General features: G+C 40.5%; 51 protein-coding genes (1 of these 51 running past the window's edge). 22 read left to right on the top strand and 29 right to left on the bottom strand.

All coding sequences use genetic code 11. The annotated features are described in order from the left end of the window. Both QZR76_RS09205 and QZR76_RS09200 read left to right on the top strand, forming a co-directional pair. A protein-coding gene (locus QZR76_RS09205; protein WP_294142466.1) for a dihydroorotate dehydrogenase-like protein crosses the window boundary here: on the top strand, nucleotides 1–561 show its 3' portion. The gene continues 435 nt to the left of window position 1, outside the view; 561 of the gene's 996 nt are visible here — the last part of the coding sequence; its start codon lies off the left edge, out of view; its stop codon occupies nucleotides 559–561. Between the two features lies 1 nt (nucleotide 562). Further along, nucleotides 563–1,753 (top strand): transglutaminase-like domain-containing protein, encoded by a 1,191-nt coding sequence (locus tag QZR76_RS09200; protein ID WP_294142465.1) that lies wholly within the window; start codon nucleotides 563–565, stop codon nucleotides 1,751–1,753. Between the two features lie 80 nt (nucleotides 1,754–1,833). On the opposite strand, the gene QZR76_RS09195 is transcribed toward QZR76_RS09200, so the two are convergent. The 13 genes from QZR76_RS09195 to QZR76_RS09135 form a co-directional block, all read right to left on the bottom strand. Then, nucleotides 1,834–2,667 (bottom strand): PepSY-like domain-containing protein, encoded by an 834-nt coding sequence (locus QZR76_RS09195; RefSeq protein ID WP_294142463.1) that lies wholly within the window; start codon nucleotides 2,665–2,667, stop codon nucleotides 1,834–1,836. 35 nt (nucleotides 2,668–2,702) lie between these two features. Continuing rightward, entirely contained in the window at nucleotides 2,703–3,143 is a 441-nt protein-coding gene (locus QZR76_RS09190) for a PepSY-like domain-containing protein (RefSeq protein ID WP_294142461.1), read from the bottom strand. 117 nt (nucleotides 3,144–3,260) lie between these two features. Next, a complete protein-coding gene (locus QZR76_RS09185) occupies nucleotides 3,261–4,532 on the bottom strand; it encodes a HAMP domain-containing sensor histidine kinase (RefSeq protein ID WP_294142459.1) in 1,272 nt (423 codons plus the stop codon). Next, on the bottom strand, nucleotides 4,529–5,218 hold the full coding sequence (locus tag QZR76_RS09180) for a response regulator transcription factor (protein ID WP_294142458.1): 690 nt from the start codon (nucleotides 5,216–5,218) through the stop codon (nucleotides 4,529–4,531). Before QZR76_RS09180 ends, QZR76_RS09185 begins: the two co-directional genes overlap by 4 nt. Before the next feature lie 156 nt (nucleotides 5,219–5,374). Next, entirely contained in the window at nucleotides 5,375–5,899 is a 525-nt protein-coding gene (locus QZR76_RS09175; protein WP_294142457.1) for a hypothetical protein, read from the bottom strand. Nucleotides 5,900–5,922: 23 nt separating this feature from the next. Next, nucleotides 5,923–7,134, bottom strand: coding sequence for a DUF4857 domain-containing protein (locus tag QZR76_RS09170; RefSeq protein WP_294142456.1), 1,212 nt, complete (start codon nucleotides 7,132–7,134; stop codon nucleotides 5,923–5,925). Nucleotides 7,135–7,153: 19 nt separating this feature from the next. Next, nucleotides 7,154–7,822, bottom strand: coding sequence for a hypothetical protein (locus QZR76_RS09165; RefSeq protein WP_294142455.1), 669 nt, complete (start codon nucleotides 7,820–7,822; stop codon nucleotides 7,154–7,156). Nucleotides 7,823–7,832: 10 nt separating this feature from the next. Next, a complete protein-coding gene (locus QZR76_RS09160) occupies nucleotides 7,833–8,720 on the bottom strand; it encodes an ABC transporter ATP-binding protein (protein ID WP_294142453.1) in 888 nt (295 codons plus the stop codon). Nucleotides 8,721–8,730: 10 nt separating this feature from the next. Next, on the bottom strand, nucleotides 8,731–10,260 hold the full coding sequence (locus QZR76_RS09155; RefSeq protein ID WP_294142450.1) for a DUF6850 family outer membrane beta-barrel protein: 1,530 nt from the start codon (nucleotides 10,258–10,260) through the stop codon (nucleotides 8,731–8,733). A 3-nt stretch (nucleotides 10,261–10,263) separates the two neighbouring features. Further along, nucleotides 10,264–11,475 carry a DUF4876 domain-containing protein gene (locus QZR76_RS09150; protein WP_294142448.1) on the bottom strand — a complete coding sequence of 404 codons (1,212 nt, stop codon included), beginning with the start codon at nucleotides 11,473–11,475 and terminating at the stop codon, nucleotides 10,264–10,266. A gap of 20 nt (nucleotides 11,476–11,495) precedes the next feature. Beyond that, complete coding sequence (locus QZR76_RS09145) at nucleotides 11,496–12,698, bottom strand: DUF4876 domain-containing protein (RefSeq protein ID WP_294142446.1); 1,203 nt, start codon at nucleotides 12,696–12,698, stop codon at nucleotides 11,496–11,498. Nucleotides 12,699–12,708: 10 nt separating this feature from the next. Continuing rightward, nucleotides 12,709–15,492 carry a TonB-dependent receptor gene (locus QZR76_RS09140; RefSeq protein WP_294142444.1) on the bottom strand — a complete coding sequence of 928 codons (2,784 nt, stop codon included), beginning with the start codon at nucleotides 15,490–15,492 and terminating at the stop codon, nucleotides 12,709–12,711. Between the two features lie 183 nt (nucleotides 15,493–15,675). Continuing rightward, nucleotides 15,676–16,521: a PepSY-like domain-containing protein gene (locus tag QZR76_RS09135; protein WP_294142443.1), complete on the bottom strand. Its 846-nt coding sequence runs from the start codon at nucleotides 16,519–16,521 to the stop codon at nucleotides 15,676–15,678. A 260-nt stretch (nucleotides 16,522–16,781) separates the two neighbouring features. Between QZR76_RS09135 and QZR76_RS09130 the strand changes: the two genes are divergently transcribed. The 3 genes from QZR76_RS09130 to QZR76_RS09120 all read left to right on the top strand — a co-directional run bounded on the left by QZR76_RS09130 (nucleotide 16,782) and on the right by QZR76_RS09120 (nucleotide 18,207). Continuing rightward, on the top strand, nucleotides 16,782–17,027 hold the full coding sequence (locus QZR76_RS09130; protein WP_294142441.1) for a TIGR03905 family TSCPD domain-containing protein: 246 nt from the start codon (nucleotides 16,782–16,784) through the stop codon (nucleotides 17,025–17,027). A gap of 142 nt (nucleotides 17,028–17,169) precedes the next feature. After that, complete coding sequence (locus tag QZR76_RS09125; protein WP_294142439.1) at nucleotides 17,170–17,328, top strand: hypothetical protein; 159 nt, start codon at nucleotides 17,170–17,172, stop codon at nucleotides 17,326–17,328. Nucleotides 17,329–17,592: 264 nt separating this feature from the next. After that, nucleotides 17,593–18,207: a porin family protein gene (locus QZR76_RS09120; RefSeq protein ID WP_294142437.1), complete on the top strand. Its 615-nt coding sequence runs from the start codon at nucleotides 17,593–17,595 to the stop codon at nucleotides 18,205–18,207. Nucleotides 18,208–18,262: 55 nt separating this feature from the next. On the opposite strand, the gene QZR76_RS09115 is transcribed toward QZR76_RS09120, so the two are convergent. From QZR76_RS09115 to purB, 3 genes are read right to left on the bottom strand one after another with little or no spacing between them, the layout of a single operon-like run. Continuing rightward, a complete protein-coding gene (locus QZR76_RS09115) occupies nucleotides 18,263–19,138 on the bottom strand; it encodes an NADPH-dependent 7-cyano-7-deazaguanine reductase QueF (RefSeq protein WP_294142435.1) in 876 nt (291 codons plus the stop codon). A gap of 2 nt (nucleotides 19,139–19,140) precedes the next feature. Continuing rightward, nucleotides 19,141–20,964 (bottom strand): ABC transporter ATP-binding protein, encoded by a 1,824-nt coding sequence (locus tag QZR76_RS09110; RefSeq protein WP_294142433.1) that lies wholly within the window; start codon nucleotides 20,962–20,964, stop codon nucleotides 19,141–19,143. Nucleotides 20,965–21,016: 52 nt separating this feature from the next. Next, nucleotides 21,017–22,354, bottom strand: coding sequence for an adenylosuccinate lyase (gene purB, locus QZR76_RS09105; protein ID WP_294142431.1), 1,338 nt, complete (start codon nucleotides 22,352–22,354; stop codon nucleotides 21,017–21,019). A gap of 156 nt (nucleotides 22,355–22,510) precedes the next feature. Between purB and QZR76_RS09100 the strand changes: the two genes are divergently transcribed. Both QZR76_RS09100 and QZR76_RS09095 read left to right on the top strand, forming a co-directional pair. Further along, the gene (locus tag QZR76_RS09100; RefSeq protein WP_294142430.1) at nucleotides 22,511–23,305 is read left to right on the top strand and encodes an EI24 domain-containing protein; all 795 of its coding nucleotides are present in this window, start codon (nucleotides 22,511–22,513) and stop codon (nucleotides 23,303–23,305) included. A 26-nt stretch (nucleotides 23,306–23,331) separates the two neighbouring features. Next, nucleotides 23,332–24,720 carry an NfeD family protein gene (locus QZR76_RS09095; RefSeq protein WP_294142428.1) on the top strand — a complete coding sequence of 463 codons (1,389 nt, stop codon included), beginning with the start codon at nucleotides 23,332–23,334 and terminating at the stop codon, nucleotides 24,718–24,720. Nucleotides 24,721–24,836: 116 nt separating this feature from the next. On the opposite strand, the gene QZR76_RS09090 is transcribed toward QZR76_RS09095, so the two are convergent. Both QZR76_RS09090 and QZR76_RS09085 read right to left on the bottom strand, forming a co-directional pair. After that, nucleotides 24,837–25,787, bottom strand: a complete 951-nt coding sequence (locus tag QZR76_RS09090) for a 3-oxoacyl-[acyl-carrier-protein] synthase III C-terminal domain-containing protein (protein ID WP_294142426.1) — start codon at nucleotides 25,785–25,787, stop codon at nucleotides 24,837–24,839. Between the two features lie 9 nt (nucleotides 25,788–25,796). Then, nucleotides 25,797–26,339 (bottom strand): TetR/AcrR family transcriptional regulator, encoded by a 543-nt coding sequence (locus QZR76_RS09085; RefSeq protein WP_294142424.1) that lies wholly within the window; start codon nucleotides 26,337–26,339, stop codon nucleotides 25,797–25,799. Nucleotides 26,340–26,610: 271 nt separating this feature from the next. Between QZR76_RS09085 and QZR76_RS09080 the strand changes: the two genes are divergently transcribed. The 5 genes from QZR76_RS09080 to QZR76_RS09060 all read left to right on the top strand — a co-directional run bounded on the left by QZR76_RS09080 (nucleotide 26,611) and on the right by QZR76_RS09060 (nucleotide 31,368). After that, a complete protein-coding gene (locus QZR76_RS09080; protein ID WP_294142422.1) occupies nucleotides 26,611–27,540 on the top strand; it encodes a YitT family protein in 930 nt (309 codons plus the stop codon). A gap of 244 nt (nucleotides 27,541–27,784) precedes the next feature. Then, nucleotides 27,785–28,999, top strand: a complete 1,215-nt coding sequence (locus QZR76_RS09075) for a hypothetical protein (RefSeq protein ID WP_294142420.1) — start codon at nucleotides 27,785–27,787, stop codon at nucleotides 28,997–28,999. Further along, nucleotides 28,996–29,481, top strand: coding sequence for an RNA polymerase sigma factor (locus tag QZR76_RS09070; protein WP_294142416.1), 486 nt, complete (start codon nucleotides 28,996–28,998; stop codon nucleotides 29,479–29,481). The genes QZR76_RS09075 and QZR76_RS09070 overlap by 4 nt, the downstream gene beginning before the upstream one ends. Nucleotides 29,482–29,491: 10 nt before the next feature. After that, nucleotides 29,492–30,439, top strand: a complete 948-nt coding sequence (locus QZR76_RS09065) for a hypothetical protein (protein WP_294142414.1) — start codon at nucleotides 29,492–29,494, stop codon at nucleotides 30,437–30,439. A 35-nt stretch (nucleotides 30,440–30,474) separates the two neighbouring features. Continuing rightward, nucleotides 30,475–31,368, top strand: a complete 894-nt coding sequence (locus tag QZR76_RS09060) for an outer membrane beta-barrel protein (protein WP_294142413.1) — start codon at nucleotides 30,475–30,477, stop codon at nucleotides 31,366–31,368. 37 nt (nucleotides 31,369–31,405) lie between these two features. On the opposite strand, the gene hydF is transcribed toward QZR76_RS09060, so the two are convergent. Together hydF and QZR76_RS09050 are read right to left on the bottom strand one after the other, a co-directional pair. Then, nucleotides 31,406–32,608, bottom strand: coding sequence for a [FeFe] hydrogenase H-cluster maturation GTPase HydF (gene hydF, locus QZR76_RS09055; protein WP_294142411.1), 1,203 nt, complete (start codon nucleotides 32,606–32,608; stop codon nucleotides 31,406–31,408). 9 nt (nucleotides 32,609–32,617) lie between these two features. Beyond that, nucleotides 32,618–33,769 carry a sigma-54 dependent transcriptional regulator gene (locus QZR76_RS09050; RefSeq protein ID WP_294142409.1) on the bottom strand — a complete coding sequence of 384 codons (1,152 nt, stop codon included), beginning with the start codon at nucleotides 33,767–33,769 and terminating at the stop codon, nucleotides 32,618–32,620. A 229-nt stretch (nucleotides 33,770–33,998) separates the two neighbouring features. Here QZR76_RS09050 and QZR76_RS09045 point away from each other — a divergent pair, with 229 nt between their 5' ends. From QZR76_RS09045 to QZR76_RS09030, 4 genes are all read left to right on the top strand, one after another. After that, entirely contained in the window at nucleotides 33,999–36,188 is a 2,190-nt protein-coding gene (locus QZR76_RS09045; RefSeq protein ID WP_294142407.1) for a patatin-like phospholipase family protein, read from the top strand. Between the two features lie 9 nt (nucleotides 36,189–36,197). Further along, nucleotides 36,198–37,187 (top strand): FAD:protein FMN transferase, encoded by a 990-nt coding sequence (locus QZR76_RS09040; protein WP_294142405.1) that lies wholly within the window; start codon nucleotides 36,198–36,200, stop codon nucleotides 37,185–37,187. A gap of 21 nt (nucleotides 37,188–37,208) precedes the next feature. Then, nucleotides 37,209–39,104, top strand: a complete 1,896-nt coding sequence (locus tag QZR76_RS09035; protein WP_294142403.1) for a hypothetical protein — start codon at nucleotides 37,209–37,211, stop codon at nucleotides 39,102–39,104. 132 nt (nucleotides 39,105–39,236) lie between these two features. Continuing rightward, nucleotides 39,237–40,370: a cation:proton antiporter gene (locus tag QZR76_RS09030; RefSeq protein ID WP_294142401.1), complete on the top strand. Its 1,134-nt coding sequence runs from the start codon at nucleotides 39,237–39,239 to the stop codon at nucleotides 40,368–40,370. A 247-nt stretch (nucleotides 40,371–40,617) separates the two neighbouring features. On the opposite strand, the gene QZR76_RS09025 is transcribed toward QZR76_RS09030, so the two are convergent. Genes QZR76_RS09025 through QZR76_RS09005 form a run of 5 tightly spaced genes read right to left on the bottom strand, consistent with a single transcriptional unit; the run spans nucleotide 40,618 to nucleotide 46,400 of the window. Continuing rightward, the gene (locus QZR76_RS09025) at nucleotides 40,618–41,865 is read right to left on the bottom strand and encodes an HlyD family efflux transporter periplasmic adaptor subunit (RefSeq protein WP_294142399.1); all 1,248 of its coding nucleotides are present in this window, start codon (nucleotides 41,863–41,865) and stop codon (nucleotides 40,618–40,620) included. 2 nt (nucleotides 41,866–41,867) lie between these two features. Beyond that, entirely contained in the window at nucleotides 41,868–43,343 is a 1,476-nt protein-coding gene (locus QZR76_RS09020) for a TolC family protein (protein WP_294142397.1), read from the bottom strand. A 14-nt stretch (nucleotides 43,344–43,357) separates the two neighbouring features. Then, nucleotides 43,358–44,518: an ABC transporter permease gene (locus QZR76_RS09015; RefSeq protein WP_294142395.1), complete on the bottom strand. Its 1,161-nt coding sequence runs from the start codon at nucleotides 44,516–44,518 to the stop codon at nucleotides 43,358–43,360. Continuing rightward, on the bottom strand, nucleotides 44,515–45,741 hold the full coding sequence (locus QZR76_RS09010) for an ABC transporter permease (protein ID WP_294142393.1): 1,227 nt from the start codon (nucleotides 45,739–45,741) through the stop codon (nucleotides 44,515–44,517). Before QZR76_RS09010 ends, QZR76_RS09015 begins: the two co-directional genes overlap by 4 nt. Next, on the bottom strand, nucleotides 45,738–46,400 hold the full coding sequence (locus QZR76_RS09005) for an ABC transporter ATP-binding protein (protein WP_294142391.1): 663 nt from the start codon (nucleotides 46,398–46,400) through the stop codon (nucleotides 45,738–45,740). The genes QZR76_RS09010 and QZR76_RS09005 overlap by 4 nt, the downstream gene beginning before the upstream one ends. A 142-nt stretch (nucleotides 46,401–46,542) precedes the next feature. Between QZR76_RS09005 and QZR76_RS09000 the strand changes: the two genes are divergently transcribed. Together QZR76_RS09000 and QZR76_RS08995 are read left to right on the top strand one after the other, a co-directional pair. Beyond that, nucleotides 46,543–47,781: a HAMP domain-containing sensor histidine kinase gene (locus QZR76_RS09000; protein WP_294142390.1), complete on the top strand. Its 1,239-nt coding sequence runs from the start codon at nucleotides 46,543–46,545 to the stop codon at nucleotides 47,779–47,781. A 91-nt stretch (nucleotides 47,782–47,872) separates the two neighbouring features. Then, nucleotides 47,873–48,568 carry a response regulator transcription factor gene (locus tag QZR76_RS08995; RefSeq protein WP_294142387.1) on the top strand — a complete coding sequence of 232 codons (696 nt, stop codon included), beginning with the start codon at nucleotides 47,873–47,875 and terminating at the stop codon, nucleotides 48,566–48,568. On the opposite strand, the gene QZR76_RS08990 is transcribed toward QZR76_RS08995, so the two are convergent. After that, complete coding sequence (locus tag QZR76_RS08990) at nucleotides 48,562–48,831, bottom strand: hypothetical protein (protein WP_294142385.1); 270 nt, start codon at nucleotides 48,829–48,831, stop codon at nucleotides 48,562–48,564. The two genes, QZR76_RS08995 and QZR76_RS08990, sit on opposite strands and share 7 nt — an antisense overlap. Before the next feature lie 11 nt (nucleotides 48,832–48,842). Continuing rightward, a complete protein-coding gene (locus QZR76_RS08985; RefSeq protein WP_294142383.1) occupies nucleotides 48,843–51,191 on the bottom strand; it encodes a transglycosylase domain-containing protein in 2,349 nt (782 codons plus the stop codon). Between the two features lie 210 nt (nucleotides 51,192–51,401). Between QZR76_RS08985 and QZR76_RS08980 the strand changes: the two genes are divergently transcribed. Then, complete coding sequence (locus QZR76_RS08980) at nucleotides 51,402–51,974, top strand: adenylate kinase (RefSeq protein ID WP_294142381.1); 573 nt, start codon at nucleotides 51,402–51,404, stop codon at nucleotides 51,972–51,974. A 257-nt stretch (nucleotides 51,975–52,231) separates the two neighbouring features. Continuing rightward, nucleotides 52,232–53,269: a hypothetical protein gene (locus QZR76_RS08975; RefSeq protein ID WP_294142379.1), complete on the top strand. Its 1,038-nt coding sequence runs from the start codon at nucleotides 52,232–52,234 to the stop codon at nucleotides 53,267–53,269. Between the two features lie 53 nt (nucleotides 53,270–53,322). Here QZR76_RS08975 and QZR76_RS08970 read toward each other — a convergent pair whose 3' ends face one another. After that, nucleotides 53,323–54,420, bottom strand: coding sequence for an MFS transporter (locus tag QZR76_RS08970; protein ID WP_294142509.1), 1,098 nt, complete (start codon nucleotides 54,418–54,420; stop codon nucleotides 53,323–53,325). Nucleotides 54,421–54,711: 291 nt separating this feature from the next. Between QZR76_RS08970 and QZR76_RS08965 the strand changes: the two genes are divergently transcribed. Further along, the gene (locus QZR76_RS08965; protein ID WP_294142377.1) at nucleotides 54,712–55,620 is read left to right on the top strand and encodes a phosphate acyltransferase; all 909 of its coding nucleotides are present in this window, start codon (nucleotides 54,712–54,714) and stop codon (nucleotides 55,618–55,620) included. Nucleotides 55,621–55,696: 76 nt separating this feature from the next. Here the strand turns inward: QZR76_RS08965 and QZR76_RS08960 are convergent, their stop codons facing one another. Beyond that, entirely contained in the window at nucleotides 55,697–56,134 is a 438-nt protein-coding gene (locus QZR76_RS08960; protein WP_041503814.1) for a peptidylprolyl isomerase, read from the bottom strand. 167 nt (nucleotides 56,135–56,301) lie between these two features. Here QZR76_RS08960 and QZR76_RS08955 point away from each other — a divergent pair, with 167 nt between their 5' ends. Beyond that, on the top strand, nucleotides 56,302–57,558 hold the full coding sequence (locus QZR76_RS08955) for a 4Fe-4S binding protein (RefSeq protein ID WP_294142375.1): 1,257 nt from the start codon (nucleotides 56,302–56,304) through the stop codon (nucleotides 57,556–57,558). Nucleotides 57,559–57,671 lie beyond the last annotated feature (113 nt).

Raw genomic sequence — 57,671 nt, 5'->3', positions numbered from 1 at the left:
AGTGCTGAGGTTGAAAATATTTATTTCGATATTGTGAAATCCATTAAGAAGCAGATAAAGATACCGGTATCGGTGAAAATCAGTCATTATTTTACTAACCTGTCGGCTTTCGTAGATAAGTTAAAAGCTTACGGGGCGAATGCCGTAACGATGTTCAACCGTTTTTACGAACCGGATATCAATATAAATACGATGACGATGGGGGCGGCTTCCGTGTTTAGTACGGCGAGCGAACTCAGAACGACTTTAAGATGGACCGGAATCTTAGCCGGAAAAGATAAACAATTGGAGATCTCGGCTTCCACGGGAGTACATAGTGGAGAGGCTGTGGTTAAAATGTTATTGGCCGGAGCTACCAGCGTACAACTTTGTTCCGTACTTTACGAAAAAGGACTTTCGGTGATCGGGGAGATGAATCAATTCGTATCGGAATGGATGGAATCCAAGGGGTTCCATGCGGTGGAAGAGTATAGGGGACAATTGTCTTATTCATCCATAGAGAATCCGGATTTGTACGAAAGAGCCCAGTTTATGAAATATTTCAGTAACAAGCAGTATTGAGATGAAAGGAGCATTATGGATAATACTCTGTTGCGTGTGTGTCGCTTGCAGCAAATATGACGGTGTTCCTGAAAAATATCACGCCTTATTGGACGAGGCGTTGGTGAAAGCCGATTCAAACCGGGGCGAATTAGCATGGGCATTAAAACAAGCTTCCCCGGAAATGAAAGAGGGTGTAGCCTTTTTAATTGCTTATATGCCGAAGCGGGATTTACTCTCTATGAAAGGGAAATTCCTTTTGAATAACGTGGAGTTAGCTTATAAGGCAAGGAATCGTTTCGAGTGGGCGAAGAGTGTGCCTGATTCTATTTTTTTGAACGAGGTGTTGCCTTATGCCTGTTTGAACGAAGAACGAGATGATTGGCGTTCCGGTTTTTACAATCGTTTTACTCCGTACGTGGAGAATTGCAAGACATTGAAAGAGGCCATATGGGCCGTTAATAAACACATCCGGGACGAGGTAAAGGTCGATTACAATACGAACCGGGAAAAACCGGACCAAAATCCTTCCGAATCGATGCGCCAGGGAATGGCTTCCTGTAGCGGGCTCTCCATTTTGTTGACGGATGCTTTTCGAGCAGTCGGTATTCCTTCCCGTATTGCCGGAACCCCTAATTGGCATGATGATCGCGGTAATCACAATTGGTGTGAGGTTTGGATAGACGGAGAATGGTATTTCACGGAATATTATCCGAACGAATTGAATCGTTCGTGGTTTCTGGCGGATGCGGGTAAAGCCGATCCGGGGGATCGGGGACATGCTATTTTTGCTTCTTCTTTTAAGCCCACGGGTGAGAGTTTTCCGTTGGTTTGGGACGAGAATATCACGTATGTTCCGGCGTGGAACGTGACTCAACGTTATTTGGATATCTACAAGAAAGTAGCCGATAAACAATTGTCGGACGGTAATCATGTGACGATGAGGGTCATGATGTTTAAGAATGCCCGGTGTTCGCAAAATTCAGAAGACAGGATTGCCACCAATATCGATATTTTTTGCGGTCCGGATCAGATCGGCGGAGGACGAACGGCTGCTCCTACCCAAGATATGAACGATGTGTTAGAGTTTATAGTTGAAAAGGACAAAGAGTATACTTTGAAGTATTGGGACGACGAAGGGAAAGGTTACGAAAAAAAGGTCAAGGTGAAGAACGATCCTGTGGAGGTAAAACTGTACGAGAAAAAACAGTAGGATTCTGTGATTTAGTGATTAGGTGATTAAGAGATTAAAAGAATCACCCAATCATTATATCACCTAATCACTAAATCTTTTTATAGGATATTTCCGTTGGTATCGATGGAGACATAAATTTCCTGTTGTCCTTTTTCCAGTTCGAAAAGATAAACATTTGTCCCGTTTGCTCTCTCTTCGTAATCGATATCATCTATTCTATAGCCGGCGTATTGGGAATGTATCAGATTTAAAATGTTAGCCGGTACTTCATTTCCCCGGAGTTCCCAAGTAGTTAGATGCCATTTATTGTCCTTAGGGGTAAATAATACCTCTTTTTTCCGGTTATTGTCCCATATTTCCACTTCAATGAAGCCGAGTTCGATCTCCGTATCGATGATGGAGGCATTTTTGTATTTTTGACTGATAAAGTTTTTTATCTCTTCGGGAAGAGTGGTCGGCATGTAATTATCGGAATCGTTATCTGGTATGGCTTTAAATAAATTTCCGTCTTCCGTATAATAGAGATCCATCTCCTGATTTCCCTGTTCCACTTCTATCACGTAAATGGTTCCCATATCAACTCTTTCCACTTTGTCGATATCTTCTCTTCTCCATTGGGCATATTCGCTGGCATTGAAGCTTGTTTTTACTGCATCCGGTAGGGCCTCGAACGAAATGTCGCTTTCTGTCATGTACCATTTGCCGGAGGCGTCGATCCAAGTTTCGGTTTTGATTCCGTTATTCCGGAATTCGGCGACATTGTAATTGTTTTTCATTTCCCATTCGACGTGTTGTGCATCGGGGTATTTAGAGGTAAAGGTATTAACCACTTCCGCATTGGGTTGGTATTTGTTATCGTCGTCTTTATCACAGCTCATAGAGCTTAGTGATGTGACCAATAGGATAAATAAAAAAATGTGTCTTGTTTTCATAATACAATTATTTAGTGATTTGTTTACTATTTATTTTAATCATCGAAACGTAGAAATTTTTCATTTTTATCAAACTTCAGTTCCAGTCCGTTACGTAGCTGAATCTCATATCCTTTGTCCTCTTTTTTTATGGAAACGATTGTCTGGTCTTTAAAATTTGTTTTTACGTACTGGTATATTTTTTTCGGAATGATATTGACGGGAACGGGTTGTCTTTGACAATCTACCTCCGTCCACCTTCCTTTGTAATCGAATTCCAAATCAAAACCGTCCGTTAAAATAACCTCATAGGTTTTCCATAACCAGATCCCGTCCTCTTCTTCCATGTGTGAAATATCGGATTCTGGGAAATGTTCCTTTATGAAATTTCGAGCTTTTACCGGAAGGGCACTTGTGTCGTTTATTATTTTATCATTGTAGGCATAGGCTCCGGTAAACCATATGATACAAATGAGAAATGCAGTAATTTTTTTCATATCTTTTGCTTTTAATTTTGATACAAAAAAACGACTGAATTTGGGAAAGATTTGGGAAAAACGGCCTTTTGTGAAATTTTTTTGAGATAAACGGTAGTTTTTATTTCTTCTATGATATTATCGGATCCATTGTAATTTAAAATGATGTTTTCCGTCGTATTGATACGAAACTTGAATCCGGTAAAGTGTAGCTATGGATTTTATGATGGACAAACCCAGTCCGGTAGATTCACTCTTTTTATGTCCGGAATAAAATCGTTTAAAAATCTTTTCCTGATCTAAGGGCCCTTCGGCATCTTCGTTGGTAAACAATATACTGTTATCGGTTATACGAATTGTTATTTCGCTTTTTTCTGGAGAATGCAGAAATGCGTTTTTTAACATATTGGTGATGAGTGTAGTTGCTAATGATTCGTTCATGGGACGGATTAGCTCAGCCTCTTCGTTTACATTTGTCCGGATAGATTTACTCGCGTATATTTCGGAAAAATCTTCTATCATATCTCGAATCAAGGGGTTAAAACGGACCTCTTTCTCGTCATGGAATTGTCCGTTTTCGATACGGGAGAGTAATAAAAGCGATTTGTTTAACTTTACACTTCGTCCGATATTTTTTTGTATTTCCTCTATCTCTTGCAACATCTCCTCGTTGCCTTCTGTTTTTTCTGCCAACAGCTCTAATTTATTCTGACAGATGGCCAATGGGGTTTGTAGTTCATGAGAGGCATTTTCAATGAACTGCCTTTGCTGTGCATAGAGTTCTTCATTTCGACGGGCCATCTTTTCGATGGTCGCGTTCAATTGTTTAAATTCTTTGATTTTAGTCGGATTGTCTAAAGGTTTACAGTTTGTACCCAATGTGAAGGTATCCAACCACTTCAGTAATTTGTGGAGAGGACGTAAGCTCTTGCGAAAAACGATCTCCGTGACGATAAGAATGGTGATTAATAAGGTGGCATATAGAATAATGATCCATTGAATTATGGCTTCGATCATATCGTCCTGTTCCAGGGTCGAGATCATGATTGTCAGTTCGTAATAACGATCGTCCTTGGATTTAAAAGAGGTTTGGAGTACTCTTACCGGGTCGTCTTCGAGTTCCACTTCGTAAAACCGGGTGGAATCGAAATAACGTTCCTTGTAGTTTTGAGCTTCCTTTTTGGATATTTCCCGAATGGAATAATGGGTCATTACATCTTTGCGTTCGCCAGTCACAATCCCGTTCCGAAGGGATTGTTTGATGATCAGTTCCTTTGTGTTCTCAAGCGTATCGTCTGTTTCATCCATGATTTCATCCAAAATATTCAAATAAAACAGATAAGCCCATATGGAAAGGATTACGATCAGTAAGACCGAGAGACGAGCGAGCGTGTGATGAAGTAATTTCATAGTTCTTCCGGGTGAGAGATTAACTTGTAACCGAAACCGTAAATAGCTTTTATTTCGGGAATTGCTCCGGCATTTTTCATTTTCTTGCGTAGGTTTTTCACCTGTGAATAGATAAAATCAAGGCTATCTGCCTGATCGATACGGTCACCCCATACGGATTCGGCTAAAGTCGTTTTGTTGATTAGCCGACCGGGATTGGTTACGAAATAGTAGAGCAAATCGAACTCTTTCCGGTTTAAAGTTAGTTCCGTACCATTAACCTGAACGGTGTGTTGATCGGGGTATACGCTTAGATTTTCCAGTTCTATACCTATGTTCCCGTCTTGTTGATTGCGACGGATAACCGATTTAACCCGCGCATTGAGTTCTGCCAGATGGAAAGGTTTGGCTAAATAGTCATCGGCTCCGAGATCCAATCCGGTAACTTTATCTTCGATGGAATCCTTTGCCGATATGATAATAACGCTTTCTCTTTTTTTGTTTTTCTTTAGCTCTTCGAGTAAAGTAAGTCCATTCCCATCCGGCAGCATGATGTCGAGCAATATGCAGTCGTAATCATAATCATTGATTTTTAGTAAGGCGGAATGGAAATCTGGAGCCTGTTCCACGACAAAGCGCTCTTTTTCCAAAGATTTTGTCATGACTTCCCGTAAATTCTCTTCGTCTTCAATAATCAAGATTTTCATAGTGACCTCTATTATTTTGAACAAAAGTAGTGAATTATTCTGGAAAGAAACTGGAAAGAATGAATTGTTGATTGACGATTAAGTGATTTCGTGATGAAGTAATTATAATAATAATTACCCAATCTCTAAATCACTTAATCACCTAATTATATAGACTTATTTTACGATTTCGTAGTCTATGCCCTGCAGATAATAGATGGAGTAGAAATCTTTATTGTTTTTTTTCATCCATTCCCGCATCTGGGTAATGTTATTGTTTTCCGAATCACAATGTTCTCCCTCTTCTTCTCTTTCCTTGATCTTTTTTTCCCAATTGTCGATGTATTCTTGGGAGAGACGTTGTTCTTTTACGATTCCGGTGACTTGTATTTCCGAGCCGACCAACTCTTTATTAAAGCCTTTGATATTACCGGAGGCTTCTACCCGGAGGGTTGTTTCTCCGCTCGGGTTAGTAATGAAACAACGACGCCCGGAGTTGCTACAGGTATGTTTTACTTTTCCCTGCAAGACGATCGTATCGTTTACTTTGTGTTCTGCCACTTGCAGCAGACTATCTACATTCAGGCTTGTTTTAGTTTGTACGGTTGTCGTCTCTTTTTTTGTTTTTTGACCTTCTTTGCAGGAGGTTAAAGAATAAAAAAGAGTTCCTGCCAAAATTAAAATAGTGATTGTTTTTACCATAGTATGATTTATTAAATGAAACATTATTCTTTTTCGTTATTAAATAAAGTTATCGTGATGAATCCGGCAATTCCCGTGACGAGAACGATTCCGGCGTATCCGTATTTCCATTTGGAGATTCGTTTGCGATAGCCTGCCAGCAATAAAGCGGCCAAGATGATGTTTAAACCCAATGCTTCGAAATGATAAGTGGAGAAACGGGGATAAATATAGGCTGAATCGCTTTGTTGAAACTGAATGGTAAACGGAAAGAGATAAGAATGAATCTTATCCCAGGTAGATAGGGTAGCCGGACGGAACAGATGATCCACTTGCTCCATTGTCTGGTTTCTTAAGGCGTATACGGATTCTCCTTCCTTCGTCTCCTTGACTACGTTCCAATAGAGTGGATTGGCCATAATGGATATCCGGTCTTGTTGCGGGTTCACGTCCTCCAAGACTTTAACCAATCGATACTGATCCGTTGAAAGGTAATAGAAATTGTGGTTCGTGTCGAACAAGAATCCGTACATACTTCGATTTTCCACGTCTATTGGAAGCATCGCCAGTACCTGCATGGAGTCTCCTGCTTTGGTGTCTTTTACAAAAGGTTTTCCGTTTACCATTTTGATATGGAAGAGGTGATTTTGATGATCCAGTACGAAGTATCCTTCATCGTAATTTTTTCGATTGCTCGGAATCCCGCTTACCCAGCGGGCAGGAAACACGAAGCCGTTTTTTTCCAGGGCTTGTTGGAAATGATCCGATTTCTCTTTGTTTACCCGGTTGCTCTTCATATCAATAAATTCTATTCTGTTTTTCAGGCGGAACATATCATCCGGGTTTTCGATATTTACCTTGCCGGAAAAGGATTCGAACATGGGATACAATGCGATGATCGGGGTATGAATATCTTTAGGTCTGTACCGGAAGAAAAAGGTATTCCGGGAAATAGTGGGTATGTCGATGGCTACCCCTTCGATGGAGTCGGGTAATGCCTTATCCATGGCTAATTGCCGATAGTAAAAGAGCGGAAGAACCCTGTCGAACTCTTTATCAGAGTAAATGTTTCCGTCAGTATCCCGCCCTCTTACCTGATTGTTTTCCATATCGAGAAAACAGAATTTGTGGATAACGGAACTGTAATAGGTAAACGGATAGCGGGAGACAGAATCGGTTGCAATCTGGAATAGAGCGGGAATGATCCATGATAGAAGAACGATACATAGTCCGATATAAATGAGTTTTATTTTCATGTCGTGTTATTATGGTATTTTATTGTAAACCGGTTTTAAAACGCCCGATCGAAATCCGAGGGAGAAAAAATAGAATAACCAGACTCCCTGTCAGGAATGGGAACAGATACAGATAGGCCCAGGAACTCTCTTCTATAAGAAACAGAGAAAGCAGTAACAAGCCGATAACCGTATTTTCCAACCGTCTTTCCCACGTGGGCTCAAGAACGATCCAGGCCGTCAGCAGATAAGCGGCAAATCCGCCCAGAATTTGCGGTAAAACGGTTCCGATCCATGCCCATACTATCTCTTCCGGAAAATGAAAGGATAATCCCGACAAAAACAAAAGGTAGGAGATAAGAAACAGGATGAATAATGTACTTAGGCCGTATCCTAACATGACAAAAAGTATCCGGTTTTCACTTAAAGGCAGATGTAGTGTCAGTTTCAAGCGTTTTTTTACTATTTCCGGAATATATTGGGCTAAACCGATAGCGATACCTGCCAATAAAGGGAAGTATTTCAATTGATTCAATAGTACTACGTTTTTAATGATGAAAACTTCCCATAAATGAGCCATTCCCACGTTTCGGACGGCGCTGTTCAGGCGTAGGGCAATATATCCCATGGCCAGCATAAAGACCGTTAATAAAAGAAATAATACCCAACGGGTTTTAATCCATTCTTTGAAAAGTAGAGCTTTGTTCATGTTCTTTTTTTTATTCATATTTTCCTGTTAAACCGATAAAAGCATCTTCCAAGGAGAGTACATCTTCCGTTAAGTTGTGAATCGTCCCTCCGTCTGATTCTAAAATATTCCGAACCTCTTCGGCAGATTCGAAAGAGTAGGTTTCCCAATGGTCTACGATAAATTCCGTGTGCCATAAGGAGGGGTGGTAGGGAGGGAGTATCTCTTTTTCGATTACGAACCGAAAACGGTGAAAACCTTGTAGAATCTCTTTCGTACTTTTGTGAATCAAGAGTTTACCGTAGTCTAAGATCATGCAATCGTCGATCAGCATCTCCATATCCTGAATGATATGGGAGGTAAGAAATATGGTTTTGTCTCCTCGGGAAGCAAATTCTTTCAGATACTCCACGAACAGGCGACGGTATCCCGGATCCAATCCCATGGAGAAATCGTCTAAGATCAACAATTCCGGATCTTGGGCGAATAGAAGTCCCAGAGCGACCTGCGAGCGTTGTCCGCATGACATATGATTTATTTTTTGATGGGGAACCACTTTTAATAAATGCATCAATTCGTAAAAGGCCTCCTGTTTCCAACGGGGGAAAAAGGCCCTATAATATTTTTCGATTTGTTCGATCGTAAAATAGGAGTGCAGGATATGGCCTTCCAGTAACAGTCCTATTTTGGCTTTTGTGGCAGGAGTGATTTGCTTCATATTCTCTCCGAGCAGGAAACACTCTCCCGAACGGGGTTTCAGGTAGCCGTTCAGAATATTTATAATTGTCGTTTTACCCGTGCCGTTTTTCCCCAAGAGGCCGAGAACCTTTCCTTTTTCGACTTCGAAATTTAAGTTCCGATAGATTAATTTCTCTCCGTAATAATGTGTAATGTTTTTACATTCAATAACTTTTTCCATGTATAATACTTTAAAAAGTGAGTCCTCCTTTTATCTGTACACCGTCGTTGTGGATGGAATTAGTGTGGAGGTGCTTGCTGTAGTAAAAGGAAATAAATATACCTTTATCTCTGGCAACGGGATGATCCCAACGTATGGAGGCCGAACCGTTTTTTCCATTACCTGACAAATTGGAATAATTGATTTGTAGCGGGTAAAGCATTTTTTGCTTTTCTTCTATTTCCGTCAGTTGCAACTCGGAGTCATAGGTGTAATTGTATTCTCCTTCCAAATGAAATTGGAAGATGGATTTTTTGTACACGGCAGATAACCGGAACTTCACTCCTCCCGAGAGGTGACAGAGCTTTATCAGGCGATGCGGATCAGCGTATTTCATCTCTATGTTATTCATTCCCAGGCGGGGTAGGATAAACCATTGATACCGCTTGTTTTGGGAACGTCGGCCGTATGTCGTTTCCAATGTTATGTGATAGTTTTGAAGCGTGAATTGTTGGGCCTCTCCGATTTGTGGATAGATATTACTGGCGGCATCCCCGAATAGATTTTCGATCCCTTCTTTCGATAGTAGTTTTCCTCGGAATTTGACACTCCATTCCTGGTTTTCCCGTTTGAATCGATATCCCATTTCTATAGCTCCGTTGTTTTCGTTCAATTGATTGAGTGGTAGTTCGTTCAGATCCGAGATGATTTTTTCGAAGGTAAAATAATCGTAGGATGCTGTGATAAAGATTCCTTGTTTCGTTTTAGGAAACAGAGAGAGACTGCTGCCGTACCCCCAGCCCTTATAATAAGAATTGGTATTATTGCCCGAGAAACGGTTGTAATCCATGCCTAATCCGCTGGAATGAAATATTTTAATACCTCCTAATTCACTAAAGAACTTGATGAGATTCGTTTGTTTGTACTTTCTTACATGCAGTGCGATTCCTCCGGAATAACGGGATTTTGTTTTTAGAGTAATACCGGCGGAAACATTCAGATCCGAAGTGGTGTTTTTCGGTCGCGGATCTACCCGGCGATACTCCATCAGAGCCCGATAATCGGCATATATGCCCCATACTGTTTTTCGGGTATCCTGGGCATAGCCTCCCGCAAAGAAATATTCTTCGTAAGTAAGATTTCCTCCTAACGTATCGGCTGAAATATAAGGATATACAATATCCAGATCAGAGCTCTCGTTGTAAGTGATATCTTTTTTCTTGCCGCTATAGAAATGGGCTTTTCCCCATACCTTACTGTTCTTTTTTAAGGAAAGATAGGAGGAGGCGTTAAACATGAGGCTTTCATCTCCATTCCCCTTTTGAAGTATAAGCGATTTATTGGCTTTTTCGTGTTTCCATCCTAAGCTGAGTTCAGAAAAGGTTATATTCCTGAAATAATAATTTATGGCCGGATTACGATATATTTGCGATGCAAAGTTCTCTCCCGGAGAGAAATATATTCGAATCCGTTCCGTCGGAGGAATAGAATCCTCTGCCCTTCCTGTAAGATAGCAAGCGAGTAAGATCAGAATAAAACTTAAACGAGAGCTCATGTTCATCTGTTAATTCTTTTTTAATGTCGGTGTGGCTTTGGCTTCGAAATCGTTGGTCGAATTATTCGTGTCTTTTAGAATTTTTCTTCCATCCGAGGTCGTGCTCAGCGTTTTTCGTTTGATACTTTTTCCGTATCTGTCATTATCGTTTTTGATTTCGGCACAATAGGTCCATCCCATATCCAAATTAGGAGCCGTGACATTCCATACGTATTGGGATACGTTACTTACGTTAACGGCATCGATGATCCATTCGTTCGGAATTTTATAGGCGCTGTTACTCATGGGATAGGTTCCGCTGGGCAATACCATCGTATAATTGTAATCATATTTATAATCTTGTAGGAAAGTCTCCTTATCTACACCTAATCGACCGATGGCATATGCTTTTAGACCTTGTTTATGCATGGTCCAGATTGTTTTAGAGGAACAATAGATCTTTTCCATGTTCGGTACGGGGGTGTCCACGTCGTTTGTGCCCTCGTCAAACCATTCGAAATCAGCGTTGCTCAGGTCGAATGAATTGGGGTTCGTTTGTGAATGATTTTTACCGATATCGCAGATCAGGATCGATTCTCCGGGGTTTACGGGATGTTCGTTTCCGCTTCCAGGGATTTTATAAACAGCCGTGACGGCAAAATGGGTGGACATAATATCCGGATCGTATTCGTATTTTGTCGAGGTCAGGAATGCCGATTCCAGGATAACCAGGCCGTCGGCATATAGAATATTATCGGAATTATTATAGATTTTGATGTATTGATCCCCGTCGTATACCTCTCCTTCCGGCGTAATGTTTCCGACAAAAAATACCTCTTCTATCACGAAGTTTGCCTTCGCGTCGTGTAGGAATAGAGGAAGAGTTATTTGATTTGTTTCTCCGGTGATGTAGACCGATTCTTTATAGCCTTTTACCGTACCTTCCGTTACTTTCTGATCTAAGGTATATTGAATCTTTCCTTCGACGGAGAGGGTATATAGACCTTCTGCTAACGTAAGAGTGACTTTATTATCCGAGAAATCGGTACTTGTTATCGTTCGGTTCGTGTTCGTATTTTTCAATGAGACACTAAGGTCCGATAACTGGACATCGTTTAATCCTTCAGGAGCGGTTAAGCTTAAGGTGTACACGGTTGTTTTTATGCTATCGTTCTTATCGCAGGCGTGAAGTCCGATAATACAGCATAGGAGTAATAGATAATAGAATGTTCTGTTTTTCATGATTTTATATTGATTATTTATTATTTTTTCAAAGAGGGGATTGCTCCATGGATGAAATCAACATTGGAATTGTTGGTATCCTGTAGTATTTCTTGGCCGTTGCTACTCTTTTTCTCTATTTTCCGTCTGATACTTTTCCCGTATCGATCGTTACTACTGGCATTTTCAGTGACGAATGCGTATCCCATATCTACGGACGGTGCCGTTACGAGCCATTCGTATTCTTTGGAGGGGCAAAGATTCACGGCGTCTACAATCCAATGGTTGGGTACTTGATAACAACTTTCGTCGTTTACTAACGTACCCCCGGGATAAACAAAGGTCCATTTATAATCGTATTTGTTATTTTTCAAAAAGTTTTCGGTCGATACGGGCAGACGAACTAATGCATAAGTTTGATTCCCCTGATTGTTTATTATTAGGAAGTTATAAATGTTGATCATATTCGGTACTTCGGGATTGTCGATGTCTCCCTCGTAACTTCCGTCCAAGTATAGTTCGAAATCGGCCTTTCTCAGGTCGAAGGAGTTAGCCGTGGCCTGGCGATGATCAATGGCATCGGTAGCGATGATCAGTGATTCTCCAGGTTGCACCGGGTGTTCGTTTCCGTTTCCCGGGATGATGACAAGGCTATTGATTGCAAATCCTGTAGAGCGAATATCGGGAGAAATATCTTGTTTATAGTTATTGGAAAATTCTGAAGATACGATGGCTAAGCCATCTGCATATAATATTTTGTCCGAGTTATTATATATTTTGATATACTGATCTCCGTAGTATTGTTTGCCTTCGGCAGTTTGTGTTCCCGCAAAAAAGATTTCGGAAATGACAAAATCTGCATTTGAACTGTAAAGGAAAAGCGGGATATTACTATTCATCGTTTCTCCCACGACGCTTACGGATTCTTTATATCCTTTAATGGTAGAGGTTAATTGTTTTCCTTCCCAAGTATAATGAATTTTTCCTTCTACTGTAATATGATATAAACCTTCAGGAAGATCGATTGTTACTTGGTTGTTGATACATGAGCTTTCGGTGCTTTTTTTACCGGAATTTACGTTTTCAAACGTAGTTGTAATGTCAGAAAGGGTGGCTTCTTTCAAACTGTCGGGGGTACTCAGGTTTAAAGTGTAGTTCGTGATCTTAACCTTGTTCTCGTCGTCGCAGGAGAATAATCCACAGACACAACCGATAACGAGTAATAGATATGCAAATCGTTTCATAATACTTTATTTAAAGTTTGATATTTAATTCCATTCCGAAATAGGGAGAAACATTTCGACGTATTTTAATTCCGTTGGAGGTATAATCCGGTGTATAGTCCAACATCTTGTTCACGAAAAGGGCTAACCTGACTTTTTCTTTGAAAGTCTTGGTCGCTTTGAAATTAACGTAGAAATAGAGCGGTTCCGTCTGCTTTTTCCACAATATGTCGTTATAATTGACAATTAGCCATTGACGCTCGGTGTGAGTTTTGTCGGTTTCGGTATAGTCGTGTTCAACTCCTTGTATGTCGATGTATTTTATTGGAATCCCGTTTTGTTTTATATTTCGTTGACTGGAAAACCACATGCATTGTACGGAAGTGGCAAAACTGAGTCCCAACGAGGGCAAATAGGTGTCGAAAGTAAAGTTGGTATTTAATTGTTGTTTATTGTATCCGCTATCGTCTTTATAAAGTCCTACATAGGGAAGTTCTTTTCCTCCGAGAACTACCGACGGTTTGCTGTATATAGGCTGGCTGTTACGATAGATGGATTTGAACCAAGCCCCGTTTATCGTTATTTTGGTTTGAATAAAAGGGATCCGTTGGGAAGAATATTGAAATTCGATACCCTCTTTGAGTATGGTACTCCCGTTGGTTGTAATATTATAGGATGAGATAACGGTATCAAGCACATAGCTTACTTCATTTAAATCCGGAGGTCCTTGTAACTGGGAGGCATCGACCGAGTTATTATCGTATTTTTTATATTCGAATGTACGAAACCGGGATGAATTTCGGAAGCCTGAATTTAGTTGTTCATGAAAATAGGTGACGGATAACAAGTGTTGTCGATAAGAGAGGTCTGCCCGTAATTCTATCTTTTTATTTCGGGCGGGTTCCAGCTCGTAATTCGTGGGGTCTATTTTATAGGTCCGGATGTTTATTCGTCTGAAAGCTTCGTTCGTGTGGTAATAGTTAAATTGGATAAAGTCCCTGTAAATCAGATTAGGGTAAAGGTCTGCCAGTACCGGAACTTTAGTATGCCATCCGATACCTCCGGCTATTTGTACCTTTAAGGCATCTCCTTTAATAAAGAGGGAGGGAAGGCTCCATAAAATATTGATCCTCGGATCCCAGTACAATTTTCCGTGCATTCTATAGGTACTTTTCAAGTTTAATGAAGAGAGGGAACGAATACCGGCCGAGATCGTCAAATCATGGTTTTTAACGGGTACGTATAGAACATCCTCGACAAAGAAGGAGAGTTCGTGTCCGGCAGGAATATCTTTATAGGGACGAGGCCTTGCGCTCATCGAAGGGTAGAGGGGTTGTGAAAGATCGTAAACTTGTCCTCGACCCAGATTTTTGTCCATACTCCATTCGATTCCGGCTTTTATGTTATGCGTAATTTGATAAGTGGAAAGTTGAAAATTGCCCGCTACTTTGGCGTATGCGTTTATCGGTTGTCCATCTACCAATAAGTGGGCTGTATATTGATAGGGGAGGAATACCCCGTCGTATTCACCTTCTTCGTCATGGGTAGGAATAGGAGTATCCCGGTTTAAGGAAACAAATTTGGTTTGTTTTATTTGATCTTTTTGATAATTCACGGCTGTCAGCAGGGAAAATGAACGAATAAAAAGTTCTTTTTTTGTCCTCCATTCTACCTGATTGGAGATGGCCATACGATTATAGGTGGATTTATACCGGTCTATTTTCTGATAACTGATGTCCGGGTCACTTTTCTGATTATCGAAAGATCCTCCATAGTCCAGATTTAAGTTATAATTGACCTCGTGAGAAGAGGTTTTCCATTGTTTATAGATTCGCAAAGATGTGGTGAATCTCTTGTAATTTTCCAGGTTATTCCGGGGATCGGGTTTGGCGTTCAGGTAGTCGATGCCGAAGTTGAAATTCCAATGGTTTTGGGTGGAAAATCCTTTCCCGACATAAAATAGTTTGCTGCCTGGATCTGCTTTAAAGCGAGTTTCCCATTCGGTATATCCTGTTTTACGTTTTATTTTAATCAACCCACTGGTCAGATCTCCGTACTCTACGGAAGGAATACCCCGAATGATTTGCACCGTTTCAATATCGTCGGTGGGAATGGTTCGCATATCGACACCTTTTCCCGTGATGTTGAGACTATAACTCTTTTCACTTTGTGAGCTTCCTAATACGTATTGCATATTGGCATCCGTGCTGATGGGAACCCCGTCGATCATAAAAGAAGTTCCCAACGAAGAGGTATTGTATTGTTCGGAAGAAGTGCCTACTTCCCGAAGTCCGATCAGGTTCACCTTTCCCAGGGATGGGTCTTGGGACATGTGTCCGGGTACCAATGATAAAATATCCGAAAAGCTGGAAGGTTGCAACAGTTCCATGGCTTTGCGATCTATCCGGGAAGAACTTGTCAATCCCCTGGATTCGGAAGCCGTGACCACTATATCTTTTAATTGTGTTGCGGTCGGGGTCAGGAAAAGGGACAGGGACGTGTCTCTGTCCAGTACAAGAGGACGGATCAGTTTTTGATAACCTATAAACGAGATATGGAGTTGATATTCTCCTTGTGGTATATTTCTTAATCGGCACTTGCCCTCCGTATCCGTTATCGTGGAAAATTGTCTTTTACGAATGGAGTCCTGAAGCGATACCGTTGCGAATTCCAATTTTTCGTTTGTTTGTGCATCTATTACCGTCAGGTTTAGATTAAACTCACTACTGCCTTTTTGTGCAAAAGACAGTAGTGAGAAAAAATGTACATTCAGAAGTAACAAAAACACCTTAATAAACCATAATCTATGAGTCATCCTATGTACTACTTTTAGTGTTAACAAAAATAGGTCGGATGAAAGAGGTGGGCAATCACTATTTGTGGGGATTTATAGCTGGTGTTTATCCCCATTTGTTGGGATAAAAAATATTCCGGGAAATGACAATGTCATCTCCCGGAATACATGAAAAGTTTTTTACTAAGTTGATTGTATTTGAACTTATCGTTTAGGCATGTTCGAGATAACCTCGCCATTTGCCGCGTTAAGCGTGAGGTTGATCTCATTATTTCCTTTTTCCAAATCGAAGATATAAACTTCTGAACCGTTATTCCTTTGTTGAAAGTGGATATCGTCTATACGGTAATCCTTATAACCTGCCCTTTGTAAGGCATTCAGTATGGATGCCGGGACACTATTTTTACGTACTTCCCAGGTGGTGGTTTGCCATTGATCCTGGGTATTGAACACTACCTCTTTTTTTAGGTTATTGTCGAATATTTCTACCTCAAGCATGCCTTTTTCCCGATCTATTTCAATGATCGTCGCTTGAGGATATTTTTGTTGGATAAAAGTAAAAACAGCTTGCGGAAGTGTTTCCGGTAAGTGCTGCTTCATGCTATGGGACATTCTCTTCAGGAGTATGCCGTTTTCGGTATAATAAAGATCGATTTCTGTTTCGCCTTTTTCAATTTCCAGAATATAGATTGTCTCCATTCCCATTCTTTCGATCTTTTTTACATCTTCTGTTTTCCAAGTAGCGTATTCGCTTGTTATAAAGTTGTTTTTGATTATTTCCGGTAATAAATTATAAGAGAGTTCGCTTTGGGTCATTTGCCATGCTCCCTCTTGATTGAACCAAGCTTCGGTCTCTGTATTTCCGATATAAAATTCGGCAACATAATAGTTATGTTTCGTTTCCCATTCCACCCGTTTGGCATCGGGATATTTTGTTTTAAGTGCTTTAACTATTTTCGGGTCGGGTACACGGTGTTTGTCATATACGGTATTTGCCGTGGCCACGATAGTGGTCATTAGAATGATTATAAGTGATAATGTTGTTTTCATATTTTTTCGTATTTATATTTTTATTGTTTTACTATCGTGGATCGTAAAAAGTTTCTTTTTCAAGAAGGATTTATTTATCATGATAGGGTAAAATTTGTTCAAAGGGATGACACTACCGGGGATTGTAAATATTTTTCGGAGATGAAAAATGGTTTCCGCTTGGACATAAGCCGGGGTATGGCCTTTAACAATTAATTAAATTGCTTTTTGATCTTTGTCGTATAAATTTTATTTTTGTCTTGTTAATAACGGATGGCGATATGAAAAGAGAGATTCATTTTATTCCTTCTGCTGAGGTTTGTTCAAAGGAGATACATATCGAACTGGAAGAAGATCGAATTACTGGTGTGCGTTTTGTCGGAGGATGTCACGGGAATACTCAGGGGATAGCTGCTTTATTGTGTGGTATGGAGAGAGAAGAAGCTATTCGGAGGTTACAGGGAATATGTTGTAAGCAAAAAACGACATCCTGTCCGGACCAGTTGGCAAAGGCCTTGCAAGAGTAGATAAATCTGATAAATGCTATTTAACAATTTTAAGAAATATCCAAGGAAAGATTTGGATAAATAAAAATATTGTTATATATTTACTGGAAAGAAAGAATCGGAGCGAGTGATGGATATTTGATATGCTTAATTCGAAAAGACTATGAAACTAAAAGGAAATCAAATGTTTATCGTGATCTTTTTACTGATCGTCATCACGGGTATCGTTGCTTACACGTGGATGGGATGGGCTGAGATGGTTTGCGGGTTCTGTCATGCGGTACGGGAAGTTTTGGCATCCGGTAAAATGATTGGATTATAACATAAAAGTGAAAAATGACTTCTTCCGGTAGTCGGATTGAGAAGTTGAACAGGAAAAATTTTACTGCATTTCCTGAGAATATAATAACGTGATGTCTTATTTTTTCATATGCTGTTTTTGTTGACTTCGACGGTTTCCTGAATAGTAATTTTTATTTGGCCTGCTTTTTGTTTGGATAATTTTATATATTTGTAACGATTATCAACGTGTTTATTGTGTAGATGATTGATAGTTAGAATAATAAACCAAACAAATTATTAGAAAATGAAAAAATTAGTATTAATGGTGGTGACGGCGGTTGTATTGTGTGGTACAGCAAGCGCTCAAAGTTTGTTTAAGGCAAGGGTAGAAGGTGTTACGGGAACTGAATTCTATTTCGGACCGAAATTCGGTTTTAATCTTTCCAACCTGCATAATTCTGAAATGGATAATAAATTCAGCTTTCATATAGGTGCGTTTGCCGAGTTTAAATTCAACGACTTTTTCGGTTTGCAGCCCGAGCTATTATACTCTCGACAAGGAGCTCGCGATAAAGTTGAAGGGGTAAAAATAAAATCGAGATTGAATTATTTAAATATTCCGGTATTGGCCAAATTCTATGTGTTGGAAGCTCTCAGTATCGATTGCGGTCCGCAATTGGATTTAGTGCTAAACGGAAAACATGTGGCTAAACAGGGAGGAACTACCGTAAAAGAGAAAATCCGGAAATTAAATACGGTCGGATTGACCTTTGCTCTTGGAGCTACTTACCATTTCGATATGGGATTGATGGTATCGGCCCGTTATAATTTAGGGTTATCTAACGCTATAGATAAAGATGCATTCGGAGATAATAACCAGAATAGATTGTTTCAGCTTTCTGCTGGTTGGAGATTTTAATTGAAAGCACAAAAAATGACAAAATAAAACCGATCTGTTAAGGTCGGTTTTTTTATTATTGTCTTAAACTTCTTCGGGTCAATATTTCCGGAGTATGCAGACAAGAGGGAAGGTACTCTTTCCGGTTGGCCCGGGAGGGACATATGTCTATACCTCCGCGGCGGGTATATAAACAGCTGATAGAAAGTATTTCCGGATGAAATAGATCCCATAGGCGTTTATAGGTCATCTCGCATATCTCTTCATGGAAATGGTTCTCGTTTCGTAAGGAGACGATGTATTTCAACAGGGAAACAGGAGAAGGTAATTGTTGCGCCTTTATTCTGATGTACAGGGTGCCCCAATCCGGTTGTTTGGTAATCTTACAGTTGCTTCTTAACAGATTGCTATATACTTTCATCTCTCCTCCGGGCTGGATTGCCTGTCGGAGGAGGGCGGGAGCCTCGTTATATTCCGTGAATTCTGTTTCTTGGTTCGCGGGAAGTTCTTCAAGTAGAGTATAACCTTCAAAATCAAACGGCATACATTCGGGAAGTTTTTCATGAAAACAGACCCGAACGGAGGTATTCAATAATTGTTGCAGGTCGGATTGAACGGTTTGAGTAAATAAATTGATTCCCTCGGAGGCATTTTCTCCCAAGCGAGTCATATTAAAGGAATTCAAATAGAGTTTCAGGGATTTGCTCTCCACTAACTTTTCGCTGGTAGAGGGGTATACGATCTTAAGAATACCACAAACGGGAAGTCCTTTTTGTGTGATAAATCCTGCTTCATAGGCGTGCCAGGTATCGTAACCGCAAAAAAGTTCTTCCGGTTGATGGATGTCATACATTTCCCGGTTTAAGCTACGAGGAACGGGTACGAGTATCGACGGGCAGTAATTCGTGGGATAGGCGACCTGTTGACCAAGTACTTGGGCTTCAATTTCCATAATCAGAAATTTTGCATATTATACAGTTTGGCATATATGCCGTTTAGGGCGAGCAGTTCTTCGTGGCGTCCCCGTTCCACGATCTCTCCTTCGTGGAATACACAGATCAGATCTGCATTCCTGATCGTGGAGAGTCTGTGGGCAATAACGATAGATGTTCTGTTTTTCATCAGGTTATCTAACGCATCCTGTACTAATTTTTCCGATTCCGTATCTAAGGCCGAAGTTGCTTCGTCCAGAATCATGATCGGAGGATTTTTCAAGACGGCTCGTGCGATGCTCAACCGTTGCCGTTGACCTCCGCTTAGTTTACATCCCCGGTCTCCGATTATGGTTTGATACCCTTGCTCGGTTTGTAGGATAAAATCGTGGGCATTGGCTATGCGGGCGGCGTTTTCGATCTCTTCTTTCGTGGCTTGTTCTACTCCGAAAGCGATATTATTGTATATCGTATCGTTAAACAGGATCGGGTCTTGGTTGACATTTCCCATTAGTTCCCGCAGGTTGTGAAACGTCAGATTACGGATATCGATGCCGTCTATGCTTATAGCCCCGCTATTGACATCATAAAAACGGGGCAATAAATCCACAAACGTACTTTTTCCCGAACCGGATTGACCGACAAGAGCGATCGTTTTTCCTTTGGGAACGGATACATTGATATTTTTCAGAACCTGTTTGCTATCGTTGTAGGAGAAATTGACCTGTTTGTATTCTATATTCGTTTGGAATTCTTCAAGTCGTTGCGGTTCTGTCGGTTCTTGAATCGAGGGTTGAGTATCCAGAATCATATCGATTCGGTCCATGGCAGCCAATCCCTTTTGTACGCTGTAATAGGCGTTCGTTAAATTTTTAGCCGGATTGATAATGGAATAAAATAGGGCAATATAGGCTATAAAGGCTTCTGCATCTAAGGCTCCTCGGTGCTCTAACACCAATGATCCCCCGAACCAAAGGACGATGACGATGACAATGGTACCTAAAAATTCGCTGACCGGATGGGCTAATGAACGGCGGCGCATCAATCGGTTTTGGATGCGACGGTATGCCTCGTTCTCTTCCGAGAATTTGTTTTTCATTTTTTTCTCCGCGTTAAAGGCTTTGATAATACGCAATCCCGATAGCGTTTCTTCCATGAGAGATAGTATTTCTCCCATTTTATTTTGCCCTTCCCAGGAATGCCGTTTCAGGTTCTTACCGATTTTACCGATCAAACCTCCCATGATGGGGAGTAAGACAAAGACGAATAAGGTCAATTGCCAACTCATAATCAACATGGTTGTCAGATATACGATAATCAGAATGGGACTTTGAAAAAGCATGTCCAAAGAACTCATCACGGAAGCTTCCACCTCTTGGACGTCTCCTGTCATACGAGAGATGATGTCTCCTTTACGCTCTTCCGAGAAAAAAGGGAGAGGCAGGGATAATATCTTACTGTAAATTTTACGACGAATGTCTCTCACGACACCGTTCCGGATATAAATCAATTCGTAGGCTGCCAAGTAAGCAAATCCGGTTTTAAGAGCGGTAGCTATTACTGCAAGAACACCGACAAAAATCAAAGTCGTTGAGGGGCCGAATGCATGTTTGATTTGCGTGATATAATAGTAAAAATTGTTACTGACGGCTTCTTTTGTAAGTGCGAACGGGAGAAGTTCGGTAACATCTTTTTGATTGTCAAAAATGATTCCCAAAACCGGCATAAGCATGGCTATGGCAATACTGCCGAAAAGAGCATGCAGGAAATTGAAGAGGATACTTTTGGTCAGCTTCAGTTTGTAAGGAGGAATAAACCTTTTGAATATAATTAGTAGATCGTGCATATAATGGTATTACGGAGTTAAATATTACCGGATCGTATCCGGTAATATCGAATTAGATTCCAGTATAATTCGAAGGAGTAATTCGTTTTAATTTCTCTTTCAATTCCGGAGATATTTCTAAGGTGTCGATAAACTCGGCAATCGATTGTTGTGTCACCTTACTGTTTGTCCGCGTCAGGGCTTTTAACGCTTCATAAGGGTTCGGGTAGGCTTCGCGGCGCAAAATCGTTTGGATGGCTTCGGCAACAACCGCCCAGTTTTCCTCCAGGTCTGCTTCAATGGCCGTTGGGTTGATAATCAGTTTATTCAATCCTTTAAGTGTGGATTTGAATGCGATTACCGTGTGAGCTAACGGAACACCGATATTCCGTAGTACGGTAGAGTCGGTTAAATCTCGTTGCAAACGGGAAATCGGTAATTTATTGCTCAGATGATCCAATATGGCGTTGGAGATGCCCAAATTTCCCTCTGAGTTTTCGAAATCGATGGGGTTTACCTTATGAGGCATCGCTGAGGACCCGACTTCTCCTGCTTTTATGCGTTGTTTGAAATAAGCCATAGAAATATATGTCCAGAAATCCCGGTCCAAATCGATGACAATATTATTAAGACGTCTTAGGTTATCGCATACGGCCGCAAAATTATCGTAATTTGAAATTTGTGTCGTGTATTGTTCCCGTTCGATTTTCAATTTTTCAGTCAGGAACTTATTACCGAATTCCGTCCAATTAATTTCGGGATAGGCGATATGGTGGGCATTGAAATTACCGGTTGCTCCTCCGAATTTTCCCGAGCAAGCGATCTTTTTTAAAAGATCCAGCTGTTTGGTCAGACGGTAAACAAACACTTTGATCTCTTTTCCCAAACGAGTGGGGGATGCCGGTTGGCCGTGGGTTTTGGCTAACATGGGAATGGCTTTCCACTCTTCGGTGAGCTCTTCCAGTTTGGCGATCAATTCGTCTATCAGGGGATAATAGATATCATGCACGGCGTCCCGGAATGAACAGGGAACGGCTGTATTGTTTATATCCTGAGATGTCAATCCGAAATGAATGAATTCTTTGTAATGTTGTAAATGAAGTTCATCGAATTTGGATTTGATAAAATACTCCACGGCTTTTACGTCGTGGTTGGTTACTTTCTCTATCTCTTTGATTTGTTCCGCATCTTTTACGGTAAAATTCAGGTATATCTCTTTTAGACTGTCAAATAGTGTATGATCGAAATCTTTTAATTGAGGAAGAGGGAGTTCGCATAAGGAGATGAAATATTCGATTTCGACCATTACCCTATAGCGGATTAAAGCACTTTCAGAAAAATAGTTTGCCAATCCTTCGACTTTATCTCTATATCTTCCGTCAATCGGTGAAATCGCTGTTAATGATTGCATAGTATAATTTATTTTTAAATGAACACATCCATAATGAAATTGAGGAAAAACTCTTAAATGCAAAAGTATAAAAAAATGGGAATTGTTACTTGAAAATAGAGAATAATCAAAAAAATAGCATAGATTTACAGTAGTTTTTTTAAGGATTTTAAGGATATGGCTTTTTTTCAAGGGTTATGGTTCGGTATAAAAAGTTACAGGGAAGCAGGGCGCATATTATTTAGCCGTTCTTTCCGTTGGTTTATGATTTTACCCTTGTTGGTAGCCTTTATTTTGTTTCTTGCCGGAAACTATTTTGCAGCCTCTTGGGGGGAGAGCTTGTCTGACATTGTACAACAGAAGATTACCGCTTGGATTGCCGGGATTTCCTGGTTGGAATGGTTGAATGAAGGGGTCGGTTTTGTCATCCGTTTTTTGATTCGGGTGTTTTATTTCTTTCTGTTTATTACCTGGGGAGGCTATATCGTAATGGTCGTGATGTCTCCGGTATATTCCTGGTTATCCGAACGGGTGGAAGCTCGTCTTTCCAGGGTTAATTATCCTTTCGATCTCAAACAATTACTATGGGAAATCGGGAGGGGAGTAGTGGTTGCTGTAAGGTGCATGTTGTTTCAAACCTTGTTGATGATTTTTTTGTTTTTCGGGTCGTTTCTTCCCGTGGTCGGTTTGATTACTCCTGTTTTGACCTTTATCGTATCTGCTTATTTTTATGGTTTTGCCTTTATGGATTATGCTATCGAGCGGAAGCGTTTTAAGGTAAAGGAGAGTATGCGTTATATGAAGCGAAATGCCGGCGTCGTTATCGGAATCGGGACTATTTTTGCCTTGTCGTTGGCGATTCCTTTTTTACGGGTAATCGCTTGCAGTATAGTTTCTTTATTTTCCGTGGTTGCAGGGACTGTAGTGGTTGAAGAGTATATAAATACTGAAAATCGAATAGAAAACAGGTGAAGCCTGTTTTAAATTTATAATAATAGATGATGAGAAGATTTGTATTGATTATCGGTTTGTTATGCTGGTTCTTTTCCGGTATGGCAGAAGAAAAGAAGAGTATCATTTTTAAAGTAGATATAAAGGATGAGATCGGACCGGGTGTATGGCGGTTGGTAAAACGCTCCTACGAGGAGGCGGACAAAGCGAAAGCCGATTATATATTGATTCATATGAATACCTACGGGGGCATGGTTGTCTATGCCGACTCGTTGCGGAGTCTGATATTGAACGATAAGCGTCCGAGCTGGGTTTTTATAGATAATAATGCGGCTTCGGCGGGAGCTTTGATTTCGTTGGCTTGCGACCGGATATATATGCGGGAAGGGGCCAATATCGGGGCTGCTACGGTTGTAAATCAAACGGGGGAAGCTATGCCCGATAAATATCAGTCTTATATGCGCTCCATGATTCGTTCTACAGCTCAGGCACACGGGATGGATACGATTGTAAACGGACAGGATACGGTCGTTCGTTGGAAACGGGACCCTCGTATAGCAGAAGCTATGGTGGATGAACGGATAGCGATAGCGGGGGTAACCGATAGCGGTAAGATTGTAACGTTTACCCCTCGCGAGGCGATGAAATTCGGTTTTTGCGATGGGATTGCGGAGAGCGTAAGCGAGGTCATTGAGAGCGAGGGAATATCCGATTACGAGATAAAAGAGTATCATGCCACGGGAATGGATAAGCTGATCGGTTTTTTGATTCATCCGATCGTGCAGGGAATTTTGATCATGATTATTATCGGAGGGATCTATTTCGAATTGCAGACTCCGGGAGTCGGTTTTCCCTTGGTAGCGGCATTGACTGCCTGCGTGCTCTATTTTGCCCCTCTTTATCTGGAAGGATTTGCCAATAATATCGAATTGATCATGTTTGTGGTCGGGGTTATTTTGCTTTTGCTGGAGATTTTTGTCATTCCCGGATTCGGGGTTACCGGAATATCGGGGATTATTTGCATAATAGCCTCTTTAGTGTTGGCCGGGATCGATGATGTATCGTTTGATTTTTTCAATGATTTCGTTCGGGCGATTATTCGTTCCATCTTTTTTGTAATAAGTTGTTCTTTGATCTCCTTGTTCGGTAGTATATGGTTGAGTCGTAGATTGTTTGCTTCCAGGAGATTGGGATGGTCGTTGCAGGCTGAAGAGACGGCGGATTCCGGTTTTGTCGGGGTGGATATGACGGCGAAACAGGAATTAGGTAAGGAGGGTGTTGCCGAAACCGATTTACGTCCGGCTGGTAAAGTATCTGTAGACGGAGAGCAATACGATGCGGTTTCCAATTTAGGGGTGTATGTTCCTAAGGGGAGTCGGGTTAAGATCGTAAAATACCAAGCAGGGCAACTTTACGTGGAATCGATAAAAGAATAAGTCTTTGTTGTCATCTTTATTTTCGACATAATACTATTTTTGCCTGAAATAACGTAAAACGGAAGTTTAATGATAAACCTCCGTTTCGCGTATTTTAATAATAAAACTTTCTTAAATTAGAATTGCAGTAAAACGGCACCGCAGGAGTAACCTCCTCCGAATACGGTAAGGGCGACGAGATCGCCGGTTTGGACCCGGCTCAGGTTTTGGGATAGAGCTATGGCACAGCTGGGGCATCCCGTGTTACCGATCTCTTCTATGTTGGATAAAATGTGGTTTTCGGGAAAATCGATTTGTCGGGCGATGGTGTTCATGATTCGCTTATTGGCTTGATGAGGAGAAATAAAAGCCAGATCGCTTAATTGTTTCCCTTGGCTGGATACCACTTTTTTAAGTGCTTCTATCATATAATGACAGGCATTGATAAACACGTCTCTTCCTTCCGGCATGCCGATACCTCCGTGTTGAGGCCGGAGATAAACGGCCGTATCGGCTTTGCTTATATCTCCCATACCACAGGTATATATATTTAATATTTTTGCATCTTTCCGGTTATAATTATCGGGAGAAATGGCAATGGCAACGGCTCCGTCCCCCCAAAGATGACCGCTTTGCGGACAAGTCGCATTGCTATACGCCGTGTTGTGCTCGGAAGCGATAATCAAAGCTTTGGAAGCTTTCTTCATAGAGAAATAGCCTTCCGCTATCTCCATTGCGTTGATGAAAGAGGAGCAGGCTGCCGTGACGCTTAGACATCTGGCATTATGTATCTTAAATTCCCTTTGTACCATATGTGCCGCTGTAGCTACCGTATCATAGGGAGAATACGTGGCGGCGATGATAAGATCGATCTCTTCTATCGGGTAAGGAAGTGTTTGTTGCAGGTTCCTGACGGCTTCAATCGCCATGGTATTCGTGTTTTCCATAGCACTTGCCTTGCTTCGATTTTTTATTCCTGTCCGGGTATAAATCCATTCGTCGTCCAAGCCGTTTACAGGCTTGAAGTAAGAGTTCGGAACTCTTTCCGTGGGTATATAATGTGCAAAATTGTTGACAAATAATTCCATGTAATATAACTATTTCTTTATAATACCATAAAATAGAATACGAGTATATTCATTAATAATCTGATCTATAGGTTCGTGTTCATATCTTCGGATAAAACCGAATTCGAGACTTTTAAAAACAGGTTGTAGAAAAGCGGCAAATGTTTTAGAATCGCTAATCGTAAAAATTTCACTTTGAACCCCCTCCTTAAAAATATCTTCTAATAATTCCAGCTCCTTTGCATCTATATTTTTCCTTAAAATTTCAATTCGACTGTTGTTATACAAAAATGTTTTTTTGATGTACTCACTATTACACATTAATTCGGCGATCAAATAAAATCTTTCTTTAATATATAACTTTAGTCTTTTATCGGCTGGCAAAGCCGTTGCTGTTGCCTTCGTTAATTTTTGATGAATCAGTTCTATTTTTTGATCAACAATCTGATTGAAAATATCTTCTTTGCACTTATAATAAGTATATAACGTACGGCGACTGATTTTAGCGGTACTTGCAATATCTTTCATTGTTGTTCGATAGAAACTTAATTCTGTAAACAACTTTTGTGCCACGTCGATGATTCTGGCCTGAGTTATTTGTAATTTCGATCTCAAATTTAATACACACTTTTAATGATGTGTGCAATTATAGCTCTTTTTTAGAAAATATAAAATAAAAAAATCGGTAAATATTATTTTTCTCTTTCGAATAAATTCCTTATAAGGTATGACAAAAGTCATGTTTTGATAGCATTTCGCCTCCTATATTCGCGGCCTGATTCAGGAGGTGCTGTTTTTACAGGCCGTGATGTTTGTTGTTATATAATTTAAAATAGGAATTCGAATGGCATTTTCGTTAATGAAAGAAAAACCTTTCACGAAAGAATGGTTTAAGACTTATGCCTTGCTAATCGGCGGAGCGTTTATTTTGGCATTAGGGTACAGTTGTTTTATGGCTCCTTACAAGATTGTTCCGGGAGGAATATACGGTATTACCATCGTATTGCAACATATGTGGGGATTCCCGATCGGTATGGCGGCGCTCTGTTTTAATTTGCCGTTGAGTCTATTGGGAATGAAAGTTCTGGGACCACAGTTTGGTGTTAAAACGTTTGTTTGTTTTATTTTGGTGGCCGTATTTGCCGACAGTATACCGGCAATACTTCTAACGTTGATGGGGGAACCTATTCCGGTTAACGGGTTGCTGGATCCGTTTAAATTAGGGGACGAGGTTCTGCTGGCTTGTATTTTCGGTGGTGTTGTCATGGGAGTGGGAGTGGGTATGATATTGAAAACCAGAGCTTCGAGCGGGGGTACGGATGTACTTTCGAATATATTGCATAGGTGGACACATCAACCGTTAGGACAGCTTCAGATGACCGTGGATTCCTGTATCGTTGTATTTGGTTTCCTGATGTTTCAGGATTGGAAGGTGCCGATGTATTCTTGGTTAGCTATATTCTTGATGGGTAAAACGATAGATATCGTATTGCAAGGATTTACGAATGAAAAAACCTTTTTCATCATATCGGATAAAGTGGAAGATATCCGTCATTTTATTTTGACGGATATAAAGCGGGGAGGGTCTATCGTTCCGATTCAGGGAATGTATAACCGGACGGAGAAGGAGATGATCATGACCATGGTTAATCGTCGTGAAATGGCAACCTTGCAACGAGCTATTTATCAAATTGACCCGAATGCTTTTGTTACGATTCTGGATGCGAAAGAGATATTGGGAAAAGGATTTAAAAAATTGAATTCCGAATCGTAAAAAGTTTTTGTAAAAGAATTCAGTAATAGGGGCGTTGTTTTTCCATCGTGAAACAACGCCTCTTTTTTATTCTGGTCAAATTTGGTGTATTCCGGATGATCCGTTTCGGAGACGATATAAATGATCAATGTCATTTACGATTATAGTTATTCCTGTGCGGACTTTTGTTTTTAGTTAAAATTATTTTTTGCTTGTAACTATTTACGATATTTGTTCGTCATAGAATTGAAATAAATTGAAACACATGATAAAAACAAATCTTTTCATCGTATTGTTCGTCTGTATGTGGCAAGGACTATGGGCCGGAGTGAATGAGGTTAGAATATTCGGGGAAGTTACTACGGTAACCAATAAAAAAATTACAGGATACATTTCGTGGGGGAAGAATAACTTGTACTGGGTAGACTTATTTACGGCCATGAAAATAAGTAATCCGTATATCTCTTATTTCAAGGGAAAAGATTCTGTTTTATTTAAAAATGATTTTCATACAGAGCCGGGAATACATGTTTTTTCTTGCCGTTTTGGCAATATAAAGAGTATTCGTCCGATAGCAGCCGACCGGGTTGAGTTGCAAATAAAAAATGGAAATATCATTGAGTTACGAAAGGATTCGTTACATGATATAGGGGAAAATATTTCGATTGAAAAGAGGGATGGTGAAGTCGAGATGCTTTCCTGGGAATTGATAAGTGAAGTCGAATTCTGTGCAGCTCCGAAGGATTTTTCTGCTCCTCGGGATGTACCCATCGTCGGAATGGTAACGACTCCATACGGGAAATTTAAGGGAATCGTTCGATGGAATGGGGATAAAAATTCTTTAAGGCAGACCATTAGCGGGATAATCGGAAAATATGGGGCGAGAATAGCTTTTTCTAATATTGTTTCTATTCGAAAAAAGGGATTTGTAAGTGTTGTGAATTTAAAAAGCGGCCGAGAGGTAAGTATGTGGGGAGAAAGTGATGTGAACGAGGAAAATCGGGGAATTTTTATTAGTATGGCATCCGTGGGACAGGTATGTGTGGAGTGGCCTGATTTTATCTCTTTTGAAACGGTTGCTTTAGAAGATATAAAACAAATGGGATATGAGGATTTCTCGGAACCTGTTCGGTTGAAAGGAAGGGTGGAGGATCATGACGGTAGGATGATGGAAGGGATTTTGGTGTATGATTTGGATGAAGCGATGGATTTTGAATTATTGGAAGGGAGGAATGGAAATACGGTTTACGCGTTGCCTCTTCGTTACGTGAAAAAGATTGAGCCGAAAAACTATGAATATACTTGGGTGGAGTTAAAGAACGGTACGAAATTGATTCTGGGAAAATATAATGATGTGAATGCTAAGAATGAGGGCGTATTACTTTTTAGAAAAGGGGAAGAACCGGAATATTTTCGTTGGCGAATCATCAAACGGATTAATCTATGGGAGAGTGATATACCTGAAATGAAGACGAAATGACAAGAGCAGAGTATAACCGATCGGTGGATGATATTTCGGATGGTTTATTCCGTTTTCTTTATAAGGCATGTCGTTCGAGGGAGATGGCGCAGGATATCGTGCAGGATAGTTTTTTGAAATTATGGGAAATGCTCTCTACTATAGAGAAGAGTAAGGCAAAATCGTTTCTCTATACCACGGCTTATCGCCGTATGATAGACCTTCTTCGTCGGGAACATAAATACGGCGATATTGAAGAGATCGGTAATCGGTTTTCGGTGGAATATAGTAATTCCCCCGATTTGCAGGAGATTCTGGAGTCCGCGTTGGCGAAGTTGCCAACCATACAAAAAACGGTGGTGTTATTGCGGGATTACGAATCCTATTCTTATCAGGAGATCGCAGAGATAACGGGGTTAAATGAGACACAGGTGAAAGTATATATTTTTCGGGCCAGAGCGTATATGAAAGATTTTATCCGTAGACCTGATTTAGTAATTTAAGGAGGGAGATATGATAACAAAAGAGAATTACGAGAGTTACGTTATTGATTATATGGAGGGTGTATTGCCAGAGGCATTGCGGAAAGAACTGGAGGCTTTTTGGCTCCGGCATCCGGATTTGTTGGAGCGGACGGAAGAAATGGAGCAAGTAAAATTAATACCTCCTCCATTAAGTTTCGAAGGAAAATCTACCCTGAAACAAAAAAATCAGGACGGAAGGATGGACTATTATGCTATTGCTGCTTCCGAGAATGTTTTAACTGAGGATGAACGGAAAAGAGTAACGAAAGAGATGAACGAAGAGAGATTTCGTGAGGTGGTATCTGTTTACTCGCGATTAAAAATGCTTCCGGATCTCTCTGTTCGATACCCGGAAAAGAGAAACCTATACCGATGGTCCGGATGGCTATACGGAATGGTGCGTTACGGAAGTATTGCCGCCCTTTTATTGATCTTGTTCGGGATTATGTTTTACTGGATAGGAGAGGATAAAACGGGAGAAAATCTTTCTTCTCCGGTTATTGCTCGTTTGGAAAGTAGAGAAATAACATCTAAGACGCCTGTTGTACCTTCTATATTTAAAGAAGAAGTAGATGTTCCCGATAGCTCTTCTGTGAAATCCGAAGCAACGGTCTCCGTTCGGCATTTGAAAAAGCGGACTCCTGTATCTGTCGAGCAGCCGTTGCAAACCGCTCAGCGGATAGAGGTTATGTCGATTATTCCGGCCGATCGACAGATCGCTATTGGTCAGGAAATTATTTTAGTCCCTCAGGTAGATTTGCAGATTATGAAACGTGAGATTGTTTCCGACCAGCTTGCAGAACAGGACAAAAAATATTACACGTTGATTCCGGATTTGAAAATAGCGGATAGCTTTTTATCCAATTTAATTCAGGCGGGAAGAGACTGGAAGGAACGTTTAAAGAATAAGGAACGGAAAGAATATGTTTTGTGGTAGATAACATGATTATAAATGAGATAAAAATTAGAATTATGAAATTGATGATTATTGTCTGTGTGTTTTTATTGGAATGCATTACGGCTTCAGCTCAAACGGATTCTGTCGTGATAAATGATTCCTGGCATAAAAGAGATTCACTAAGAGAAAGGAAACAATCCAAAGATTCGATAGGGAAAGAGGAGGAAATTATTGTGTGGGATACGCTTGTAAGACCCCCTGGAGAAAAAGATAGAATCCGTCGATTGATATATGAAATAACTCTATTGGATACAGATAATCAACGTGATGATTCTCGTTTTACCGGAAATTGGAGAGGGTTTTATTTCGGATTTGTGAATTTTGGAAATACCGATTATTCCAAATACGACGGGGATCGTTTTTTAACGCTGGATTGGGCTAATTCATTTGCGATGCAATTCAATTTTTCTCAGTTTTCATTACCGGTAAATTTGAATTTCGGTTTTGTTACCGGTTTGGGATTGGAGTACCAGCGTTTACGTTTTGATCGTAATATTACTCTGCATAAGGATGAAATGGGACAGTTACAACCCCTTCCTCTGTCGGAACTGGGAATCGATCGTCCTAAAAGGAGTACGTTTAAAATCTTATACCTGACTTTGCCTATCCTGATGGAATATCAGTATCGCACGAAGAATAAAAATATATTTTACGTATCTACTGGATTTATGGGGGGACTCCGGCTTCACTCCAAGACTAAAATCGTTTATAAAAACGATAGAGGAAGTAAACGGATACAGAAAGATTCGGGAAGTTATGGGATGGCTCCGGTTAAAGTGGACTACGTGTTGAGAATGGGATTCGAGGGCGTAAGCCTATGGGGCAGTTATACTTTAACTCATCTGTTTAATAATTCTATAGCTCCCGGGGTTCACCCGTATTCCATCGGATTTGGTTTTATATTGTAATTTTAGCGATTCTTTCATATTAAAAATCGGGAAGTTTTCAATTTCCCGATTTTTTAAATATCTCTATGGCCCGGTTGAAAATGCCGTGCAGGTAGGCGATCGTCATGCCGTAATTACTAACCGGTATTCCTGCATCGATGGCAGGTTGAAGCCTGTTTTTTAATTGTTTACCGGTAATCATACATCCTCCGCATTGAATAACCATCGCGTAATCGGTGATGGGACGAGTAATGGCATCCAATCCCACGATAAAGTCAAATGTAAATGTTTTACCGGTATACGTTTGGAGCCAGTTGGGAATTTTATGGCGTCCGATATCCTCACAGGAAACGTGATGCGAGCAGGATTCCAGCATGAGTATGCGGTCTCCTTCTTTTAGGTTTTCAATCTGTGCCGTTCCTTCTAAATAAGCTTCAAAATTACCCTTATGCCGGGCCAAAACGATGCTGAAACTGGTCAGGGGTATTTCCGTAGGTACGATGGGGGCTACCTTTTTAAAAACCTGACTGTCTGTGATGGCCATTTTAGGACGAATCTTGGTATTTTCCAGAAAAGAGGCGATCTCTTCCGGTTGCAAGACGATTCCGCTACAGTGATTATCCAGAATATCCCGGATCATTTGTACTTGAGGTAAGATTAAACGTCCGGCCGGAGCTTCGGAATCGATGGGGGCTATCAACAGAACGATATCTCCGGGAGTGAGTAGGTCTCCTATTAGAGATTTCGGTCCCTGCTGCCGATCCTTCCATACTTCTTTCAATGCTTCGATAATGCGATGATTCTGTCGAGTAAAAGTAGAAAAATCGATAACGGGACAGTTGTATGTTTTGACTAATTTGCTTCCAAGATCGGGAAGCAGAGCCTCTTCGTCACTTTTGTTGTGAAGGATGATAAAAGGAGTTTCTAACTTTTTTAGCTCGTTGATTAATTCTTCTTCCTCCTGACCGAATCGGTTGTGGGCGATTACGACGATGGCGATATCGGCTTGTGCGATTGCGTTTCGAGTTTTTTCTATCCGTTTTTCTCCGAGTTTTCCGGAATCGTCAATTCCTGCCGTATCTATGAAAATAACGGAAGCAAAATCCGGGATTTCATAACTTCTTTTAACCGTGTCGGTTGTAGTTCCGGCAATCTCGGAAACAATGGCAATCTCTTGTCCCGTTAATAGGTTAATAAGAGAACTTTTTCCATTATTTCTGCGTCCCAATAGGACTATATGTAATTTATTGTCTTTTCCCATAGTGTCTCGTTACCTGTACATTTCAACATCTTCTTTTGTGATGGTCTGACCGCAGAGAATAATCAAACGTTCTACGACATTACGAAGTTCCCGAATGTTACCCGTCCAATCGCATTCCTTTAAAGCTTTGACGGCATCCGGGGTAAGCGCTTTGGTGGCAATTCCCATTTCCGAACAAATCTCGTTGATGAAATAGTTGGCTAACGGTTCGATATCTTCGGTTCTTTGGTTTAAAGGCGGAACGTCGATAATAATGACACTAAGGCGATGGTATAAGTCTTCCCTGAAATTTCCTTTTTCAATCTCTTGTTTTAAATTTTTGTTGGTAGCGGCAATTACCCGTACATCTACGTTTATATCCGTGTCTCCTCCAACCCGTGTAATCTTTTGTTCTTGTAAGGCTCGTAATACTTTTGCCTGAGCACTTAAGCTCATGTCTCCGATTTCGTCAAGGAACAGGGTCCCCTCATTAGCAAGTTCGAACTTTCCCTTTTTCTGTTTTATGGCAGAGGTAAAAGCTCCTTTTTCATGTCCGAATAATTCGCTTTCGATCAGTTCGGAGGGTATTGCGGCACAGTTGACTTCTACAAAAGCGTTATCCCGGCGGTTGCTGAGTTCGTGAAGTTGATGGGCAACCAGTTCTTTTCCGGATCCGTTCGGGCCGGTAATTAAAATCCGTGCATCCGAAACAGCTACTTTCTCTATCATTGAGCGTACATGATTCAAAGCCTCTGAATGACCGATCATCTCGTATTTTTTGCTGACTTTATTTTTCAGCGTTTTTGTCTCGTGTATGAGTTGATGTTTGTCGGTAGCGTTCTTTATGGTAATCAGTAAGCGATTCAGGTCCAGAGGTTTTTCTATAAAATCATAAGCCCCCTTTTTAATCGCCTCGATAGCCGTATCTATCGTACCGTGTCCGGAGATCATGATAACGGGAGTATCGGCGGAAAACTCCTTAATGCGTTCCAGTACTTCTATTCCTTCCATTTTCGGCATTTTAATGTCACAAAAAACGATGTCCGGTTTTTCCGATTTTACGGTTACCAAGCCTTCCATACCGTTTTCTGCTAAAAGGACTTCATGCCCTTCGTACACTAATATGTCTTTCATTGAATTTCGAATGCTTCGTTCGTCATCAATTACCAATATCTTTGTCATATTTTTTCCTTTTTTCCACAGTTCTGGCAAAAATAGCGAAATAAAACGAATCGTCGGTAAAAGCCTTTTTATTTTATTGTAAAAATGTAAAGATAGATATTTCTTTAATAGATTTAATTTGTGAATAGTAGATGTTTTTTTGCCGGGTACGATGATGAATTCAGGAGAAATCACTACATTTGGGAAGATTGAACGGAGGGGTAATGAAAGCTGAATTAAAAATGTTTGTATGAGACGATTGTTATTGTTGCTTATCGTTTTTTTTGTCGTGTTGGATGGGAATGCTCAGCGTAAAAAGGTGGGGCTGGTGTTGAGTGGGGGGGGCGCTAAGGGGGTGGCCCATATTGGGGTACTGAAAGTGTTGGAAGAGGCCGGGATACCGATAGATTATATTGCCGGAACGAGTATGGGGGCTATCGTGGGGGCTTTGTATGCCATTGGATATGATGCCCACACGATGGACAGTCTGGTACGAAAACAGGATTGGATCTTTTTATTGAGCGATAAGGTATACCGTTATAATTTGCCTTTTTCCGAAAAAGAGGTAAATGAGAAGTACTTGGTTTCTATTCCGATTAACAATAACCGGGAGATAAAAATGCCATCCGGTTTTATTAGCGGGCAAAATATTTACAATCTTTTTTCCGATTTGACGATCGGTTACCATGATTCATTGAATTTTGACCGGTTGCCTATCCCTTTTGCCTGTGTTGCCAGTAATTTGGTGGACGGAAAGGAGGTCGTTTTGGATAGAGGTAGTTTACCCTTATCAATGAGGGCGAGTATGGCTATTCCCGGCGTGTTTGCTCCGGTACTTAAAAATGGCATGGTATTGGTTGATGGTGGAATTTCTAATAATTTTCCGGCAGATTTGGCGAAGCAAATGGGTGCCGATATTTTGATCGGAGTTGATGTACAAGCTGAGTTGAGGGATGCTAAAGGGTTGGAGTCCGTAACGGGTATTATCGATCAGATGACCTCTTTTTTGGGAATTCAAAAGTATGAAGAGAATAAGAAGTTATTGAACGTGTATATAAAACCGAATGTTGCTCCTTATTCGGCGGCAAGTTTCTCCCGGGAGGCTATCGATACTTTAATCATGCGCGGAGAAGAGGTTGCCAGAAGTCAGTGGGATGAGCTGATTGCTTTGAAGAAAGAGATCGGAATAGGGAAAGAGGCGAAAGAAGAAAAAGAGATAGAGAACGAATTGCTTGAAAGTGATACGATTTGGGTGAATCGTATTGTTATAAAAGGAATTGATGAACGGGATGAAAAGTGGTTGAAGAGAAAAATACGATTGAAGAACTATACTCACATCACTACCCGCGATATACACCAGGCTATTGCGGAGTTATACGGTACGGGAGCGTTTGCTCACGTCAGTTACCGTTTAACCAATGCTCCTAACTGTAATTTGGAATTGATTTTGAAGGAGAAATCCATGAGTTCGTTGAATCTTGGATTTCGTTTCGATACGGAAGAGATGGCAGCTATTTTATTAAATACGACCATCAGTCATAGGACTCTTAGAGGCTCCCGTCTCTCCTTGACCGGTCGGCTGAGTAAAAACCCGTATGTGCAGTTGGATTATTCTTTGGGGAATACCTTTTTAAGACGTTTTAATCTTTCCTATATGTTCAAATACAATGATTTGAATATATACGTGAAAGGGAAAAAAACAGACAATATAACTTATACTTTTCATCGGGGAGATTTGAGCATTTCGGATATCTATTTTAAAAACTTAAAGTTTCAATTAGGTTTACGGTATGAGTATTTCGATTATGATGCTTTTTTATACGCGGATCGGGAGCATAATATAAACGTGAAACCGGAGGGATTTTTCGTTTATTATGGATTGGCTCATGTCGAGACTTTTGATAAACGCTATTATCCCACGAGAGGGAGTTCCTTAAAAGTGGATTACTCTTTTTACACGGATAATTTTGTAACTTATAATGACGGGACTCCTTTCTCTGCCTTGGGGTTTGATTTTACTTCTGTCATTTCAATCACTCGGCGGGTAAAAATGTTGCCTTCTATTTACGGCCGGATTTTGATAGGAAAAAATGTTGCTTATCCCTATATGAATAGCATGGGAGGGGAAGTTGCCGGAAGATATGTCGCACAGCAATTGCCCTTTTATGGCATACAAAACCTGGAGCGGTTCGAAAATTCGCTTGTCGTGGCTAAATTGCATCTCAGGTATCGTTTGGGGATGAATCACTATGTTTCTTTGATTGGAAATTACGCCAAGCAAAAGGATAATTTTTTTGATATTTTGAGTGGTGATGATATCTGGGGTGGCGGTGCCGGTTATTCGTACGACAGTATTGTGGGACCCATAGATGTCACTTTTAGTCTGTCAAACTGGACGAAGAAATTAGGTTTTTACTTTAGTTTAGGGTACTATTTTTAATTGAATAAAATGAGGAACTGGATATTGATTATCGGATTGGTGTTGAACGTTGTTGGTTGTCGGCAGCAGGAATACAAGTTTATGGAGGGGAAAATATACGGGACTTATTATTCTATCTCTTACGAGAGTGCGGCGAATTATGATTCCACTATTGTAAAAGAGATGGAACGGGTAAATTCTTCTCTCTCTATGTTTAACCCCAATTCAGTAATTACGAAGATAAACCGCGGTGAAAGCGATCGGGTCGATTCGCTTTTTGTCCGGATGTTTATTCAGGCTCAGAAAGTATATGATATGACGGAAGGAGCCTTTGATATTACCGTGGCTCCGTTATCCAACGCCTGGGGATTTGGATTTAAGAACGAGCGCTTGCCTTCGGCAGGGAAAGTAGATTCTTTATTACGATATATCGGAATGAATAAATTGACCTTAGACGGCATGCGGCTTGTAAAGTCCATGGAGGGGGTACAACTTGATGCAAGTTCTATTGCCAAAGGATTAGGCGTGGATTTGGTAGCCGATTTCTTGGAAAAAAAGGGAGTAAAGAATTACATGGTCGATATTGGAGGAGAGATCCGGGTGCGAGGAATAAGCAGCAAGAGTCGTGCCTGGAGGATAGGAATAGACAAACCCGTGGATGATGTGAGTGCTTCCACGAGAGAATTGCAGGCGGTCGTTGCCATAGAAGAGGGTGCTTTGGCAACTTCTGGCAATTATCGAAATTTCTACGTGATAGATGGAAAAAAGTATGCCCATACGATCGATCCGAAAACGGGTTATCCGGTTCAACGAGATATATTGAGTTCTTCTGTATATGCTCCGACCTGCATGGAGGCGGATGCTTATGCAACGGCTTTTATGGTTTTAGGGAGAGAAAAAGCTCAAAAAATCATAGAAAAGAATACAGAATTGGAGGCTTGTTTTGTATATTTGGACGATAAAGGGAAACAAGAGGTGTGGATGTCCGATGGATTTAAAAAATTGATCGTCTCGGAGTAAATTTTCAGAGAAAGAGTAGTAATGATTAGGAGTCTGATTTTGGTGTTAGCGTGTGTATTGGTCGGGGGGCAAGGTCATGCACAACCTTCGTCGGAAAATGTACGTGGGGAGAAGGAGATTTGGAGAGATACAATTGTCGAGAGCGGCGTGTTTCAGCCGGATAGTCTGATTCGTGATACGCTTCGCTATGAATATACGAAAATAAAGAATGCGGCTTATCGTTGGAAATGGACGAAAGAGTTGTATAAAATGATTTTTGTTAATCCCAAAAAATATAATATCGATATCGTCCAATCGGAAAATAGTGAGGATCGGTATAAGAAGTACAAGGGGAAAATAATCCGGGATATTTACGTTAAGATTCTTCCGCCTTTCGGGACGAGTGTCAGGGACACGATATACGAACAGGATAGTCTCGATTGGTTGCGAATGATGGCTAATAATGTACACCAGAAATCTTCGGAACGGATCGTAAAGAAACAGTTGACGGTAAAACCCGGGATGGCGGTAGATCCTTTTGAATTAGTAGAGAATGAAGTTTTATTAAAGCGGCTTTCCAATATTGATGATGTTTTAATCGAGATAGAGGAGATACCGGGAAATTCCGATGAGGTGAATTTGCTGGTGATCTGTAAAGATGAATTTTCCTGGACGGGAGAGGTTTGGAGTAATTTTTTAAATGCGGCGGATATAGGTATAGAGAGTAAAAATTTGTTTAAAAGAGGCCATCAGGTACATTATCGGGCCAGCTACCGGGGAAGAAAAGATCAACGCTGGGGTAATCTTATTGAATATCAGGTCGATAATTTATTTTCTACCCGGGTAGATTTTTATGGAAGCTATGAGAATACTTATGTCAGGGATATGCTGACGCTCTCGTTGAACAGGCCTTTTCAAACCTCTCGTACAAAGTGGGCGGGAGGTATCGGTTATAGCCGGATATACTCCTCGTCGACCTTGGTAGACCGGGATATTACGAAGCCCGTGGAGTTGTTTAACTATCGGTTGTTCGATACATGGATAGGGAGATCTTTTTATTTAGGGGAAAAATACAGTTTTACCCGTAATCTTTATTTGACCGGTCGTTACATGGGAACGCAATTTGTCAATCGGCCGATTGTAACCAGCGATTCGAATTCTTATTATTATAATCGGAGTACGTTTATCGGAGCGATCGCTTTTATGAAATTGAAGTATTTTAAAGCCAATTTGATTTATGATTTTGGACGGACGGAGGATATCCCTTCCGGTCTGTATGGAGCTTTGCTTTATGGATACGAAAGAGGCGATTTTACAAAAAACGGCTATCTGGGAACGGAATGGCATTACTCCTGGTTTAATAAATACACGAATCGTTTTTACGCGTTTCATGCGGCTTTGGGATCTTTTATGGATGGGTATGATTTCGAAAGCGGGGTTTTTAAACTGGGAGCCAGTTATTTTAGTCGTTTGTATCACCTGTCTAAACATCGTTTGCGTTTTTACAGCAGCATGGAGTACGTGAAAGGAATTAAACGAAACAACGATGATTATATCTATTTTGAAGATAGCAAGATTACAGGTTTTGATACCGATACATTACAAGGAAATCAAAGGCTTTCCGGTTCTTTATCGACGACGCTTTTTTTACCCTATATCAAACGAGGATTCCGTGCTTCGCTAACCGGTTTTGTCGATGCCGGTGCTTTGGCAGAAGGAAATAAGTCCATATTGAAAGCTCAGACTTATTGGGCGGTCGGGGTTAGTGTAAATTTGCGGAATGATAATTTGATTTTTAAGAACGTGAGTATTCGTTTGACTTATTATCCTAAAGTTCCACCCGGTTTTCACTCTTTTGACGTAGATATTTCCAGTCGGCGTAGAACCGGATTCTTCGATTATCGTATATCTAAACCGGAGACTATTAAATATGAATAACCGATGTTTGAGTTTTATTAATATTTGTTATTTGTATTTAAAGACTCTGCCATTTTAAAACTATCGGCCTGCGTGGAGGATTTCATTATCTTTGCGGAGGCTTAGAAAAATTACGTAATATATATTAATCGAATGAAGAAAGTTTTTTTGTTTTCTATTTTTTTATTATGCGGTTTACTGTTTTCCCAAGTGTTACCTTCGGCAATGGGAGCGGCATACGGAATAGTGGCGGGAGTATCCAAATGGTTGATGTTTATATGTCTTGCTTTTATCATGATCAATGTTGGACGGGAGTTCGAGTTAGATAAGACCAGATGGAAATCCTATACTACCGATTATTTTATAGCAATGGCCACGGCTGCTGTTCCCTGGATTTTTATTGCTATTTATTATATCTTTTTTCTTGATTCCGGTTTATCCTGGGATAAAAATTTATTGATCAGTCGATTTGCGGCTCCGACTTCTGCCGGAATTTTATTTACCATGTTGGCGGCTGCCGGGTTAAAACAAGAGTGGATCTATAAAAAAACACAGGTGTTAGCTATCTTTGATGATTTGGATACTATTTTATTGATGATTCCTTTACAGATATTGATGATTGGCTTTAAATGGCAATTGTTTGCTATTATATTGGTTGTTTGTGTTCTATTGATTTTCGGTTGGAAAAAGTTGAGTTCTTTAGATATTCCGCAATCCTGGAAGGCGATCGTGATCTATTCGATTTGTATTGTGGCCGCTTTCGAAAGCATCTATTTGCTGACGAAGTTTTTGATGGGACAGGATGGGGCTATTCATATTGAGGTTCTATTACCGGCTTTTGTGTTGGGTATGGTAATGAAAACCGTGCATCATACCTCTGTTACCGAAGAGAGGGTTTCCGGTTTTGTCTCTTATCTTTTTATGTTTCTGGTAGGGTTGAGTACGCCGTTGTTTATCGGATTGGATACAAGCGGAGAAGCTATGCCGGGGTGGGGAATGCTGATTTTTCATGTAGTTGTCGTTACTTTCCTTTCCAATCTGGGAAAGATGTTCCCCTTGTTTTTCTATCGTGACCGGAATATATTGGAACGTTTGGCTCTTTCCGTGGGGATGTTTACCCGGGGAGAGGTAGGTGCTGGAATTATTGTTATTGCTATGGGATACCAATTAGGCGGGCCCGCGTTGATTATCTCTATTCTCAGTTTGGTATTGAATCTTGTATTGACGGGATTTTTTGTTGTGGCGGTAAAACATCTGTCTCAGAGGGTGTATGGGGTTAGAGAATGAATTGATTTTAAATTGTAGATTTACGATTTTAGATTTAAAGATAGCAATATCTGAATGTTAATTATAAATCATAAATTACGTTCAGATGATATAACCCACAGGGACGGGTACAATGTGCTATAAAAAAGGACCTATGAGGTTAGAAAATAACAATATAGAGATTTTGTTATTCTGTGATTTAGTGATTGAATGATTAGATGATTGATTTTGGATCACTGAATCGCTATATCACAGAATTATTGGATTGTCAGTTTTTGATACGGATTTTTTTGTCGTTTTGGTAACGGGACATGTCCGATACAATGACTTGGTCTCCGGTTGCCAATCCGTTGATAACCTCGACTTGCTCGAAACTACCTTCTCCCAGCATCACTTTCTTTTTATATGCCTTTCCCTCTGAAACAACCCATAAATCGTATTCTCCCGGTCCTATGTAGTATGATCCGTTCCCAATCCGCAGAACTTCTTCTTTGAGAGCGTATGTAACATGTGTATCTACTTTTAAGCCGGATCGAAGTTTGGGATGATTATTCTCTACAAGTAAAACGGTGAATTTGATCATACCGTTTTTTACGGACGGAGTAACGTTGTTTACGGTGCCCGAGAGCTTTTCGTTTCCTATTTTTACGGTAACCTGATTTCCTGAATTGATTTTATCGGCATATCCGTCAGCTATTTCGGCTTCTATTTTGAAACGGGTAAGATCGGAAACGATAGCTACATCCGAGCCCTGATTGACGGAAGAACCGACCTGATCGTTGATCCAAGTTAAAGTGGCGGAACGCGGAGCTCGTATTTGAGCTTCGCCTAATGTCTTAAACATCAGGTCGATGTTTTTGCGGGCAATCTTATAGTCCAATTCCAAAGATTTGATCTCGGCTTCCGAGGTACGTTGTTGATTGGCAAATTTACGTTTGAATTGTTCGAACTGCATCTGTTTGACCTTGTAGTCCAGTTCTGTCTGTCGTACTTTATCGCTGGTACTGGCTCCTATACTGTCCAGGTATTTTTCATTGTACAACATTACCTTTGATCGCTTGAGTTGCATTTCGTCGATTTCTATCTGCATTTGCATTTCAGAGAGTTGATTTTCAAGGGTAGCTTTTTGGAGTTCCAGTTTATTCCGTTTCATTTGAAGTTCTTCCTGTTTGGTTTCGTATTCTGTTTTTATGGTTTCCAGGTCGAGTTTTAATAAGGCCTCTCCCTTTTCTACCTTTTCTCCCGCTTTTTTATATACTTCCAGAATTTTGGAAGAGACGGGGGAGGTAATGATCTGTTCTTCCTGAGAAACTATTTTTCCAACGGCATAGACCGATATCTCCAATGGGCCTTTATCGACGGTATATATCCGTATATTTTTTGCTGCAATACCGGGTTGAAACAGATAAACCAGAGAATAAAAGCCAATCCCGGCAAAAAGGAAGATGATGATGATTTGCAGTATTAGTTTTTGTTTCCGTTGTTTTTTTATTTCGGGTGAAATCGCTCTGTCCATGATTAGAAATTTAAGGTTTTAAATTCGTCGTAGATAATATCTTTATTTAATTCAAAATCAAAAAGGGTCAATTGCCTGAGGGTATAAAATTGAGTCCAAGAGGAGGATAATTGATTGATATAATTGCGTTTTGCATTGTCTCTCTCTACTTGTGCCGCATTAATGTCCAATACGCTTATTTGTCCCATCACGAAGGTTTCGTACGCTGTTTTGTAGCGTTGCTGGGCTATGGTATCGGCCAGCTGGACAATTTCGTTTAGTCGTCGTTGTTCCTGGTATTGCCTGACAATAGTAATGACATTTTGTTCAAAATTCAGCCTTGATTGTCGTACCTGATCTTTTGTAATTTCTTCCCGGGAGCGTGCCAATTCGATTTTTCCTTTTCTTTTTCCCCAGTTCAGAATAGGAATCGTGATCCCTAAACTGACGGCTTCCCGGTTTTGAAGGTTTTGATATGTTCTTTTAAAAGTCGTATTACTTCCGGTATACCCGATTGTCGCATATATGTCCGCCTGAAAACCGCTTTCCGCTTTTGCCTGGGCTATCTGTTGTTTGGCTTCCAGTAATCGACAAACGATGTCGTAACGGAATGGGTTATTTTTATTTGCTATTTCCATTACTCTTTCCAGAGAAACCTCGATATCGGGACATGCCGTAGGTATTTCCGGTTTAATATTGATTTGTTCGTTATAGCCGAGATAGTTGCGAAGGGTGAACATTTTTTGTTCGTATTCCTGCTGGGTCTGTATTAACGAAGAGGAAGCATTCAATAGATTTAGTTTTAATTGCAGCAATTCGTTATCTGAAATAAGCCCCATGGCTTTTTTACTCGATGCGATCTCCACTAATTTGGAGGAGTGTTCCAGATTTTGCCGGGCAATATCCACGTTTATTAAGGCCAGTAACAGATTGAAGTAATGATTGATCGCCTGAATCGCTACTTTTTCCATCTCTACGGCAAATTGTTGTTTGGCCTGTTTGAATCTTTCCGGTTCAATGCGTTTATCCCATTTTAACGGGTGAGAAGAGATCAGGGGTTGATTTAAAGAGATACTGATAGGAATACTCATATAATTGGTCGTTTTTTCCCCGTCCAGTTGATCGACTCTCTCTAATTCGGATTGAATGGAGACCCTTCCTCCTGTCAATGGAATATTTTGAGAGATAGATAACGAAAGTTGTTCGGACAGAGAATTGTTGGAAACAAAGGTATGACTGCCGTCCTCTTTTAAATAACTCGATAAGGTACGGTTGAAACTCGGAAGAGTACCCTTTAGCGTGATATTAGGTAGTAAATCTGCTTTAAAATTCCGATATTGCCAGTAAGCAGCCTGAAATTGGTTTCTAACGATCATAGCATCAGTAGATTGTCTTTTGGCTAACTCGATGGCTTCAGACAAAGAGATCACTTTGGTCTCCTTTTGTCCCGGGGAAGAGAGACAAAGGAAACCGAATAATACGGTCCATATTGTTTTCATTGTATCAGATGTTGTTACTCATAATGTAAGGTTTCCGCGGGATTTATTTTGCTTACCGTATAAGCCGGGTACCAGGCACTAAATAAGGCAAACAACAGCATAATGAATACGGTAATTCCCATGGTAAATAAGTTACCTGGAGTAAAATCCGAGATATAACAGAAAAGGAGCAAGCCGGGTAGCATGGCCAAGCCGGTGATAAACAGACTTTCCATAATTACGAGATAGATCATTCGGGAACGAGTGGATCCTATGGCCATGCGTAGTGCATATTCGGATTTTCGTTTTCGGGAATAGATCCAGAACAGGCCGAAAGTGCCGATAAAGGCAAAGATCAAAAGAAAAAGAGTCGGGATAGCCTGTAATGAGATCGATATGATCGTTTCTAATATCTCTCCCATTTTCCATTGTTCGATCCGGTCTATGGTAGGGGTATCAAGGGGGTCAGGAAACTCTTTCCTGAATTCTTTGTACAAATCCTGAACATAGGTGTCGATATCGCTATCGACGATTTTAACGTCGAATCCGCCGAAGCTTGCATCTTGTTTATCGTTTATCGGCAAGACGATTGTCGGGGTCGAAGGAGTAAAAGGATTGTTTTTGATCCCGGAAATGACCCCTGTGACGGTATAGGTATAGTTACCGTACTGGATTTTTTTTCCGATAGGATGCTTTAGGCCTGACTCTTCCAAGAATTGTCGACTGACGATCAAAGGCAGGCTTCCGTCTTCCGGAAAATTACCGGAAAACCATTCTCCTTCTTCTATTTGAGGCTGGTAGACGGCCAGACCGTTTTTGTCGGACATATAGATCTTGGTGAGTATTTTGCGGTTGTCCACGACGACAGAGTCTCTCTTTGTGAATTGTCCTCCGTTTAAATAGGGAGCTAAATCTCCGTATGATATGATACTGGAGGGATATTTTTGTCTCATCTTCGAAACAAGACTTTGTATCTTTTCGCCCACCTCCTCCGGAGAATGATTATTGGCGTCGTTTAACCAAAAAATAATGGTATTTTCCGTGTTTAGGTTTCCGGGAGAAAAGTAGAGACGGACTTTTTCGCTGAAAGAGAGGATACAGATTGTCAAGATGATGAATACTAAAATCTGTTCGATAAAAATCCCTGTGTAATGCTTTCTTTGATTCCAGATTAGTTTAAGAATATGTGCGATCATTTTTTACCTCCTTTCAATATTTCTGCTATATTGCGTTGGGCTATCCAATAAGCCGGTAAGCCTCCGGCAAGAAAACTAAAGACAATAGACAAGGGCAGTACTTGAAATAGAACGATGCTTATTTTCAGTTCCGGAAACAGAATGCTTCCCTCGCAGACAAAAGCTGTCAACAAGATATTGTTGATGCCGTTAAAAATAGGGTATACGATCAGCACTCCCAGTAGCGTACCCGTTAATACAAGAAGAATATTTTCCGTCATAATTTGCAGGAAAGAAGACATCTTTCCGGCTCCCATGGCTCTTCTGATACCGATCTCTTCCGAACGGTTAGCCGTATTGGCGATATTGAGGGTAATGATGTTTACTGCCGGAATAATCAATAGAAGAATAATCATGAGGAAAAACTCGTAATCCATGCCTGTTATCCCCTTGCTGTTCATTCTACCACTTAGTATCGTGTTAAAATCTTCGGGATAGATTTCGATTTCCCGGTTTTGTTCTTTATTGTAGGCAATAAAAGCATTGGCTACGTTTTTACGCATTTGGGATTCCGGCATATCCCGCGGAAACATAATGTAAAGATCATAAGATCGGGTTCTGTTGGGCCAGAAGTGGTTGAATGCGTAGGGAGCCCAGATCGTTGCGGCCGGATTCACGACAATGAAAGAAAAATCTTTCACAACTCCGATGACTTTGTAGGTTACCCCTTGTGCTTCCATCGTTTGGTTCAGGGCAGAACCGTTCCTGAAATAGAGTTTGGCACAACTCTCGGTGATGACGGCAACGGGAGACTGGAGTTCTTTTTCCGTGAAAGGACGTCCTTCCAGAAATTGGAATTGATAAATTTTCCAAAAATCATGATTCACATAATATATGAAGTTCGATTTTAACTGATCGTTGATCAGAAGGTTCAGGGGTTGTCCTTGAATAAAGGAGTACGTTTCGTATCCTTTCACATGTTTCATAATATTCGGGATCTCTTCTTTCGTGAAATATCCCAAATATCGACCTTGATGATCTTTTTCCCAGCAGGAGACCGAGATAGTACGATCAACATTAACACCGGGAGGGGTGTTGTTGAGAAAGGTATTTCCGAATTGCAATATGATCGTTACAAAAATAAAAGTTAGTGCCGTGCCCACTATGCAAAATAAAGCGTAAACCTTATTCTGTCTTATGTTATAGAGTGCAGACTTCAGGTATAGGGCTATTTTCTTTTTCATATGATTTTACCGTCGGAGAATTGAACAATACGATTGGTTTTTTGGGCGATCTTCTCATCATGGGTAACCATAACGATTGTCATACCGTCATTGTTTAATTGTGTAAGTATATCTATGATTTCAGAACCCATCTTGCTATCGAGGTTACCGGTAGGCTCATCGGCGAGTAAAATTTCAGGCCCGCCGATCAAAGCCCTTGCGATGGCAACCCGCTGGCATTGTCCTCCGGACAGTTGGGTGGGAAAATGTTTTAATCGGTGGGATAGCCCGACTTTTTCCAATACCTCCATGGCCTTTTTTCGTCTTTCCGAAGAGGTCGTACCGTTTCGGTAAAGTAAGGGAAGTTCTACGTTATCCAAAACATTTAAAGCTTGGATCAGATGGAAATTTTGAAAGACAAATCCCAGCTTTCGGTTTCTGAGTTTTGCTTTCACTTTATCGGATAGTCCTGTCGTTTCTACCTTGTCAATCAGTAATTGGCCATTGGTAGGATTATCAAGTAAACCGATAATATTCAATAAAGTACTCTTACCGCAACCGGAAGGTCCCATAATAGAAACAAACTCCCCTTTTTCAACGAAAAGATTCACATTTTCGAGGGCTTGTGTTTCTACCTCTTTTGTCCGGTAAATTTTATTAATATCGACGAGAGTGATCATAACATCATTTTTTGTGTATTTATTATTCTCTATATTTGTCCCGGGAGAGATATTGATTATCTCCGGTACAAATGTGCGGTATTTTTTCGGATACTCCGGTAAAACAATATAGTAAGAGTGTAGTAAATTTAAAAAAGGCAGGATGGTTATTAAAAAGTTGTTCGGAACGATAGGTGGGATTGTACTTGTTATGTTGCTTCTGCTTATTGTAAATCAAATTATTATCTGTCACCGTTTATATCGGGCCGAAAGATTACATTGGGGGAATGAGGTAACGGGTATTTTGGCGAAAAATATAGATTCGCTCGTTTTAGTTGTTCATGAACGACCTTCGATTGAAGGTCGCCATGATACGGGGCGGATTGAGACAAAGTTTTTTTTCTCTTCCTTGGATCGTTTGGTGAGAGAAGAGTTACCGGAAAATTTGAAAAAAATAGAATTTTATTATGTCGCTAAAGGAGTGACGGGAGAGCCTGTGTCGTTTTTTCCCGATACGGGAAAGGATACGGTAAATAAAATAGCTACTCCTGTTTTTTTATCGAAGGAAGGAGAGACATTCACTATTTATTTTGATCTGCCTTTGGCTCTGTTTTTGGAGAGATCATGGCAACAGTTGGGAAGTATTTTTATTTCGTTTTTATTACTGTTATTCCTTTTGGCCGGGATTGTTTATCTGAATCGGCGACAAAGAAAATTGGCCTCTTTGCAGGAGGGAATGATGCAACAGATTGTTCATGACTTTAATACCCCTTTGAATAGTATGAGTACTTTACTTGACTTACTTCGGGAAAATACGAGAGAGATTGTTCCGGAAGGAGAACGGAAAAAGTACGATCTTATGGAGTCGGAGATGAACAATATGCGACGGGCCAGTACCTCTTTGTTAAGTTCCCTGAGTCAGATTTGCGATACCAATATCGAAAAGAAAATGTTCGATTTGAGAGAGGGAATTTTGTTATTGATAGAGGAGCAGCAATGGGCTAATCGGAATAAGAAGGAGGTGTGCATGGAGTTGGATTATCGTATACCCGTTCCTATGATATATGCTTCTCCCGTTCATTTGTTTTGTGTTATCCGGAATCTCCTGGATAATGCCGTAAAATATTCGGATGAAATTGTCGATGTTACCGTACGGTGTTATGTGAAAGGTAACGGAATCGTGATCGCTGTCTCGGATAGGGGAAAGGGAATACCCAAGAAATGGCAGAAAAAAGTATTTATGAAGTATTACCGGGGAGAGGATCGTAAAAAAAGGGTAAAAGGGTTTGGTCTGGGATTAGCTTATGTGAAGAAAATCGTAAAGGCGCATGGGGGAAAGATAGGGTTGGAAAGTACACCGGGACAAGGATCCGTGTTTAGTATTTATTTGAGTGAGTGGTAAATAGGCAATTGTAGTAAGATAGTAGTAATTTTACCTTTATAAGAAAGAAATTTCTATTTTTGTCCGAAATATTCTGTTTAAAGGGAACGTTATGGAGAAAAAATGGAGAATGTTGTACGCTGAAGATGATTTGGTATCGGCAATTGCTTATACCGAAGTCTTTGAAAAAGCGGGATTTGAAATACACATGGCTCGGGATGGGGATGAAGCTTGGGAGATCTATCAAAGTACGGTTTGGGATATTTTGGTGTTGGATATGGATTTACCCGGGAAAGACGGATACGAGTTGATAAAATTGATCCGGGGAAAGGGAGATGTCGTACCTATTGTTATTTTGAGTTCCTTAAATCATTATCATGCATTGTACGAGGGGGCAGACGAATACTTGGTAAAGGGAATGCGCGTGGAGGAGATCTGGGCCCGGCTGAATAAAACCATTGAACATGCCCGGCATAAAAAATCATCAAAAGAATTAAGTATATGTGTTGTTTCTTCCCTGACTACTTTTGATCATATGACTCGTCTATTGTCCATGTCCGGAGAGGAGTATAAATTAAAGGCCACGGAGAGCCGCGTGTTGCGTTTGCTTTCTATGCGTTTGAACGAATTATGTCCGAAACAGGAGATGTGTGAAAATATTTGGGGAGTGCATAACGAAACCAAAGAGCGAGAGTTAGCGCGCTACATTTCAACGTTAAGGAAAATTCTTTCTGCGGACCCTTCTATTGCGATAGAAAATGATTACGCGGATGGTTATCGTCTGACAGTTAAGGAAAACCGTTATTGACGTCTCCTGAACCGTCCGACCAAAGCATAGATTCTCCACCATAGGTAAGCAATAAGAAGTACCGTGAGGGAGTAGTTGACCCATGCATTTACATGTATATAACGATTGAACATATAGAATACACCTTTTACCGTGTTCCAGGGATTGATCCCATTCCAGCTGAAGCGCATGCTGGCAGGAGTGGTAATCACGGATATGATACTGAAAACGATAATCAAAATCAGTAGAGCCATAAGAAGGGTTATTTTATTTTTGTTCTTCATGGGATATGTAATTAATTCTTATTTTTCTTTTTAAATAAATTGCCGATGCGTCGAAAGAATCCTTTTTTCTCTTTTTGAGGCGTAATCGTATCATTTCTTGTTATTCTTTCTATTTTGTGATTGGTCATTTTTTCCAGAATATTCATATGGTCTTTGAATACAGGTTTTTCCAGTTCCTCTTTTTTATACAATACAGGCATGGGAAAGCTCGTTTTTCCCCAGTAAGCATAAGTGTTGCTTTTAAGGCATTCCTGCATGAATAATCCGAATATGGGAAGGGCCATATTGGCTCCCTGCCCTAAAGCAATAGAGTTGAAATGAATTTGGGCATTATTGGCTCCTACCCGTATTCCCACGACAATGCGCGGGTTGTAACCGATAAACCATCCGTCCGCTTGATTTTGAGTCGTACCTGTTTTTCCGGCAATAGCCGTGTTTAACCCGTAGTTTGTAATCAGTCTTCTTCCCGTTCCTTCCCGAATGACGTCCGAAAGCATATAAGACATTAACCGGGCCTCCTCGGCCGACATGACTTCCTCTTTTTCCGGTTCTGGAGCTTTGTAGATAAGACGTCCTTCCCGGTCTTTGATCTCTTGCAAATAATAGGGGGTGACTCGTATCCCGTTGTTCGCGTAACATATGTAAGGCAAAATCATTTCATTGAGTGGAATGTTTGCTGTTCCGAGTGCAATGGACGGGACGGCCGGGAGATCGCTCGTTATGCCGAGTTGACGGGCGTGCCGGATGGTATTTTCTATACCTGTTTGTAACAGGACTTCAACGGCAATGGTATTGATGGATTGACTTAATGCTCCTTTTAAGGTGTAGTAACCTCCGTATTCATTGTCGGAGTTACGAGGTGTCCAGTCGTCGTAATCCGGGTAACTTTTCTGTTCGTTTTTATAATAAGCATCTATTTGGGCTCCCTGGCGGATAGCCGCACTATATATCACCGGTTTAAAAACGGAACCCACTTGCCGGGGAGCGAGTACTTGGTCATACTGGAAGTATTTAAAGTTTAATCCCCCTATCCATACCTTAATTTTGCCACTTCGCGGTTCTACGGCAATAACTCCCGGATGCAGAAATTTTAAATAATGTTTTATGGAATCGATCGGCGAGATCTCCATCTTCGTTTCGCCCTGGTAGGTACTGTAAACTATCGTAGGTCTCTTTTTGCCCATCTCTTTTAAAATCTCCTTTTCAGATAATCCCTGTTGCTGAAGAGATTGATATATCTCACTTTGTCGGATAGCATTGTCCAGTATTGTTTTATCTTTGTACCAGGGGTCTTGTTTTCCCCAATGGGTATAAAAAGTGTTTTGAAGGTTTTTCATATGTTGTTGAACGGCCTCTTCGGCGTAACGTTGCATCTCTGCGTCCAATGTGGTCGTGATCGTCAAACCGTCTTTATAAAGATCATAAGAGGTTCCGTATGTCTCGTTGTATTTTTGGATGATTCGAGCGGCATCTTGCCTGATACGCTCCCGTAAATAGGGTGCAGGTCCGGAATAATGATTAATGGGTCTGTATTCCAGCTCCAATTTTTCTTTTTTCAGGAAGTTTCCCTCTTCTTCCGTGAGATAGTCGTATTTGACCATCTGATTGATTACCGTGTTGCGGCGTTGTAAAGCTCTTTCGGGGTGGAGACGTGGATTGTAGTAGGTAGGCCCTTTTAACATGCCGATCAAAGTAGCGGCTTCCAGAAGCGTTAAATGGGTTGCTGTTGTTGAAAAATATTTTTGAGCGGCACTTTCTATACCGAAAGTATCCTCTCCGAAAGAGACCGTGTTCAAATAAAGAGTCAGTATTTCATCTTTCGAATACAATTTTTCCAAACGATGAGCCGTAATGATCTCTTTGACTTTGATGACGGGAAGCATGAAACGGCTTTTGATTTCTCTCGGGAATAGGTTTTTTGCCAGTTGCTGACTGAGCGTGCTGCCTCCGCCCGAGCTACGGTCTCCCAGTAACAGGGTTTTGACAACGACCCGGAGCATACTGATTTTGTCAAAACCGTGATGTTCATAAAATCGAACATCTTCCGTGGCAATCAATGCGTTGATCGCGTAAGAAGATATACTGTCGAACATGACATTCGTCCGGTTTTCGATGTAATATTTGCCTAATAGCTCTCCGTCATCACTATATAACGACGAAGCTTCATAATTTCGGATTTCCCGTAAATCTCGGTAATCCGGAATTTTTCCCCAAGCTCCGAAATAGACACAACAGATGAATAAAGCCAATAACATCCCGCAAAATAGAATGGCAAGAAAAATATTTTTGAGAAAACGAGCTGAATGGCTTTTCTTCCTTTTGGAGGTGGGTGCTTTGCGCTTTACTTTTCTCTGGCTCATATCACTTTATTTTGAGGGACAAAATTACTAAAAAAAAGCGATCTTCAAGATTGTGTACGGAGGTAAATGTTTTATACTTATGGTTACGGTTTTGTTTATAATTTAATACTAAAATATTTCCGAAATCGTATTCGGTAATTTGGATTAAAGTATACCTTTGTGCACGGAAAATTACGTTGTAACCAATTAATATATTAATAATTTATTATCATGTTAAATATTGCTTTGTTTGGCCCTCCGGGCGCAGGTAAAGGAACTCAGGCAAAAAAGATTGTGGAAAAATACAATCTGGCTCATCTTTCAACAGGAGATATGATCCGTAAAGAAATTGCGACAGGCTCGGAATTCGGTAAAATGGCTGCCGGAATTATTAATAAGGGCGAGTTATTGTCGGATGAATTTGTGGTAGCGTTGATCGAGAATAGTATTGCCCATATTGACGGAGTAAACGGTTTTTTGTTTGACGGTTTCCCTCGGACGGTAGCGCAAGCTGAAATTTTGGACCAGATGCTGGCTAAAACGGGGCACCCTTTAAATGCCTTGATCAGTATTGAAGTGCCTCATGACGAATTGATGCGCCGGATGTTGGAGAGGGCGAAAGTTGAGGGGCGTACCGATGATAACGAGACGGTGATTGAAAATCGTTTCAAAGAGTATCAGGCAAAGACGTTACCTGTAGCGGATCATTACAAAGCTTTGAAAAAATATAATTCTGTAGATGGTCACGGAACCGTAGAAGATGTATTTAATTCCCTGACGGATATAATTGAAAAAGTAAAATAGAAAGTTGAGGATTTTCTTGTAAATCGGCCGTAATAGTAATTTATGGCCGATTTTTTTATCAAAAAAGAAGAATCGTAAATAAGTTGTTATATCATTTTTTATGAAAAAATGATAATTCTTATAGTAAGAATTACCTCTGTGAAAATAAATTTAATTACCTTTGTATTTGTATAAATTTATGCTATATAGAATATAAAAGAATTTTTCTGTGTGAATTTTTTATCAAAATTAGAATTTATTTTTTAATGGCTAAATCTATGAAGAAGAATTTGTTCTTACTATGCTTGATGATATTATCGATATCCTGTATCAAGGAAAAAAATATGGGGTCTAAAACTTCTCCCCAAGATATTGATGTTAATCATTTTATTACAAGCGAATCTTATGAGGTGCCGGTTAGAGAGGGACATATTACTGTAGTGAAGTGTTCCGGAGTGACGATTGCGGAAGCCAATACTCCGATGACGATATGGATTCCCAAACAGTCTCAAGCCAAGACGGGAAGCGTATCTACTTCTTTTATACCCGATGACCAGTATCCTAATTTTACCGGGAATCAATCTCAGATGTTTCAAGTGATTTGTTTTGAGGATTCTAAGAATGCAGATTATGATTATAATGATCTGGTGATTCACGTCCGCTATCAAACGAAAGGTTCTATTTTTGCGTTTGGAGTACAACCTGTAGCTCTCGGTTCCACGAAACCGATAAAATTAGGATGTGTCGTGTACAAGGGTGAAAAACAAGTATTTAAAGGGTTGATTACTCCTGTTGGGGCAGATTGTCGTACTCAGTATTTCAAATCTCAAGAGGGATTTATCAATACGGTCGGGACAACGAGTAACCAGAAGGGTGAAAAAAACGGTTATTTGGGTTCGACAATACGAAACTGGGATATATCTAAGATTGAAGGTAGCGGACTTATGCGGGTAGAGTGGTATATTGAGGTGGATGGTGGTACGGAACTGTACGCAATTTCTACCAATTATTTAAGTCAGTCTTTTGATAAAAACGGATTACCTTACGGTTTGGTCATCACAACTACCGGAAGCGAGTATACGGCTGAAGAAGGATATGTATGCGGATACGATTGGTTTAATTATCCCAAGGAGGCTAAACACATTAAAGATGTTTATCCCGAGATATGGGTCTGGTTGACAACCGATAGCGTTTATGATTTTGCCAGTATTTACGATGGTCATAACCCGCCGAAAAATGCTTTTCCCGCGAGTGAGCTGGGATTATTTGAGGCAAAGAGTTTCGATATGACAGATGAAAAGTATAGGGTAAAATAAGAAAACGACAGAGAGAATACGTCCCCTGGAAGAACAATAAATCCGGGGGATTTTTATTTTTTATAGCGCCATTCGAGAATAAGGAATAGAAGGCCCGGGATAAAGATGATAGCAGCGGTGGCTTGTAGTGCCACGGAGAGAGAGTAAGCATCGTTAAGCCATCCGACAAGTGGGGCCATGGCTGCAAAGAGGAGGCGAATCACAAAATTACGGATAGAGAGCACCGTTGCCCGCATCTCCGAGAACGTGATTTGATTGATATACCCTTTTAATATGGGGGTGGCAAATCCTCGTACGATGTAGAAGAAGAAAAGAAAAACAAGAGCGGTATAATTGATGTTCAACGAAACGGCTATGTAGCCTCCCACGATGAAAAAGAGGATGAAAGCGTACATTTTATGTGTTCCCAGGTATCTGTCCAGTTGATCTGAATAGAGAGCTGCAATACCGACGGTGAGATTTAGAACCGTCCAGATAATTCCGAACCAAGAAGTCGGAGTCTCGAGTTCGATTAATAAGGGTTGAACAAACCAGGCCATGGTTAGAGTTGCAGCTCCGATGATCCCGGAGAACATGATGTTATAGCAGAGTTGTCGATTCGTAAATAAGGAATATTGTATGATTTTTAAAATATTGGAAAAGGAGTTCGTAATTCTGGTTTTAGCGGCGTATTCGGTAAGAGAGAATGCAGCCGGAATACCGATAAAAGCGACGAAGGATTGAGCATAAAAAGGAAAGCGTAGGGAATAGGCTGCTAATAAACCGCTGAAAATACCCGCGAAGGCCTCTGAAAAATTACCGATCATCGTCACTCGTCCTTCATATTTCAAGTAGGATTCTTCTTTTCTGTAATGAATCATCGTGTCGTATAACAGGGCCGAGTCAGCTCCCGATACGAGACTTTGACCGAATCCAAGCATGATTTCTGCCATGAAAAAAGCTGAAAACGTATCGGAGAAAGAGTAGCAGCTGAAGCCGCCGAATCCTAAAATAGTACCTGCAATCAAGCAGTTGCGTCTTCCCCAAACATCCGCAAGGTAACCCGTCGGAATTTCCAAGGAAACCATAGCGATGGAATAGATACTTTTTAAAATGAAAATATCCGTCATGTCCAAACCGCAATCCTTGTAAAACAGCACGATAATCGGCATAACAAGGGTAAACCATTTGGAGATTTTTATGAGGTAAAGAGCTATTATATTTCGTTTAAGCGACACGTTTCGATGCACTCGATTGATTTCATCACAAAGGTATTTTTTTATTGTGAAATTTGGATTTGATTATCATGGAATTTACAAAGAAAACTCCTCGTGGCCCGGAATCGATACCGTGTTTACAATTTCTTATTAAAATGCTTTTTTTTGTTTCTGTTTCTCGTAAAAAGAGTTACTTTTGCTTCCAAATTAGAAAAATACATTCACAGAACTAAAATTTTATAAGTTATGGCAATAACTAAGATTGATGACATTTACGAATTACTGAAGGGTAATACCCGGAAAAAACGGTTGGTTGTAGCTTTTGCTAACGATAGTCACTCTATTGAAGCTGTTCATAAGGCTGTTGAAATGGGAATCGTTGAGGCTACGTTGTGTGGTGACGAAAACGAGATCAAAAAGGTATGTACAGAACACGGATATGATATTTCACAATTTAAAATTGTTCACGAACCGGTAGATACGAAAGCTGCGGCATTGGCTGTAAAGATGGTGCGGGATAAGGAAGCTGATATTATCATGAAGGGATTGGTAAGTACGGATAAATATATGCGTGCTATCTTAAATAAAGATTGTGGTTTATTACCTCCGAAGGCAACGTTGTCTCACGTTGCGGTTATGGAGTGCCCGAATTATCATAAGCTGTTGATCGCAAGTGATGCTGCCATTATACCGGCTCCGGATATGAATCAAAAATTGGCTATCGTGAAATATGTAAGCCAGACGGCCAATGCCTTGGGAATAGCTCGTCCGAAAGTGGCTTTAATTTCCGCTACCGAGCAGGTATTACCTAAGGTCGAATCAACCATGGATGCTGCTGTGATTGCTAAAATGGGAGAAAGGGGTCAATTGGGAAATATCGATATAGACGGACCTTTGGCGTTGGATGTGGCTATTGATAAGGAGGCTGCTCAAATAAAGAAGATTACTTCTCCGGTAGCCGGAGAGGCCGATTGTTTGGTTTTCCCGAATATTGAGGCTGGTAATGTATTTTATAAAACCAACACGAAATTGGCAAATGCCCGCCAGGGAGCTATTTTGGTAGGTGCTACCGCTCCGAGTGTACTTTCTTCCCGGGGAGATAGTGTAGATGCTAAATTGAATTCCATCGCTTTGGCTGCTATTTTTGCCAAATAAGTGATGTCTTGATATAAAGTAAATAGCCGAAGCTCTCGAGAGACTTCGGCTATTTGATTTATTTAAAAACAACTAACTATTCTTCGATAATTACGATTTTGGTGATCACGTCTCGGGGACGAATGGCATCGATCACTTCCAATCCTTCATACACTTTTCCGAAACAGGTATGTTTTCTGTCTAAGTGTGCGGTATTTTGACGATTACAACAGATAAAAAATTGCGATCCTCCGGTATCTCTTCCTGCATGGGCCATGGATAAAACTCCCCGGTCGTGGTACTGGTTATCTCCATCAAGTTCGCATTTTATCGTATAACCCGGTCCTCCGGCTCCCGTGCCGTCCGGACATCCCCCTTGAATAACAAAATTGGGAATTACCCGATGGAATGTCAGTCCGTCGTAAAATCCGGATTTGGCCAATTTCACGAAGTTGGCAACCGTATTCGGGGCGTCTTTTTCATAAAAACGAACTTTCATAACTCCTTTTTCTGTGTGTATTTCTGCTCTGTACATACGTAAATAAGTTTGATTTTATGCGACAAAAGTAGGGGAATAAAAAGAGGCTCGCAAATCTATTTGGGTATTTAACTCTTAGAATGGCATCTTATCGAATTTTCATTTTTACCGGGGGAAATGGAATGGAAAATTAGTTATTTTTGTGCCGAAAAGTAAGTCGAATTATGGAAGTGAGAAGAAATGTTGAAGCTTTTGTGGCGAAATTGCCCCGGATTATTTTATTGTGTACGGTCTTGTTTTTGATTTCTCACAATTTTAAGGAAGAGAAAAAAATAAGCAACGATTCGAAAGAAGAGAAAAAGGAGGTCCGGATTCCGGAAGAGTCCATACGAAAATATTTTCCTCATTATACGGAGTTAAAACGAATCTCCCCGGTGGAATATGATGTAAAAGAGGGAGAGAAGGGAGTGGGGAAACTTATTCTAACGACCCCTATTGCAGATGATTTAATCGGGTATGCCGGACCTGTACCTTTATTTTTGGCTGTATCCGACGAAAATATCGTGTTGGGGTTAACTTTATTGGAGAATAATGAATCCCGGGGTTTTGTGAGGCGTTTGGAAAAAAGAGGTTTTTGGGATAGTTGGAACGGAAAGCGGATAGAAGAGGTGGGAAAAATGGAGGTCGAGGCCGTTAGTGGAGCAACTTTAACCAGCGATGCCGTTCGAATGGGGATCAAAAGAGCCGTGGGTGAGTATCTAAATGAACAAGGTTATGCGGGGAATGGTAACGTGTTGACTTTATTACGCCTTGCTTTAGGAGGTTTGGTAGTTCTTTTGGCTCTGTTCAGTTTGTTCTGGGGGACAATAATGAAAAGATACAGATTGGCTTTACAAGTTGCGTCTATTTTAATACTTGGTTTTTGGAGCGGTAGTTTTATATCCTTGGAACTGTTATACGGTTGGTTGTTGAATGGAATTCCGTGGGGGATACGTGTGTTGTTGCCGGTTATTGCGTTGTTAGCGGTGATATGTCCGTTGTTTTTTAATCGTTCTTATTATTGTGCTTATCTATGTCCTTTCGGGGCAGCACAGGAATTAATGGGGAAGGTACGGAAAAAGAAAATAGCGTTGGGAAGAAGAGTGAAAATGATCTTAAGGTATACCCGGATCACATTCTTTTTGGGTATTGTGGGATTGTTATTGTGGGGAGTTCCGTTGGATTTGACATCTCTTGAACCGTTTTCTGCTTTTTTGGTATCGGTTGCATCGGGGGGAATGATCGCTTTTGCATTAACTTGTTTATTATTTTCAGTCTTTATCAGTCGTCCTTGGTGTAATTATTTTTGTCCTACGGGAGAGTTTTTAGATATTTTGAGGCGAACTCCGGGGAAAGAAGGGGGAAAACAACGGAAGGAAACATGGCAGGAGTGGCTGTCTATCATTGTTTTCTTGCTTCTTTTATGGTTTGTATTGAGCTGAGAAAAAAAATAGAAACTTTTTTATCGAAACATTTGATAGTTTGAATAAAAAGTGCGTTATTTGCATCCTGTTTGGAAAGCGTTTATAAAAATATTGAGAGATGTCAAGAATTT

Origin of the sequence: uncultured Sanguibacteroides sp. (assembly GCF_900543425.1) — a bacterium.
Classification (GTDB): Bacteria; Bacteroidota; Bacteroidia; order Bacteroidales; family Marinifilaceae; genus Gabonibacter.
Note: the sequence above shows the minus strand (reverse complement) of the source record. Positions and strands in the feature narration are given on the sequence as shown.

Excerpts from the sequence above, each read along its gene's own strand:
- QZR76_RS09200 (WP_294142465.1), top strand. The coding sequence starts at position 563 with ATGAAAGGAGCATTATGGATAATACTCTGTTGCGTGTGTGTCGCTTGC.
- QZR76_RS09195 (WP_294142463.1), bottom strand. The coding sequence starts at position 2,667 with ATGAAAACAAGACACATTTTTTTATTTATCCTATTGGTCACATCACTA.
- QZR76_RS09190 (WP_294142461.1), bottom strand. The coding sequence starts at position 3,143 with ATGAAAAAAATTACTGCATTTCTCATTTGTATCATATGGTTTACCGGA.
- QZR76_RS09185 (WP_294142459.1), bottom strand. The coding sequence starts at position 4,532 with ATGAAATTACTTCATCACACGCTCGCTCGTCTCTCGGTCTTACTGATC.
- QZR76_RS09180 (WP_294142458.1), bottom strand. The coding sequence starts at position 5,218 with ATGAAAATCTTGATTATTGAAGACGAAGAGAATTTACGGGAAGTCATG.
- QZR76_RS09175 (WP_294142457.1), bottom strand. The coding sequence starts at position 5,899 with ATGGTAAAAACAATCACTATTTTAATTTTGGCAGGAACTCTTTTTTAT.
- QZR76_RS09170 (WP_294142456.1), bottom strand. The coding sequence starts at position 7,134 with ATGAAAATAAAACTCATTTATATCGGACTATGTATCGTTCTTCTATCA.
- QZR76_RS09165 (WP_294142455.1), bottom strand. The coding sequence starts at position 7,822 with ATGAACAAAGCTCTACTTTTCAAAGAATGGATTAAAACCCGTTGGGTA.
- QZR76_RS09160 (WP_294142453.1), bottom strand. The coding sequence starts at position 8,720 with ATGGAAAAAGTTATTGAATGTAAAAACATTACACATTATTACGGAGAG.
- QZR76_RS09155 (WP_294142450.1), bottom strand. The coding sequence starts at position 10,260 with ATGAACATGAGCTCTCGTTTAAGTTTTATTCTGATCTTACTCGCTTGC.
- QZR76_RS09150 (WP_294142448.1), bottom strand. The coding sequence starts at position 11,475 with ATGAAAAACAGAACATTCTATTATCTATTACTCCTATGCTGTATTATC.
- QZR76_RS09145 (WP_294142446.1), bottom strand. The coding sequence starts at position 12,698 with ATGAAACGATTTGCATATCTATTACTCGTTATCGGTTGTGTCTGTGGA.
- QZR76_RS09140 (WP_294142444.1), bottom strand. The coding sequence starts at position 15,492 with ATGACTCATAGATTATGGTTTATTAAGGTGTTTTTGTTACTTCTGAAT.
- QZR76_RS09135 (WP_294142443.1), bottom strand. The coding sequence starts at position 16,521 with ATGAAAACAACATTATCACTTATAATCATTCTAATGACCACTATCGTG.
- QZR76_RS09130 (WP_294142441.1), top strand. The coding sequence starts at position 16,782 with ATGAAAAGAGAGATTCATTTTATTCCTTCTGCTGAGGTTTGTTCAAAG.
- QZR76_RS09125 (WP_294142439.1), top strand. The coding sequence starts at position 17,170 with ATGAAACTAAAAGGAAATCAAATGTTTATCGTGATCTTTTTACTGATC.
- QZR76_RS09120 (WP_294142437.1), top strand. The coding sequence starts at position 17,593 with ATGAAAAAATTAGTATTAATGGTGGTGACGGCGGTTGTATTGTGTGGT.
- QZR76_RS09115 (WP_294142435.1), bottom strand. The coding sequence starts at position 19,138 with ATGGAAATTGAAGCCCAAGTACTTGGTCAACAGGTCGCCTATCCCACG.
- QZR76_RS09110 (WP_294142433.1), bottom strand. The coding sequence starts at position 20,964 with ATGCACGATCTACTAATTATATTCAAAAGGTTTATTCCTCCTTACAAA.
- purB (WP_294142431.1), bottom strand. The coding sequence starts at position 22,354 with ATGCAATCATTAACAGCGATTTCACCGATTGACGGAAGATATAGAGAT.
- QZR76_RS09100 (WP_294142430.1), top strand. The coding sequence starts at position 22,511 with ATGGCTTTTTTTCAAGGGTTATGGTTCGGTATAAAAAGTTACAGGGAA.
- QZR76_RS09095 (WP_294142428.1), top strand. The coding sequence starts at position 23,332 with ATGATGAGAAGATTTGTATTGATTATCGGTTTGTTATGCTGGTTCTTT.
- QZR76_RS09090 (WP_294142426.1), bottom strand. The coding sequence starts at position 25,787 with ATGGAATTATTTGTCAACAATTTTGCACATTATATACCCACGGAAAGA.
- QZR76_RS09080 (WP_294142422.1), top strand. The coding sequence starts at position 26,611 with ATGGCATTTTCGTTAATGAAAGAAAAACCTTTCACGAAAGAATGGTTT.
- QZR76_RS09075 (WP_294142420.1), top strand. The coding sequence starts at position 27,785 with ATGATAAAAACAAATCTTTTCATCGTATTGTTCGTCTGTATGTGGCAA.
- QZR76_RS09070 (WP_294142416.1), top strand. The coding sequence starts at position 28,996 with ATGACAAGAGCAGAGTATAACCGATCGGTGGATGATATTTCGGATGGT.
- QZR76_RS09065 (WP_294142414.1), top strand. The coding sequence starts at position 29,492 with ATGATAACAAAAGAGAATTACGAGAGTTACGTTATTGATTATATGGAG.
- QZR76_RS09060 (WP_294142413.1), top strand. The coding sequence starts at position 30,475 with ATGAAATTGATGATTATTGTCTGTGTGTTTTTATTGGAATGCATTACG.
- hydF (WP_294142411.1), bottom strand. The coding sequence starts at position 32,608 with ATGGGAAAAGACAATAAATTACATATAGTCCTATTGGGACGCAGAAAT.
- QZR76_RS09050 (WP_294142409.1), bottom strand. The coding sequence starts at position 33,769 with ATGACAAAGATATTGGTAATTGATGACGAACGAAGCATTCGAAATTCA.
- QZR76_RS09045 (WP_294142407.1), top strand. The coding sequence starts at position 33,999 with ATGAGACGATTGTTATTGTTGCTTATCGTTTTTTTTGTCGTGTTGGAT.
- QZR76_RS09040 (WP_294142405.1), top strand. The coding sequence starts at position 36,198 with ATGAGGAACTGGATATTGATTATCGGATTGGTGTTGAACGTTGTTGGT.
- QZR76_RS09035 (WP_294142403.1), top strand. The coding sequence starts at position 37,209 with ATGATTAGGAGTCTGATTTTGGTGTTAGCGTGTGTATTGGTCGGGGGG.
- QZR76_RS09030 (WP_294142401.1), top strand. The coding sequence starts at position 39,237 with ATGAAGAAAGTTTTTTTGTTTTCTATTTTTTTATTATGCGGTTTACTG.
- QZR76_RS09025 (WP_294142399.1), bottom strand. The coding sequence starts at position 41,865 with ATGGACAGAGCGATTTCACCCGAAATAAAAAAACAACGGAAACAAAAA.
- QZR76_RS09020 (WP_294142397.1), bottom strand. The coding sequence starts at position 43,343 with ATGAAAACAATATGGACCGTATTATTCGGTTTCCTTTGTCTCTCTTCC.
- QZR76_RS09015 (WP_294142395.1), bottom strand. The coding sequence starts at position 44,518 with ATGATCGCACATATTCTTAAACTAATCTGGAATCAAAGAAAGCATTAC.
- QZR76_RS09010 (WP_294142393.1), bottom strand. The coding sequence starts at position 45,741 with ATGAAAAAGAAAATAGCCCTATACCTGAAGTCTGCACTCTATAACATA.
- QZR76_RS09005 (WP_294142391.1), bottom strand. The coding sequence starts at position 46,400 with ATGATCACTCTCGTCGATATTAATAAAATTTACCGGACAAAAGAGGTA.
- QZR76_RS09000 (WP_294142390.1), top strand. The coding sequence starts at position 46,543 with ATGGTTATTAAAAAGTTGTTCGGAACGATAGGTGGGATTGTACTTGTT.
- QZR76_RS08995 (WP_294142387.1), top strand. The coding sequence starts at position 47,873 with ATGGAGAAAAAATGGAGAATGTTGTACGCTGAAGATGATTTGGTATCG.
- QZR76_RS08990 (WP_294142385.1), bottom strand. The coding sequence starts at position 48,831 with ATGAAGAACAAAAATAAAATAACCCTTCTTATGGCTCTACTGATTTTG.
- QZR76_RS08985 (WP_294142383.1), bottom strand. The coding sequence starts at position 51,191 with ATGAGCCAGAGAAAAGTAAAGCGCAAAGCACCCACCTCCAAAAGGAAG.
- QZR76_RS08980 (WP_294142381.1), top strand. The coding sequence starts at position 51,402 with ATGTTAAATATTGCTTTGTTTGGCCCTCCGGGCGCAGGTAAAGGAACT.
- QZR76_RS08975 (WP_294142379.1), top strand. The coding sequence starts at position 52,232 with ATGAAGAAGAATTTGTTCTTACTATGCTTGATGATATTATCGATATCC.
- QZR76_RS08970 (WP_294142509.1), bottom strand. The coding sequence starts at position 54,420 with ATGCCGATTATCGTGCTGTTTTACAAGGATTGCGGTTTGGACATGACG.
- QZR76_RS08965 (WP_294142377.1), top strand. The coding sequence starts at position 54,712 with ATGGCAATAACTAAGATTGATGACATTTACGAATTACTGAAGGGTAAT.
- QZR76_RS08960 (WP_041503814.1), bottom strand. The coding sequence starts at position 56,134 with ATGTACAGAGCAGAAATACACACAGAAAAAGGAGTTATGAAAGTTCGT.
- QZR76_RS08955 (WP_294142375.1), top strand. The coding sequence starts at position 56,302 with ATGGAAGTGAGAAGAAATGTTGAAGCTTTTGTGGCGAAATTGCCCCGG.